The 56,155-nt window shown below is 56.5% G+C and carries 58 protein-coding genes and 1 pseudogene; 28 read left to right on the plus strand and 31 right to left on the minus strand.

Annotation, left to right across the window (positions count from 1 at the left end; genetic code table 11):
• Positions 1-638 precede the first annotated feature (638 nt).
• Complete coding sequence (locus IOB61_RS03435) at positions 639-1,517, minus strand: 3-hydroxybutyryl-CoA dehydrogenase (protein ID WP_290812200.1); 879 nt, start codon at positions 1,515-1,517, stop codon at positions 639-641.
• 216 nt (positions 1,518-1,733) lie between these two features.
• Here IOB61_RS03435 and IOB61_RS03440 point away from each other — a divergent pair, with 216 nt between their 5' ends.
• Positions 1,734-2,126 (plus strand): helix-turn-helix domain-containing protein, encoded by a 393-nt coding sequence (locus tag IOB61_RS03440; RefSeq protein WP_085341339.1) that lies wholly within the window; start codon positions 1,734-1,736, stop codon positions 2,124-2,126.
• A 14-nt stretch (positions 2,127-2,140) separates the two neighbouring features.
• On the opposite strand, the gene IOB61_RS03445 is transcribed toward IOB61_RS03440, so the two are convergent.
• The gene (locus tag IOB61_RS03445; protein ID WP_290812205.1) at positions 2,141-2,602 is read right to left on the minus strand and encodes a YHS domain-containing (seleno)protein; all 462 of its coding nucleotides are present in this window, start codon (positions 2,600-2,602) and stop codon (positions 2,141-2,143) included.
• 70 nt (positions 2,603-2,672) lie between these two features.
• A complete protein-coding gene (locus IOB61_RS03450) occupies positions 2,673-3,191 on the minus strand; it encodes a hypothetical protein (protein ID WP_290812208.1) in 519 nt (172 codons plus the stop codon).
• Between the two features lie 164 nt (positions 3,192-3,355).
• Between IOB61_RS03450 and IOB61_RS03455 the strand changes: the two genes are divergently transcribed.
• Complete coding sequence (locus IOB61_RS03455) at positions 3,356-3,751, plus strand: hypothetical protein (protein WP_290812211.1); 396 nt, start codon at positions 3,356-3,358, stop codon at positions 3,749-3,751.
• On the opposite strand, the gene IOB61_RS03460 is transcribed toward IOB61_RS03455, so the two are convergent.
• Entirely contained in the window at positions 3,748-4,110 is a 363-nt protein-coding gene (locus tag IOB61_RS03460) for a hypothetical protein (RefSeq protein ID WP_290812214.1), read from the minus strand. The two genes, IOB61_RS03455 and IOB61_RS03460, sit on opposite strands and share 4 nt — an antisense overlap.
• A gap of 75 nt (positions 4,111-4,185) precedes the next feature.
• Between IOB61_RS03460 and IOB61_RS03465 the strand changes: the two genes are divergently transcribed.
• The 4 genes from IOB61_RS03465 (at position 4,186) to IOB61_RS03480 (ending at position 6,124) form a co-directional block, all read left to right on the plus strand.
• Complete coding sequence (locus tag IOB61_RS03465) at positions 4,186-4,863, plus strand: GntR family transcriptional regulator (protein ID WP_290812217.1); 678 nt, start codon at positions 4,186-4,188, stop codon at positions 4,861-4,863.
• 12 nt (positions 4,864-4,875) lie between these two features.
• The gene (locus IOB61_RS03470; RefSeq protein ID WP_290812220.1) at positions 4,876-5,385 is read left to right on the plus strand and encodes a gamma carbonic anhydrase family protein; all 510 of its coding nucleotides are present in this window, start codon (positions 4,876-4,878) and stop codon (positions 5,383-5,385) included.
• A gap of 176 nt (positions 5,386-5,561) precedes the next feature.
• Complete coding sequence (locus IOB61_RS03475; protein ID WP_290812223.1) at positions 5,562-5,843, plus strand: type II toxin-antitoxin system ParD family antitoxin; 282 nt, start codon at positions 5,562-5,564, stop codon at positions 5,841-5,843.
• Positions 5,840-6,124 carry a type II toxin-antitoxin system RelE/ParE family toxin gene (locus tag IOB61_RS03480; RefSeq protein WP_290812226.1) on the plus strand — a complete coding sequence of 95 codons (285 nt, stop codon included), beginning with the start codon at positions 5,840-5,842 and terminating at the stop codon, positions 6,122-6,124. The genes IOB61_RS03475 and IOB61_RS03480 overlap by 4 nt, the downstream gene beginning before the upstream one ends.
• Positions 6,125-6,259: 135 nt before the next feature.
• Here IOB61_RS03480 and IOB61_RS03485 read toward each other — a convergent pair whose 3' ends face one another.
• Genes IOB61_RS03485 through IOB61_RS03495 form a run of 3 tightly spaced genes read right to left on the minus strand, consistent with a single transcriptional unit; the run spans position 6,260 to position 8,157 of the window.
• Positions 6,260-6,511 (minus strand): DUF2164 domain-containing protein, encoded by a 252-nt coding sequence (locus tag IOB61_RS03485; protein ID WP_290812229.1) that lies wholly within the window; start codon positions 6,509-6,511, stop codon positions 6,260-6,262.
• A 30-nt stretch (positions 6,512-6,541) separates the two neighbouring features.
• On the minus strand, positions 6,542-7,402 hold the full coding sequence (locus IOB61_RS03490; RefSeq protein WP_290812232.1) for a prephenate dehydratase: 861 nt from the start codon (positions 7,400-7,402) through the stop codon (positions 6,542-6,544).
• Positions 7,399-8,157 carry a 3-deoxy-manno-octulosonate cytidylyltransferase gene (locus IOB61_RS03495; RefSeq protein WP_290812235.1) on the minus strand — a complete coding sequence of 253 codons (759 nt, stop codon included), beginning with the start codon at positions 8,155-8,157 and terminating at the stop codon, positions 7,399-7,401. The genes IOB61_RS03490 and IOB61_RS03495 overlap by 4 nt, the downstream gene beginning before the upstream one ends.
• Positions 8,158-8,364: 207 nt before the next feature.
• On the opposite strand from IOB61_RS03495, the gene IOB61_RS03500 reads away from it, so the two are divergent.
• The 3 genes from IOB61_RS03500 to IOB61_RS03510 all read left to right on the plus strand — a co-directional run bounded on the left by IOB61_RS03500 (position 8,365) and on the right by IOB61_RS03510 (position 10,893).
• Entirely contained in the window at positions 8,365-9,081 is a 717-nt protein-coding gene (locus IOB61_RS03500) for a cytochrome c family protein (RefSeq protein WP_290812238.1), read from the plus strand.
• Positions 9,082-9,202: 121 nt separating this feature from the next.
• A complete protein-coding gene (locus IOB61_RS03505) occupies positions 9,203-9,949 on the plus strand; it encodes an electron transfer flavoprotein subunit beta/FixA family protein (RefSeq protein ID WP_290812241.1) in 747 nt (248 codons plus the stop codon).
• Positions 9,949-10,893, plus strand: a complete 945-nt coding sequence (locus IOB61_RS03510) for an electron transfer flavoprotein subunit alpha/FixB family protein (RefSeq protein ID WP_290812244.1) — start codon at positions 9,949-9,951, stop codon at positions 10,891-10,893. The genes IOB61_RS03505 and IOB61_RS03510 overlap by 1 nt, the downstream gene beginning before the upstream one ends.
• Positions 10,894-10,979: 86 nt before the next feature.
• Here the strand turns inward: IOB61_RS03510 and IOB61_RS03515 are convergent, their stop codons facing one another.
• Complete coding sequence (locus IOB61_RS03515; protein WP_290812247.1) at positions 10,980-11,921, minus strand: glycosyltransferase family 2 protein; 942 nt, start codon at positions 11,919-11,921, stop codon at positions 10,980-10,982.
• Positions 11,922-12,100: 179 nt separating this feature from the next.
• Here IOB61_RS03515 and IOB61_RS03520 point away from each other — a divergent pair, with 179 nt between their 5' ends.
• Positions 12,101-13,840 (plus strand): glycosyltransferase family 39 protein, encoded by a 1,740-nt coding sequence (locus tag IOB61_RS03520; RefSeq protein WP_290812250.1) that lies wholly within the window; start codon positions 12,101-12,103, stop codon positions 13,838-13,840.
• Here IOB61_RS03520 and IOB61_RS03525 read toward each other — a convergent pair.
• From IOB61_RS03525 to IOB61_RS03580, 12 genes and pseudogenes are all read right to left on the minus strand, one after another.
• Positions 13,800-14,636: a helix-turn-helix domain-containing protein gene (locus IOB61_RS03525; RefSeq protein ID WP_290812253.1), complete on the minus strand. Its 837-nt coding sequence runs from the start codon at positions 14,634-14,636 to the stop codon at positions 13,800-13,802. The two genes, IOB61_RS03520 and IOB61_RS03525, sit on opposite strands and share 41 nt — an antisense overlap.
• Positions 14,637-14,768: 132 nt before the next feature.
• Positions 14,769-15,632 carry a glycosyltransferase family 2 protein gene (locus tag IOB61_RS03530; protein ID WP_290812256.1) on the minus strand — a complete coding sequence of 288 codons (864 nt, stop codon included), beginning with the start codon at positions 15,630-15,632 and terminating at the stop codon, positions 14,769-14,771.
• On the minus strand, positions 15,622-16,899 hold the full coding sequence (locus IOB61_RS03535) for an O-antigen ligase (protein ID WP_290812259.1): 1,278 nt from the start codon (positions 16,897-16,899) through the stop codon (positions 15,622-15,624). The genes IOB61_RS03530 and IOB61_RS03535 overlap by 11 nt, the downstream gene beginning before the upstream one ends.
• Positions 16,896-18,872, minus strand: a complete 1,977-nt coding sequence (thrS, locus tag IOB61_RS03540; RefSeq protein WP_290812262.1) for a threonine--tRNA ligase — start codon at positions 18,870-18,872, stop codon at positions 16,896-16,898. Before thrS ends, IOB61_RS03535 begins: the two co-directional genes overlap by 4 nt.
• A 159-nt stretch (positions 18,873-19,031) precedes the next feature.
• A pseudogene (gene yidD / locus IOB61_RS03545) lies at positions 19,032-19,265 on the minus strand (membrane protein insertion efficiency factor YidD); the annotation flags it as partial.
• Between the two features lie 239 nt (positions 19,266-19,504).
• A complete protein-coding gene (locus tag IOB61_RS03550; RefSeq protein WP_290812265.1) occupies positions 19,505-19,954 on the minus strand; it encodes an iron-sulfur cluster assembly scaffold protein in 450 nt (149 codons plus the stop codon).
• Positions 19,955-20,172: 218 nt separating this feature from the next.
• A complete protein-coding gene (locus tag IOB61_RS03555) occupies positions 20,173-21,102 on the minus strand; it encodes a TraB/GumN family protein (RefSeq protein ID WP_290812268.1) in 930 nt (309 codons plus the stop codon).
• A 69-nt stretch (positions 21,103-21,171) separates the two neighbouring features.
• Positions 21,172-21,624 carry a hypothetical protein gene (locus IOB61_RS03560; protein WP_290812271.1) on the minus strand — a complete coding sequence of 151 codons (453 nt, stop codon included), beginning with the start codon at positions 21,622-21,624 and terminating at the stop codon, positions 21,172-21,174.
• Positions 21,621-21,815, minus strand: a complete 195-nt coding sequence (locus tag IOB61_RS03565; RefSeq protein ID WP_290812273.1) for a helix-turn-helix transcriptional regulator — start codon at positions 21,813-21,815, stop codon at positions 21,621-21,623. The genes IOB61_RS03560 and IOB61_RS03565 overlap by 4 nt, the downstream gene beginning before the upstream one ends.
• Entirely contained in the window at positions 21,812-22,531 is a 720-nt protein-coding gene (locus IOB61_RS03570) for a hypothetical protein (RefSeq protein WP_290812276.1), read from the minus strand. The genes IOB61_RS03565 and IOB61_RS03570 overlap by 4 nt, the downstream gene beginning before the upstream one ends.
• A 112-nt stretch (positions 22,532-22,643) precedes the next feature.
• Positions 22,644-24,110 (minus strand): glycerol kinase, encoded by a 1,467-nt coding sequence (locus IOB61_RS03575; RefSeq protein ID WP_290812279.1) that lies wholly within the window; start codon positions 24,108-24,110, stop codon positions 22,644-22,646.
• Positions 24,107-25,645 (minus strand): sodium/solute symporter, encoded by a 1,539-nt coding sequence (locus tag IOB61_RS03580; protein WP_290812282.1) that lies wholly within the window; start codon positions 25,643-25,645, stop codon positions 24,107-24,109. Before IOB61_RS03580 ends, IOB61_RS03575 begins: the two co-directional genes overlap by 4 nt.
• Before the next feature lie 136 nt (positions 25,646-25,781).
• On the opposite strand from IOB61_RS03580, the gene IOB61_RS03585 reads away from it, so the two are divergent.
• Positions 25,782-27,923, plus strand: a complete 2,142-nt coding sequence (locus IOB61_RS03585; protein ID WP_290812285.1) for an alpha-galactosidase — start codon at positions 25,782-25,784, stop codon at positions 27,921-27,923.
• A gap of 56 nt (positions 27,924-27,979) precedes the next feature.
• On the plus strand, positions 27,980-29,782 hold the full coding sequence (gene lepA / locus IOB61_RS03590; RefSeq protein WP_290812288.1) for a translation elongation factor 4: 1,803 nt from the start codon (positions 27,980-27,982) through the stop codon (positions 29,780-29,782).
• Here lepA and IOB61_RS03595 read toward each other — a convergent pair.
• On the minus strand, positions 29,779-30,213 hold the full coding sequence (locus IOB61_RS03595; RefSeq protein WP_290812291.1) for a hypothetical protein: 435 nt from the start codon (positions 30,211-30,213) through the stop codon (positions 29,779-29,781). The two genes, lepA and IOB61_RS03595, sit on opposite strands and share 4 nt — an antisense overlap.
• A gap of 202 nt (positions 30,214-30,415) precedes the next feature.
• Between IOB61_RS03595 and IOB61_RS03600 the strand changes: the two genes are divergently transcribed.
• Both IOB61_RS03600 and IOB61_RS03605 read left to right on the plus strand, forming a co-directional pair.
• The gene (locus IOB61_RS03600) at positions 30,416-31,438 is read left to right on the plus strand and encodes an NAD-dependent epimerase (protein WP_290812294.1); all 1,023 of its coding nucleotides are present in this window, start codon (positions 30,416-30,418) and stop codon (positions 31,436-31,438) included.
• A gap of 36 nt (positions 31,439-31,474) precedes the next feature.
• Positions 31,475-32,872, plus strand: a complete 1,398-nt coding sequence (locus IOB61_RS03605) for an FAD-binding oxidoreductase (protein WP_290812297.1) — start codon at positions 31,475-31,477, stop codon at positions 32,870-32,872.
• 22 nt (positions 32,873-32,894) lie between these two features.
• On the opposite strand, the gene IOB61_RS03610 is transcribed toward IOB61_RS03605, so the two are convergent.
• The 3 genes from IOB61_RS03610 to nth form a co-directional block, all read right to left on the minus strand.
• Positions 32,895-33,662, minus strand: coding sequence for a prolyl oligopeptidase family serine peptidase (locus tag IOB61_RS03610; protein ID WP_290812300.1), 768 nt, complete (start codon positions 33,660-33,662; stop codon positions 32,895-32,897).
• A gap of 14 nt (positions 33,663-33,676) precedes the next feature.
• Positions 33,677-35,263 carry a bifunctional phosphoribosylaminoimidazolecarboxamide formyltransferase/IMP cyclohydrolase gene (gene purH, locus IOB61_RS03615; RefSeq protein WP_290812303.1) on the minus strand — a complete coding sequence of 529 codons (1,587 nt, stop codon included), beginning with the start codon at positions 35,261-35,263 and terminating at the stop codon, positions 33,677-33,679.
• A gap of 83 nt (positions 35,264-35,346) precedes the next feature.
• Complete coding sequence (gene nth / locus IOB61_RS03620; RefSeq protein WP_290812306.1) at positions 35,347-36,096, minus strand: endonuclease III; 750 nt, start codon at positions 36,094-36,096, stop codon at positions 35,347-35,349.
• 108 nt (positions 36,097-36,204) lie between these two features.
• Here nth and IOB61_RS03625 point away from each other — a divergent pair, with 108 nt between their 5' ends.
• From IOB61_RS03625 to glmS, 4 genes are all read left to right on the plus strand, one after another.
• Positions 36,205-36,744, plus strand: coding sequence for a DUF2244 domain-containing protein (locus IOB61_RS03625; protein ID WP_290812309.1), 540 nt, complete (start codon positions 36,205-36,207; stop codon positions 36,742-36,744).
• An 11-nt stretch (positions 36,745-36,755) separates the two neighbouring features.
• The gene (locus tag IOB61_RS03630) at positions 36,756-37,226 is read left to right on the plus strand and encodes a VOC family protein (protein WP_290812312.1); all 471 of its coding nucleotides are present in this window, start codon (positions 36,756-36,758) and stop codon (positions 37,224-37,226) included.
• Between the two features lie 59 nt (positions 37,227-37,285).
• Positions 37,286-38,239 (plus strand): alpha/beta hydrolase, encoded by a 954-nt coding sequence (locus IOB61_RS03635; protein WP_290812315.1) that lies wholly within the window; start codon positions 37,286-37,288, stop codon positions 38,237-38,239.
• A 136-nt stretch (positions 38,240-38,375) separates the two neighbouring features.
• Positions 38,376-40,199 (plus strand): glutamine--fructose-6-phosphate transaminase (isomerizing), encoded by a 1,824-nt coding sequence (gene glmS / locus IOB61_RS03640; RefSeq protein ID WP_290812318.1) that lies wholly within the window; start codon positions 38,376-38,378, stop codon positions 40,197-40,199.
• Here the strand turns inward: glmS and IOB61_RS03645 are convergent.
• Complete coding sequence (locus tag IOB61_RS03645; RefSeq protein ID WP_290812321.1) at positions 40,186-41,181, minus strand: glycosyltransferase family 2 protein; 996 nt, start codon at positions 41,179-41,181, stop codon at positions 40,186-40,188. The genes glmS and IOB61_RS03645 overlap by 14 nt on opposite strands.
• A gap of 2 nt (positions 41,182-41,183) precedes the next feature.
• Positions 41,184-43,154, minus strand: coding sequence for a transketolase (tkt, locus tag IOB61_RS03650; protein ID WP_290812324.1), 1,971 nt, complete (start codon positions 43,152-43,154; stop codon positions 41,184-41,186).
• A 204-nt stretch (positions 43,155-43,358) separates the two neighbouring features.
• Between tkt and IOB61_RS03655 the strand changes: the two genes are divergently transcribed.
• From IOB61_RS03655 to IOB61_RS03665, 3 genes are all read left to right on the plus strand, one after another.
• Positions 43,359-43,763: a hypothetical protein gene (locus IOB61_RS03655; protein ID WP_290812327.1), complete on the plus strand. Its 405-nt coding sequence runs from the start codon at positions 43,359-43,361 to the stop codon at positions 43,761-43,763.
• Between the two features lie 102 nt (positions 43,764-43,865).
• Entirely contained in the window at positions 43,866-44,576 is a 711-nt protein-coding gene (locus IOB61_RS03660; RefSeq protein ID WP_290812330.1) for a response regulator transcription factor, read from the plus strand.
• Positions 44,527-46,164 (plus strand): stimulus-sensing domain-containing protein, encoded by a 1,638-nt coding sequence (locus IOB61_RS03665; protein WP_290812333.1) that lies wholly within the window; start codon positions 44,527-44,529, stop codon positions 46,162-46,164. Before IOB61_RS03660 ends, IOB61_RS03665 begins: the two co-directional genes overlap by 50 nt.
• Before the next feature lie 3 nt (positions 46,165-46,167).
• Here IOB61_RS03665 and IOB61_RS03670 read toward each other — a convergent pair whose 3' ends face one another.
• Entirely contained in the window at positions 46,168-46,800 is a 633-nt protein-coding gene (locus IOB61_RS03670; RefSeq protein ID WP_290812336.1) for a LysE family translocator, read from the minus strand.
• Positions 46,801-46,875: 75 nt separating this feature from the next.
• Here IOB61_RS03670 and IOB61_RS03675 point away from each other — a divergent pair, with 75 nt between their 5' ends.
• From IOB61_RS03675 to IOB61_RS03690, 4 genes are read left to right on the plus strand one after another with little or no spacing between them, the layout of a single operon-like run.
• On the plus strand, positions 46,876-47,328 hold the full coding sequence (locus tag IOB61_RS03675; protein WP_290812339.1) for an Lrp/AsnC family transcriptional regulator: 453 nt from the start codon (positions 46,876-46,878) through the stop codon (positions 47,326-47,328).
• A 59-nt stretch (positions 47,329-47,387) separates the two neighbouring features.
• Positions 47,388-48,065: a hypothetical protein gene (locus IOB61_RS03680; RefSeq protein ID WP_290812342.1), complete on the plus strand. Its 678-nt coding sequence runs from the start codon at positions 47,388-47,390 to the stop codon at positions 48,063-48,065.
• Positions 48,066-48,094: 29 nt separating this feature from the next.
• Positions 48,095-48,718: a DUF488 family protein gene (locus tag IOB61_RS03685; RefSeq protein ID WP_290812345.1), complete on the plus strand. Its 624-nt coding sequence runs from the start codon at positions 48,095-48,097 to the stop codon at positions 48,716-48,718.
• Between the two features lie 8 nt (positions 48,719-48,726).
• On the plus strand, positions 48,727-49,173 hold the full coding sequence (locus IOB61_RS03690) for a DUF488 family protein (protein WP_290812348.1): 447 nt from the start codon (positions 48,727-48,729) through the stop codon (positions 49,171-49,173).
• Between the two features lie 102 nt (positions 49,174-49,275).
• On the opposite strand, the gene sdhA is transcribed toward IOB61_RS03690, so the two are convergent.
• From sdhA to IOB61_RS03710, 4 genes are all read right to left on the minus strand, one after another.
• Entirely contained in the window at positions 49,276-51,069 is a 1,794-nt protein-coding gene (gene sdhA, locus IOB61_RS03695; protein ID WP_085341310.1) for a succinate dehydrogenase flavoprotein subunit, read from the minus strand.
• Between the two features lie 4 nt (positions 51,070-51,073).
• Positions 51,074-51,460: a succinate dehydrogenase, hydrophobic membrane anchor protein gene (gene sdhD / locus IOB61_RS03700; RefSeq protein WP_290812351.1), complete on the minus strand. Its 387-nt coding sequence runs from the start codon at positions 51,458-51,460 to the stop codon at positions 51,074-51,076.
• Positions 51,461-51,469: 9 nt separating this feature from the next.
• Positions 51,470-51,865 (minus strand): succinate dehydrogenase, cytochrome b556 subunit, encoded by a 396-nt coding sequence (gene sdhC, locus IOB61_RS03705; protein ID WP_290812354.1) that lies wholly within the window; start codon positions 51,863-51,865, stop codon positions 51,470-51,472.
• Between the two features lie 90 nt (positions 51,866-51,955).
• On the minus strand, positions 51,956-52,630 hold the full coding sequence (locus IOB61_RS03710; protein ID WP_290812357.1) for a hypothetical protein: 675 nt from the start codon (positions 52,628-52,630) through the stop codon (positions 51,956-51,958).
• Between the two features lie 209 nt (positions 52,631-52,839).
• Between IOB61_RS03710 and IOB61_RS03715 the strand changes: the two genes are divergently transcribed.
• From IOB61_RS03715 to rnpA, 3 genes are all read left to right on the plus strand, one after another.
• Entirely contained in the window at positions 52,840-55,470 is a 2,631-nt protein-coding gene (locus IOB61_RS03715) for a hypothetical protein (RefSeq protein WP_290812360.1), read from the plus strand.
• A gap of 117 nt (positions 55,471-55,587) precedes the next feature.
• Positions 55,588-55,722, plus strand: a complete 135-nt coding sequence (rpmH, locus tag IOB61_RS03720) for a 50S ribosomal protein L34 (protein ID WP_085341306.1) — start codon at positions 55,588-55,590, stop codon at positions 55,720-55,722.
• Between the two features lie 25 nt (positions 55,723-55,747).
• The gene (gene rnpA, locus IOB61_RS03725) at positions 55,748-56,152 is read left to right on the plus strand and encodes a ribonuclease P protein component (RefSeq protein ID WP_290812364.1); all 405 of its coding nucleotides are present in this window, start codon (positions 55,748-55,750) and stop codon (positions 56,150-56,152) included.
• Positions 56,153-56,155 lie beyond the last annotated feature (3 nt).

Here is a 56,155-nt window from a genome sequence, read left to right on the forward strand (position 1 = left end):
ACCAGGGGGGTAAATCCTGATGAAACACAAGGTCGCCACTTCAACCCTGCTTAGTCCCGCTTACCAATCCCCAATAGTCGGCTTAACCCGGACCGAAGCTCCTCCGCATTGGGAACGGGGAAAGGTTACATGAGGTTTGGGTGGTGGGGGATAAGTTTTTATTTGTCCCTGCAGAAACACCCCTTCACCGGCTTCGCCGGAGCTTCCCCGCGAGCGGGGAAGCGGCGTGCGGAAGCAGTGGGACATGCCGCTTCCCCATTCATGGGGAAGCTGTCCCGAAGGGACTGAAGGGGTCATTTTCATCTGGACCCATTTTGGTGGAAACCTTGTTTCACCAAAATGGATCATCAAGCATGGCCGCGACATCTGGGTCGTCAAGTGTCCGTTTTCTTCGAAAACGGATCGCGTCGCGACGCAGCGAAGCTGCGCACTTGACTACCCCGAGGTCGCAAGAACAATTTCGTTTGCGGTTTGGTGGGCCGGAAGGATCACCAAAGCGCGTCTAGACAAAAAGAAATCTAAAGCAATGTCATCCCCGCCGGAACGAAGTGGAGAGCGGGGACCTCAGGGGATTTTGCGGCACAAGGGCCCCGATCAGCTTATGCCGTCCGGGATGACATCGCTCACATTACAGCAAATCAGCGGGTTGGGACGGGGGTTTCGCCGCGATAATCATAGAAGCCGCGGTCGGTTTTGCGGCCGAGCCAACCAGCTTCGACATATTTCACCAGAAGCGGACATGGGCGATACTTTGTGTCGGCCAAGCCTTCATTCAGGATTTGCATGATCGACAAAATCGTATCGAGGCCGATAAAGTCGGCCAATTCCAATGGCCCCATCGGGTGGTTGGCACCCAGGCGCATCGCCTTATCAATGCCTTCCACCGTGCCGACACCCTCATACAAAGTATAGACGGCTTCATTGATCATCGGGATCAAGACGCGATTGACGATAAAGGCCGGGAAATCTTCGGCATTGGTGATGGTCTTGCCCATGGCCGTGACCACGGCGGTGGCGGCCTCATAGGTTTCTTCATTGGTGGCAAGACCACGAATGACTTCCACCAGCTTCATCATCGGCACCGGGTTCATAAAGTGCAGACCAATGAAACGCTCTGGCCGGTCGGTCGAGGAACCCAGCCGCGTGATGGACAGGGATGACGTGTTGGACGAGAGAATCGTATCGGGACGGACGATGGCACACAGCGACTTAAAGATCGCGCGCTTCACATCTTCCTTCTCGCTGGCCGCTTCAATCGCCAAATCGATCGAAGAAAGGTCTTCAATCGCCGTTGTGGTCACGATGCGGGCCAAAGCCGGGGCGATTTCGGCATCTTTAATCAGGCCACGGGCCGCCTGACGGGTCAAATTACGCTCAATCAGGGCGCGGCCTGCGTCCAACTTCTCTTGAGAGATGTCGTTCAGGAAGACATCATATCCTGCCAAAGCCGCAACATGGGCAATGCCATTCCCCATTTGACCCGCGCCAACAACGCCAATTGTTTTGATTTGTGCCATTTGATGGAAAGACCTGCCCTTTGATATCTAACTGCTTTCTTCGCAGTTGCAGCAAGCTAAGCGCGAGGCGCGATTACGGCAAGCACCTTGTGCTGCAAACGACGCACTTCAGCGGCATGGCCCTTGCAATCTACCCATCGTAACAGCGTTGGCCGTCCCGTTTCGGATCGTTCCGGTGGCACGACGCTTCTGAATTTTGACGACCAGGAGGACTAGATGGCCAATTCAATCGACCTACACGTGGGCCGCCGCTTGCGACGCCGCCGTCGTCTGATGGGCATGACCCAACAGCAATTGGCCGATAGCGTCGGTATTCGCTTCCAGCAGATCCAGAAGTATGAATGTGGTGCCAACCGCATCACCGCCAGCCGCTTGTTCGAACTGGCCGGTGCGCTTTCGATTGCCGTACAATATTTTTATGATGGTTTGTCGACCATGACGGCCGCCAATGAGCCGCCAGCCAATGATGATGAGATCGGACCCGAAGTTCTGCGTCAAAAAGAAACGCTGGAACTGATCCGCGCCTATTACCGTTTGGGCGAACGCCCACGCCGCCGCCTTCTGGACCTGGCTAAGGCCCTGAAGGACGACGCCACCGACGCAGCTTAATCGCTTAAGCGCTTTTATTTCTTCAAGACAGTCGGCCAGTTACGGTTGGCAGCAGCAATGTTGCCAGCCGTATTTTGTTGCCAGCGTGCCTGCACGTCTTTGTTATAATTCAGATAAAGCTTGCCGCCGACAATGGCCCACGCATTGGGGTCGATCCCTGCCGTATAGCCTTGGCTGACCGCCCAAGCGCAATAGCCGCCAAATTGTGGGGCATAACGGGCAGGATTTGCGGCAAAGGCGTCGCGATTGGCGGCACTTGCGAATTGAAACTCTGCGCCCTGATAATTGACTTTGTATTGCGAGGTGCCTTGGACGGGCTTGCCAGTGGTGAAATAGGCCACTGGGTCATAGCCCTTGATGGCGACATTAGAGCCAAAGCTGGTCCAAATCGGTGCTTTATCGGCCAAAGCCGGGCTAGAAATCGCCAAGGGGCTGAGGGCGAGGGCCAAAATCAAGGCGAGCTTAAGGGTTTTCATGGGGGTATCCTTTCCGTGAATAAGATGTTGGATGGGGTTATGGAGGGGGAAGGGTCGTGTCAGGCGGTGATTACATCGCCGGTTGGATGATTGGGCGTGGTTCAGAGGGCATCGGGGCATCGGCGACAAAAATCCGGCGCAAATCCCCCAAAAGACCCAAAATATCCGGCAAACGAATGCCAATCAGCACAACAGAACCAGCCAATAAGGTCGCAGCTGCGGCAAATAGACCGCCGCCATCATGGTTGGGGTCAATGCCCAAGGGCGTGAACAAATGGAAACTGACCGCGCCGGCCATCACCGCAAAGGCAATCAAGGCACCCAGCGCATTCAAACGCTGCAGGCGAGGCAACAAGCCCACGATCAATAGGGTTGAAGCCAAAAGCTCTGCCGAACCAATGACATACTGGCTGAAGAGACCGGTATGGGCAAACAGCCCCGGCAAACCCAAAGAGCCTGCCCACCCATCCAAAGCCCCGAAAATCACTTGGGTCTTGGGGTGGTCGGTAAACTTATAGCGCAAGCTATCGAGAAAAATGGCAGCGCCAAAAACCGAAATGGCCGTAGCCGCAATGTTCTTAAACTTCATGGCCGTGGCCTCCTTATCGTGTCTTGCGGGAGGATACGGGGGCAGATTGGGCCCGGTTACATTGGGGGCCTTTATTTTTAGCCCGATGCCAATTCGCTTTGAATCATGAGACAGGAGCCTCTAATCCAATCGTCGCGGCACAGCACAAGTTGGACTCCATCGCCATGACCATCACACCCCTTCATCTCCAACGCCTGATCGCCTTGCCTTATCTGATCCTGGGCGGGTGGTGTTTGTTGGCACCGCATATGGTGGAGGGGTTGATGATCAATCCGGCTTTTCAGCATTTAAGCCCGACGAGCGCGCTCTTGATTGGTTGTTTTGGCGCGCAGGCGGTTTTGGGTGGGCTGTTCATTTGGTTTAGCCGCTTTACGGCGCAAACCTTCCTTATCTATGCCTTTGCCCTGTTGCCGTTCTTTGTGTTCAATTATTGGTTTGTGTTTGAGATCCCAATCTTTAACCGCTGGATGGCGCTCGATCTCGGCTCCAATGCCCTTATGCTGGGCCTCACTGTTTGGGGTTGGCGATTGGCGCGCAAACACGAAGCTTTGGGCGGCTAGCCCAAGGGCTTAAAGGCCTGCCACGCGACAAAGGCCAGAAACGGCAGGCCGATAAGGTCAACCAGCGCGATGCTGCGCAGGCTGGGCGGAGAGCCTGCCGCCCAAAACAGCCCCAGAAATGAGAGCATGCTGAAGCCAACGGCGACCGTCGCCAGCTGCCGCACCTCGGGCCGAAGGGCAGCCCAGACACAGATCAGGCACACCACCAAAAACAGCGCGGCGCGATGCTGGAACAGCAAGAAGAGCGGTGAGGCCGCCTCTACCCGATAAAGCTTTGTGATCAAGGCAGGCCGGAATAGTGCCACGGCCGGGATGATATGCACGAGCAAAAGTGCTGCCCAACTCACCTGCGTCAACATCTTTGCCACTCCTTCATGACGGGGGCCAATAGATTATCCTGTTGTAACATGTCAATAACATGTTATAAAGAGTTTATGGATCAGACCCTAGCCCCACGCCAAAGCGATCAGGCCCTTGCCTGCCTGAAACGTGAGATCATCTCGTGCCGTTTGGCCCCGGGCGCTCACTTCTCGGAAATTGAATTGTCCAATCGCTATGGTTTGGCGCGTGCCGCAACGCGGGCGGCCCTTGCGCGGCTGGCTGAAATGGGTTTGGTCCAGCCGGTGCCCCGTCATGGCTTTGTGGTAACGCCCATCACTTTGGCTTCCCTCAAAGATGTGTTTGAATTGCGCTTGATGGTTGAGCCACAGGCCGCCGTTATGGCCGTTGGCAAGATTGATCCGGCCCGTTTGCGCGCCCTCAATGCCGCCCCACACCTGGCCAAGACGGCAAGCGACCAGCTGGCCTTTGTCGACAGCAATCGCGCCTTTCATGCCGAAATCGCCAAGGCGAGCGGCAATCGCAGGCTGGCCGCTTTGTTGGAAACCTTGGCCGATGAGATGCAGCGCTTGGTCCATCTTGGCCTGTTTGGCCGGCCCGGTAATGAGGCCAATCAGCGCGATGCCGATGCCCAGCATGAGGCCTTAATCCAAGCCTTTGAGGCGGGCGATGCCAAGGCCGCAGAGCTTGCGGCCCGCCATCATATCGAGCATTCGCGGGGCTTGGCGATGGATCAAATCATGAAGGGCTTTGCCCCACTCGAACTCGCATAGGGGAGGCAAAGGATGTTTTCACGCGGTCATGATGTGATTTTGGACGAGCCCGCCTTCATTCACCCCACGGCTCTGCTCTATGGCAAAGTGCGGATCGGCAAGGGTGCCTCCATTTTTCCTTATGTCGTGATGCGGTCTGAAATCCACGAAATCCGCATCGGCGCTCGCACCAATATTCAAGACTTCGTCATGCTACATGTTGGCCATTCAACGCCCACCGTGATTGGCGAGGATTGCTCTATCACCCATCATGTGACCTTGCATGGCTGCGAAATTGGCGACCGCTGTTTGATCGGCATTAATTCCACCATCATGGACGGGGCAAAAATTGGGGCTAACTCGATTGTTGCAGAGCATAGTCTGGTGCGGCAGGGGCAGGAATTTCCCGAAAACTCCATCATCGCCGGGGTCCCGGCACGCCTCATCAAAACCAGAGACTGCTCTGCGGCCAATCTGATGAACGCCCAAATCTACGAAACCATCGCGCGCGGCTATGCCGAGGGCCGAGACCGGATTGGGTGAGGGGTGAGTCAGGGGTGGGTTCCGGCCAAGGATTGCGGAGAGGTCAAGCGCAACATGAAGGTGTGCGGCTATTAAAGAGCTAATAGCTTGGAACGGCCTGAGGCCGCGCAACGCTCAAACTTGCAAAAAGTAGGAAACTTGCCTACCGTCACGCCATCACGAGGGAGTGTGCGGCCATGTCAAATGTTGAGAAAATCAGCGTTGCCCTAACGCCCGAAATGGCCGCGATGCTGAAAGAGGCTGTTCGTTCTGGTGCTTATGCCTCGTCGAGTGAAGTGATGCGCGAAGCATTGCGCGAATGGCGTGAGCGCAGAGACTATCGTGCCAAGGCAGGCGAACACTTGGGTCAGCTTTGGGACCTAGGTCTTAATAGCGGTGCGGCCGTCGATGGCCCGGATGCCATGGCCCAAATTCAAGCCAAATTAGCCAAAGCGACCGCTAGCCAGACCGCCGCGTGACCTATCGACTTCTGCCGCAAGCCATTAGGGATATCGAAGGCATCGTCCTGACAATCGCCGCTGATAATCCCATCGCGGCGCAGCATTGGTTTGATCGCCTTCAGAAAACGCTTTCGAGCCTAGGGGCCATGCCAGAAATGGGGGCGCCACGCTTTGATGTGCGACCTGACATGCGCCTGCTTCCGATGGGCCGTTATTTGATCCTGTATCGTGCAGCTGACGCCGTCGCAGAGATTGTGCGCGTTATCCATGGCGCGCGGGAGTGGGAAGATTTGGTTTAGCGATGGACCTCGCCTGACAGGGTGCATGCCATCGGAAGAATATGCCCAAGCCAAGGAAGACTCGAATATGTTAGGATCCTATGCCTCATGACCTAGAATGGCTTCAGGCCGCGATCTGCATCGGCCCCCGCCCCTTCACCGTTTGCGTCGCCAGTAGGTAAAGGGCTCTTGATAGATGTCTTGGTCTAAGTCGGTGAGGGTGCCTTGGATGTGGGCCTGGGCGTCTTTGACGCCTTGATTGTAGAAGAGCGGGCCGATTTCGGCGGCCATAAAGTCAAACAAGGCCTCAATCGCCAGATTGCCGACCGGCTCGTCAAAGTTTTCGGCGCAGTATTGTTCCAGCGAGGTGACGGCCTCTTTGCGTAGGGCGGGGGTCAAGGGCTTCATGGCAAAGGGGCCTTTCGAAACGGGGGGTGCTTAAGCGCCGGCCTCCAGCTTGCGGAATGGATGGGCCTTATAGACGCCCAGGATTTTCAGTTCGGCCGAGAAGAATTTCAATTCCTGAAGCGCCAATTGCACATTGCGCTCGCTCGGATGGCCTTCAATATCGGCATAAAACTGGGTGGCGTTAAAGCTGCCGCCGATCTGATAGCTTTCGAGCTTCGTCATGTTCACGCCATTGGTCGCAAACCCACCCATCGCTTTGTACAAAGCGGCAGGAATATTGCGCACCTGGAAGACAAAGCTGGTGATGCATTTGCCGTCTTCGAGGTCAGCATCCTCTGGCGTGGCCGAAAGGATGACAAAGCGGGTGGCATTGTGGGGTTCATCCTCCACATCTGCGCGCAGAATTGGCAGGTCATAAAAGGCCGCCGCCAAGGTAGAGCCAAGGGCTGCGACACTCTTGTCGCCCATTTCGCTGATCTCGCGTACAGCCCCGGCGGTGTCGGCGGTTTTAACCGCTTCTGCGCCCAGTTCGCGGATGATCTTGCGGCACTGGCCGAGCGCCATGGGGTGAGAGCGGATCTTTTTGATGTCGGCGAGGGTCGCACCTTTCACGCCCACCAATTGGTGGTGAATGGGGGCGAAATATTCCCCCACGATATAAAGGCCTGCCTCGGGCAGAAGGTGGTGCACATCGCCAACCCGACCGGCCAAGGTGTTTTCAATTGCAATCATGGCGCGCACCGCTTTGCCACTGGCAACAGCTGCAAACGCATCTTCAAAGGTTTGGCAGGGCAAAGGCTCTAAGGAAGGGCAAGCCGCTTTGGCCGCCGCGTGGGAATTGGCCCCCAACTCGCCCTGAAAGGCGATTTTACCTTCAACAAAGTCACTCACGATGCCTGCTCCTGGTACCACGCTCTGGCACCTTCTAAATGTTCGGGTGTGTCGACGCCCTTCGGAAATTCATCGACCGCGCGCGCCACAATCGTCATGCCCAATTCAAGGGCGCGCAATTGTTCCAGCTTCTCGCGCACTTCCAAAGGCGATGGCGGTGCAGCAACAAAACGCGCCAAGGCGCGCCGCCGCCAGACGTAAAGGCCCACATGGCGCTGGATCGGTCCTGGCCCCGTGGGCGCGTCTGCCCGGGTGAAGTAAAGGCAGCGACCCGTTGTCGCACCCCCCTCTGTCCCGTCTGGCCACGAAACTACGGCCTTCACAACATTGGGATCGGCCCGCTCTGCCGGATCGGTGCTGGGGGATACCAAGGTTGAGAGCGCCGCATCAGGCGCATCTTCAAGGGCCGCAAGGGCCTGTTGGATCAAGGCTGGGTTCAAGGTTGGCATATCGCCTTGCAGATTGATGATCGGGTCAAAATGACCATCCGGGTCTAATTCGGCCAAAGCGGCGTGAATTCGGTCCGATCCAGAGGGCAAATCTGGGTCTGTTAGCACCGCCATTGCGCCGGCTTCTTGGGCGGCGGCGACAATTTCAGCCTCACCAGCGGCAACAGCCACCGGGCCAAGCTTGGCCAGAAGCGCGCGCTCAATCACCCGTGCAATCATCGGCTTGCCCGCAATATCGGCCAAAGGCTTGCCGGGCAGCCTGGTTGCGGCCAAGCGTGCGGGGATGACGATAAGGGGTTGCGACATGGTGATGACCCTTTGCGAGCAGGCGTTCTTAATGCCCAAAGCCAGAGAATGCGAGCCTATGTCTGCGCGGTGCCACAGCACAAACTGTTGAAAGCCGCTGAGACGCATGCCATAGGACAGTCTAATACGCAAAGTCCGCCAAACACCCTTGAAAAGAGGGCGGGCGGTTCGAGACAAACACGCGACAACAGGGATATTAGCACCGTTATGAGCAGCAACAATCTGTGGTTCAACATGGTAGCTGGCGCCTTACTGGCGACCGGCTTGGGCATTATGGGCCTTCGTACTTTGGGTGATATGGTCTATGCCAATGATACAGCGGCCGTAGGCTTTCCAGTAGAAGTTGCGGAAGTTCCCGCAGGTGGTGCAGAGGCCGCAGCCGGTCCTGAGCTCATGCCAGACTGGGGCACGCTTTTGGCTGACCCCGCCAAAACCGCAGAATTGGTTGCTGAAGGCGACAAGCTGCACAAGGTTTGCTCGTCCTGCCACAATGTAGAACCCGGAAGCGCCAACAAGACTGGCCCAATGCTGTATGGCATTATGGGCCGGGTGGCTGGCACCCATGCAGGCTTTGCCTATTCGGATGCGATGAAAGCCTATGGCAAGCCCTGGGATTACGATGGCCTCTATAATTTCTTGAAGGCCCCGAAGAGCTATATCAAAGGCACCGCCATGGCCTATGCCGGCATGGGCAAGTCCTCAGACCGTGTTGCTTTGGTTGCGTATCTGCGTTCGCTATCGCCATCGCCAGCTGCCCTGCCTGCGCCAGACCCAACCCGTGATCCAGCACAAGCAGCTGCAGCCGCCGCTGCCGCCGCCCCAGCAGCTGCGCCTGCAGACGGTGCCGCCCCTGCGGCTGAAGGTGCTGCCCCTGCCGCTGCGCCAGAAGCCGCCGCACCAGCGACTGAAGCGGCACCAAAATAAATCTGGTCGGCTCTCGCAGCCGGTCCATATTGAGATCTGACTCAAACAAAAATTGGAAACTGGGGCAAGTTAGGCTAACTTGCCCCGTTAAAACCAAAAGCTCACTCAGTGGAGACGCCCCATGAAAGTCCTCGTACCCGTCAAACGGGTCATTGATTACAACGTGAAGGTCCGCGTGAAGCCCGATCAAACCGGGGTAGACTTGGCCAATGTCAAAATGTCCATGAACCCATTCTGCGAGATCGCCGTCGAAGAAGCGGTGCGTCTGAAGGAAAAAGGTGTTGCGACTGAGATTGTTGCAGTGTCGATCGGCCCTCAACAGGCTCAAGAAACCATCCGGACGGCTTTGGCCATGGGTGCGGATCGTGGCATTCTGATCCAAACCGATGACGATTTAGAGCCTTTGGCCGTTGCGAAATTGCTGAAAGCCGTTGTTGCTGAAGAAGCCCCGGAATTGGTTCTGATGGGCAAGCAGGCCATTGATGGCGACAATAACGCCACCGGCCAAATGATGGCTGCCCTCTTGGGCTGGCCACAAGCCACCTTCGCGTCGAAAGTTGAGATTGCCGATGGCAAAGCAACGGTCACCCGCGAAATCGACGGTGGTTTGCAGACTTTGGAAGTCGCTTTGCCAGCCATCGTGACCGCAGACCTGCGCTTGAACGAACCGCGCTATGCCTCTTTGCCAAACATTATGAAGGCAAAGAAGAAGCCAATCGACGTCAAATCGACCGGTGATTATGGCGTCGATGTTGCGCCACGTCTGAAGGTTTTGAAAGTGACTGAGCCACCCAAGCGCGCTGGCGGCATCAAAGTTGAAAGCGCCGAGCAATTGGTTGGCAAACTCAAAGAAGCAGGGGTCCTCTAATGGCTGTTCTCGTTGTTGCTGAGCACGATAATGCGTCTGTGAAGGACGCAACCAACAAGACCATCACCGCCGCTTTGGCTTTGTCGTCTGATGTCGACGTCTTGGTCGCAGGCCTTGGTGCCGGGGCTGCCGCTGCGGCTGCTGCGGGTATCGCAGGCGTCCGCAAAGTCCTCCACGCCGAAGGTGCTGCCTTTGAGCAAGGTGTGGCAGAAGCGGTTGAAGGCCTCGTTGTGCCTTTGATGGCCTCTTATGACGCGGTTTTGTTTGCCGCCACCGCAACCGGCAAGAATGCGGCCCCCCGCATCGCTGCAGCTTTGGACGTATCGCCCATCTCGGAAATCCAAGAAGTGGTGAATGCTACGACTTTTGTCCGTCCAATCTATGCTGGCAATGCGCTGGAAACGATTGAAACCTCCGACGCCAAGAAGGTCATCACCGTCCGCACCACCGCTTTTGCGGCTGCAGGGGCAGGTGGGTCGGCTGCAGTGGAAGCTGTCACGGCTGGCGCGCCTTCGGCTGCTGTCACCTTTAAGGGTGCTGAGATCGTCAAGTCCGACCGCCCCGAATTGGCAGGCGCTAAGCGTGTTGTGTCGGGTGGTCGCGCCATGGGTTCGGCGGATGAGTTCCACAATGTGATCGAGCCTTTGGCCGACAAATTGGGTGCCGCTGTGGGTGCCTCGCGCGCTGCAGTAGATGCAGGCTATGCACCAAACGACTATCAAGTCGGCCAAACCGGCAAGGTTGTCGCGCCAGAGCTTTATGTGGCTGTCGGCATTTCCGGTGCCATCCAGCATTTGGCCGGCATGAAGGATTCCAAAGTCATCGTCGCCATCAATAAAGATGCCGACGCACCAATCTTTGCGATTGCAGACTATGGCTTGGTTGCTGACTATAAGTCAGCTGTGCCAGAACTGATGGGTGAATTGGCCAAAGCTGGCCTCTAAGCCTCACATCAGCCTTCGGGCAGAAACCCAAAACCAAACGCTTCCTGGCCCTGCCGGGAAGCGTTTTTGTTTAGCACAGGGTGAGCTTAAAAGCGCTTGTCTTGGGCGGCGAGATAGGCAAAGCGCTTCACCTCGCGGCGGCCGCGCGTCACCGTATCAAGGACGAAGCCTGAGAATACCGAAATGACCGCGGTAATCATCAAAGCGCTTGCCAAAATCGCGGTGGGGAAGCGCGACACAAGGCCTGTCTCCCAGAATTCGAGCACGACTGGGATGCCCAAGAATAAGGCGGTTAGCGCCAATAGGACGCCCAAGATACTAAAGACCGCCAATGGCCGTTCTTCGCGAACAAACAAGCCGATGATGGAGATGATACGAATGCCATCGCGGATGGTATTGAGCTTGGATATCGAGCCCTCTGGCCGCTCGGCATAGGGGGTGGGCTGTTCCTTGATCGTCATGCGCAATTCCAGAGCGTGGACCATCAGCTCGGTCTCAATCTCAAATCCGCGCGAATGGGCGGGAAAGGATTTCACAAACCGGCGGGAAAAAATCTTATAGCCCGACAGCATGTCGGTGGTCATTTGGCCAAAAACGGCGCTGACCAAGCCGGTCAAAAGGCGGTTGCCAAAGCGATGACCGGGGCGATAGGCCTTCACCGCCGTATCCACGCGGGCCCCATTCACAAGGTCTGCATGGGTTGAGACCATGAGATCAATCAATTGCGGGGCGGATGGGGCGTGATAGGTCGCATCGCCATCAATCATCACATAGATATCGGCCTCAATATCGGCAAACATGCGGCGGACAACTTCACCCTTGCCGGGCCGATCTTCCCGCCGCACAATCGCGCCAGCCTCGACCGCGCGCGCAAACGTGTCGTCGGTTGAGCGATTGTCATAGACATAGATTTTTGCGCTCGGCAGCGCGGCGGCAAAGTCTTTCACGACGGTCGCCACCGTAGCGCCCTCATTATAACAGGGAACCAGCACGGCAATCGATAGATCGTGTTTATGTAACTCGGACATCAGAACCTCAACGCCTTTTGGCCATAGGGTGGGTCGTCGGATTTACGAAGCGGGATTCGCACCCATCGCCAAAAGATCGAATGATTTGGCATCAATTGCCACAGCCAGAAGGAGTAGCTAGAGGGGGATGATAAGCATTGCGATGGTTACCACGCTGTCGCGCAATCAAGGAAGCAGGCGTGTCCGAACAAGTCCAAGACGTCCCAGCCCATCAGAAGCATAAGCACGGCTTAGACCTCCTCGACTTTTTTTGCCAAGGCTGGCGGCCCCATGCCCTGATCTTCTTTGTTCTGCTGCTCTGCGCCCTGCCGGGCTTTGTGGCCTTGCAACCGCTCGATCGTGACGAAAGTCGCTTTGTGCAAGCCACGACTCAAATGTTTGAAACGGGTGACTTTATCCGCATCAGCTTTCAGGATGAGCCGCGCAATAAAAAGCCGATTGGCATCCATTGGCTCCAAGCAGCAACGGCAGGGCCTTTAGATGGCGCAAACACCAGGACCATCCAAACTTTCCGCATTCCCTCGCTTTTGGGTGCCGGTCTTGCCGCTTTCTGTGTCTTTCAGATCGGAGCTTTGCTTTATAGCCGACGCATCGGCCTGATCGCGGGGATCGCGATTGCCTGTGGGCTTTTGCTGTCAACCGAAGCCGGAATTGCCAAGACGGATGCGGCCCTCGCAGGCTTTACCGCCTTGGCCTATTTGGGTTTGGCCAAATTGCGGCAGGGGCCAGAGGCAAAGACAAGTTGGGCACCTTGGGCGCTTTGGGTCGGGCTTGGTATGGCGGCCCTGATCAAGGGGCCGATTGGCCCGCTTTTGGTTATCCTATCGGGTTTGATGCTCATCTTGTGGGAGCGCGACTTGGGTTGGGTCAGGCGTGCCCTGCATTGGCCCTCAATGCTGTTGGCGGCGGCCATTGTTTTGCCGTGGTATATCGCGATCTGGCAGGCAACCAATGGCCAATTCTTCTTTGACGCTGTTGGCCAAGACCTGGCCCCCAAGCTTTCGGGGCAATCTGAGAACAAAAGTGTGCCGCCCGGTGCCCATCTTTTGTTATCGCCCATCATCTTTTGGCCGGGCAGTATTTTGATCCCGCTCGCGCTTTGGACGGCGTGGCGCGACCGAAAAGACGGCCGCGTGCGCTATTTATTGGCTTGGCTGGTGCCGGGTTGGCTGATGTTTGAGGCAGCCCCCGCCAAGCTCGCGCACTATACCCTGCCCGTACATGGCGCCGTCTTGTTGTTGGGTGCGGTCGGGCTTTTAAATGGTGGCTGGCAAAAGGCTTGGCTGCGGTGGAGCAGCATCGTGATTTTGGCCTTTGGCACGCTGATTATGGCTGCTTTGCCGCCGGTTTTGGCCGCAGATGTCGCAGAGGGCACGCAGACAATTGCCCTGCAGGCCAGTATCGCTATTGGCGTGGCTGGACTTGCCGCTTTGGGCCTGGTCATCGCCCGGTCCCGCTTTGCGGCGGCAGGATTGATCGGTGCGGCCATGATCGCCAGCCTTGCAATCAAGGGCGTCTTTGTGCCGTCCATTCCACAACTGGATTTAAGCCAAAAAGTGTCTTCCGCCCTTGTGAAGGAAGGCTTGCATCCACGTCTTTCGCCGGGACAACCCGGCCCGCTGATTGGCGCAGGCTATCAGGAACCCAGCCTGATCTTCTTGACCCGTAGCGATTCTGCTTTGTCGAGCGTGGCGGCAGCTGCTGCCGCAGCCAAGCCGGGGGTGGGGATTGTGGTCAATGCGGACCTACAGTTTGAGGCACCGCTGATCGCCGCGCTCGAAGAAAAGGGCTATCGCGTTGAATGGCGCGGGAGCCCAATCGCCGGCCTCAATTACTCAAAGGGCGATGAGGTGACGCTTAAAATCGGGAAAGTGATCCCTAAGCCTGTTGATATTCAGGCGAACGGCCCCCAGCGCTAATTCTGGACGCTTGCGACGCAGGTGGCGCAAATTCGAGATAGGCCTGACGAATATCGGTGGCCAAGTGCAGCAGTTTGGGCAAAAGCTCACCAATCGCGCGCTCATCGCTCAAGGCAGAGCGGATGAAGCGCACGGTAACGGCCGCCAAAACTTCGGGGCCTTCGCCGGAAGTTGGCCGCAGAACCGGCACCGCCAGATTAATCTCCCCGCCAACGGCCTTCGTATCAAACGCATAGCCGCGGGTGCGAATGGTCTCCAACTGGGCCTTAAGCGACGTATGGCCTTGGCGATGCAAACCGATCTCTTCCAAAAGATTCCGCTTGTGCGAGGTCTCAAACGCCTGCATGACTTGCCCGGCACCGGATTCAAACAGATCGGCGTGCGCCCCACTGGTCAAACGATTGAGCGCAAGCGGGCTGGTTCGGTCGGTCGCGGCGCGCAAAGTCAAATCAGAGCCGGTTAAGGTCCAAATGCCGATTGGCCATAAGATTTGCTTGCCGAGCTTGGCAATCAGCGGCCAAGCGCCTTCGCGGATCCAAGCTTCGTTCTGGGCACCTTCGGCGAGATTGGTCACGGCAAGGGTAGGCCGATAACGGTCATCCATTTCATCGCGGATGACAAATCCCCCCTGACAGAGGGTTTCCAAAATTCGGTAGGCCGTCGTTCTAGGGACTCGCGCGCGCTCTGCTACTTCGGTGACGGTCATGCCGTCTTGCCCATTAAGTGCTCGCAGTGCTTCTAGCCCCCGCAATAAGGCGCGAATTGGGCGCACTGGTTCTGAGTGGTCATCTAGCATCAGGTAATCCCTATCTCCGTGTGCGCACTCGATCCCCCACAGAAAAGAATGTGACTATTTTTATGGACACAATCATGCGTCCAAATTTATGGAAGATCAAGCCACTATCGGGTAGGAGGCTGCGTTAAGCGCCTATTTAGACGCGAGTATTCGCCCTAGAATCGCCAGTGTGAGCAAAGGGGCCATCAATAAAACAGCTAAACGTCCGAGAGGTGGACGCGAAAATTTCCAAAAATAATACAGAAAGCTACGTAATTTCGCGATTTCGACCCGCCAAGCGGCAGTTTGGCTGGTTCCGCCGATATGAGTCGCACGCGCCAAAGGGTCAAAAATGACCTTAAAGCCCGCAAGTCCATAGCGATGGCAGAGGTCAATATCCTCCACATGGAGGAAATAGGCCTCGTCAAATCCACCGATTTGCCAAAAGATATCTCGGCGCGTCACCATCAAAGCCCCTGAAACAACAGGGGTTTCTATGGGCTCATCGGGTAGGACTTCGCGGTTTCGATTGAAGTCGCGCCAGATGCCAGCCTGTTCGCCAGGGCGACCGAGGCCAGAAAAGCTGACGCAGGCCGACCAGAGTGACAATGTGCCGCGGCGCCCACCGCGCTGTTCGACGCCATTTTCATCGCGAATATGGCCACCAACGAGGACAGGGACAGGTGAGTCGGCAAGGTCTGCCAAGCGCGCCAAACTTTCACGATCAAGCACACAATCAGGATTTACAAACGCCAGAATGGGCGAGCTTGCCTGTTTCGCGCCCAGATTACAGCCGCGACCAAAGCCAATATTGCCGTGCCCCGTAACCAATTTCAGGCGGGGTTCCGCCGTCTGCCAAGCCAATAAGTCCCGCACAACATCATCGCGATTGCCATTGTCGACCAGAATGACTTCGTCACAACGCGGGCATTCCAACAATCGGGTCAGACACGCGTTCAAGATATCGCCCGTGTGAAACGAGACGACGACGGCGCTGATCGCCGTCTCAGTCGACACGGCGGGCTCGCAAAGTTGAGGCCCAACGGCGCGAATTGCGCAGCATGAAGGAGAAGGCGATCAAAGCAGCAAAGCTGGTCCAAACCCACTCGCGCCAAGCCGAATGGCTAAAGCCCCAATTGAGGGCAAGGAACGTTAACCCGCCGACGAGGGCAGATGCGGCGATCCGATGTCGGCCAAAGACCCGGATCGCGACACCCCCTGCCAAAACAATCGTCACCGAGGCGAGCAAAGCCCCAATCCCGCCGGTCTCCAGCCAGATATGCATGGGCGCTGCATGGGGGTGGAGCTGGATAATGGGCCATTCAAACCCGCCATACATGATCGGCGTATCAAACGTGCTGCCAGCCCCCAACCCCCAACCTGTCAGGGGCTTCTGCGCAATATAGCCAGATGCGGTCTCCCACATTTGCGCCCGTCGCCCATAGGATAAGGGCATTTTGTCCCCGGGCAGCAGCTTGAAGGCGAGATTGGCCAGGGTGGGGTAAATCAAGGGCGCTGCCGCAATCAACGTGGCCGCACCACCGCTAACCAGCGCTAAAGCGGTACGGGGAAAGCTCAATGCAAACACGGCCGCGATGGTGCCCAGAACCATGCCGACCGCATTGATGTCGGTGCCAAATTGTAAGGATACAAAGATCGCGAGCCCAACTAAGGCAAAGCGGATGCGCGCATCCGACATTTGTTGATAGAGGCACGCATAGGCAACCCAAAACAGGGTCAGGGTTGCTGAAGCTGCGCGCCCCATATCGCCCGCAATCTCCAAAGGCTCTTTTTCGGGCGAGGCAAACCGGTTCATCGCATAGTGGCTAATCGCTTCACTGGCTTGGATACCAAGCGATAGAAAGACCCCGGCAATGATTGCACGCTGGGCCAATAGCCGGTCCTCCCCTCGACAGGCACAGACCGCCCAAATACCAATGGGTGCCAAGACACAAACCGCAGCCAGCCTGCGAACTGTCTCTTCCGCCAAAGCCGGGGCCGGCGACCAAAGCGAGGTCGACAATACCCAAAGGGCAAACAAGAATAAGCACAACCAGGTCTCGCCGTGCTTTTTAAGGGCCTTAACAAAGGCCTGATCTAAAGGCTTTCCTTGCGCCGACAGGCCGTAAATCAAGCCCCATAGGCCCGCAATCCCTAAGCTCATCGCCAGACCCGAAACACCGGTACCGGCAAAAAAGCCAAAGGCAATGCCAAAGGCCCCCGCGATTTTTGCGCGAGGGTCCATCCGGCGAACAGAATTGTGGCCTAGGGGGGCAGCACTCAAGCAAGAGTCTCTTTCAGGTCCGGGGGTAAACACTCTGCCGTCAAGATCGCAATTGCTTCATCCAGCGTCATGATCTCTTGGGCTTGGCTGCCAAAGCGACGCAAAGCAACTTTGCCCTCTTCGGCTTCACGACGGCCCACAACGGCCATAACAGGCACTTTGGCGAGGGAATGTTCGCGCACTTTGTAATTGATCTTTTCGTTGCGTAGGTCGGTTTCCACGCGAATACCTGCCTGCTTAAAGCGGGCAGCCACTTCCTGCCCATAAGCATCGGCTTCTGAGGTAATGGTCGCAACCACCGCTTGGACCGGAGCCAGCCAGGTTGGCAGAGCACCGGAATAGTTTTCGATCATAATCCCGATAAAGCGCTCAAACGTGCCGAATACCGCCCGGTGCAACATCACCGGACGATGCTTCTGGCCATCTTCACCAGTGTAAACCGCATCCAGACGTTCAGGCAGCACATAGTCCAATTGGAACGTACCGCACTGCCAGGTCCGGCCGATGGCGTCGGTCAGATGGAACTCGAGCTTCGGCCCATAAAAGGCCCCATCGCCTTCGGCGATGACGAAATCGACACCAACACTGGTCAAGGCATCGGCCAAGGCCTTTTCGGCCTTATCCCACGTCTCGTCACTGCCCGCCCGCTTTTCAGGGCGCGTCGCCAAGCGGTAATGGATATTGGTCAGCCCACAAGCGGTATAAGCGCGATTGAACAAGTTCAAAAAGCGCTTGGTCTCGTCGCCAATCTGATCTTCGCGACAGAAAATGTGCGCATCATCTTGCGTCATCTGGCGAACCCGCATCAGGCCATGCAAAGCGCCATTGGCCTCATTGCGGTGGCAACAGCCAAACTCTGCCATGCGGATCGGCAGGTCGCGATAGCTGCGCTGGTCGGACTTGAAAATCTGGATATGGGCCGGGCAATTCATCGGCTTTAGGGCCAAGAGATCGGCTTCACCAGAGAAAATGGGGGCACCTTCTTCGACAGAAGGGGCTTCATCGGGCACCACGAACATATTCTCGCGGAACTTCTCCCAATGGCCCGATTGCTCCCAGAATTTAGAGGCCAGAAGCTGAGGCGTCTTCACTTCCACATAGCCATCGGCATCGAGTTGGCGGCGGATAAAGGCCTCTAGCGTGCGCCAAATCATATAGCCTTTGGGGTGCCAGAAGACCGAACCTTGCGCCTCTTCTTGGAAATGGAACAGATCAAGCGCCTTGCCGATCTTGCGGTGGTCGCGCTTTTCGGCCTCTTCCAAGCGCATCAAATGATCCGCCAATTGCTTATCGTCGGCCCAAGCCGTGCCATAAATGCGTTGTAGCTGTGGGTTCTTGGGGTCGCCACGCCAATAGGCACCGGCAAGCTTCATCAGCTTAAAGGCTTTGCCCAAGCGGCCGGTAGACGGCAAATGCGGGCCGCGGCATAAATCCTTCCAGCTATCGCCTTGGCGATAGACGGTGATGACCTCCCCCGGGGGGATGATGTCGTCGATGATATTGGCCTTGAAGGTCTCGCCAATCTCATTGAAATGCGCGATGGCCGCATCGCGGTCCATTTCCTCGCGCACGATAGGAAGATCGGCATCGACAATCTCGCGCATGCGCTTTTCAATGGCTTCAAAATCGTCGGTGGAAAATTTTTCTTCGCGGTAGAAGTCGTAATAGAAGCCATCTTCCACCGTGGGCCCGATCGTGACTTGCGTACCGGGGAATAGCTCTTGCACCGCTTGGGCCAGCACATGGGCGGTGTCATGGCGCAGAACTTCCAAGCCATCGGCGCTGTCTCGCGTCACCAGCTCGAACTTGCCGCCATGGTCAAGCGGGCGGCTTAAATCCCACCATTGACCATCGATTTTGGCGGCCACGACTTTCTTGGCAAGCGATTTGGAAATGCCTTCAGCGATGGCCAAAGGCGTAATCTTTGGCTCATAGGGGCGAACGGCACCGTCGGGAAATTCTAAGTGGATCATCGGAGTTACTGCCAGAGTGGTATTTCAAAGAGAAGCTTGATGCGGGGTAGCTTGACTGTTGGGAGGTGCCCCTGTCGCGTCAGGATCGGCCGGGCGGGCGCCCAATTTCCAATCCCCATAACGCCACGGCGTGAAGGCTGAGACCGCCTCACAGGTTATAGGCGCTGGATCATAGCCAGAGCCCCCACCAGGTCGACATCGACAAAGTCGCGCCAGCCCCATCCAAGACCCACGCCAGGCCCCAAATTGACGGACACAATCGGCGGCATAGTCAGAGCATGTCGGCAGATACCGACACTGCTGACCAATCAGCGGCGACAAGGTGACCTTGTAAACGCGCTGCGCGGCCAAAAGCACCCGTGCCGGTACAGAGAGGGTCGTTGGTCTTGCCATGATCATTGCCAGCGGCGTCGGGTGTCTGTGAAAAAGCCAGACGCGCTCTATCCAGTGCCTAATCTCAGGGGGAGGGAGAGAAGTCTTTGTCGAACAGTCAGGCAGGGAGAAAACTTGCCGCAGCGAAGCGCCCTGCCGCGCTTCGCCGGCTTTAGTCAGTAGTCAAATGGGCAACCTGAAGTGCAAACATCATAGGTCTCTTTACCCTGACATGGGGGGCCTTGTCACCACCCCTTGCGTCAGATTTCCCCGGCGGCAGTTTGATGGGCAAGGGCACGATCGACAGCTTCAACCGCGGCGTCAAATGCCAACAGGGCTGAGGTGTGGCGCGGCGCATAATCGCGCACCGCCTCGAGGTAACGTAACTCCCAGAAACGTCCGGTAGGTGCTGGTCCATGCTCTTTCAGCATGGCCTTGAACGCATCGCGTGCGGCCCGGATCTCCTGCGGGCTTGCCCCAACAATGTGACGCATCAAAATGCTGGCACTGGCTTGCCCCAGAGCACAGGCTTTTGGCTCAATCCCTGCTGCCGAGACCTGACCATCCTGCAGACACACATCCACCTCAATCTCTGACCCGCATAAGCGCGAGACGCGATGAGATCGCCCATCGGGGCTTGCTAGCAGTCCGACAAGGGGAATATCGGCCGCAAGCTCTAACACGCGCGCAGAATAAAGATCTTGGCTCATCGTGCTAACATAGGGATTTGTTGAAGGGTTAAAAGGCCGTCCGTGTGTGGGATGTGCGGCAGGCAGAGCCTGCGCCTCTGCCTTCTAGATAGAAAAGCCTTGAACGATGGTATCCCGGACGGCGCAGCCGATCCGGGATACCCTTACGCAAAGTCCCCCAAGGTCCCCGCCCGCAGCTCACGCTTCGGCGGGGATGACGGGGGGAGATGTTGACGGCCTTACTTCGTTTCAATCCGGCTCGAGGAGATGCCCTTTTGCTTCAAGAAGGCCTGTACGCTGTCAGGGCCGCTTAAATGGCCGGCACCCACGGCGACAAAGACGGTACCGGGCTTAGCCATCCGGGCGGCGATCCAATCGGCCCAACGCTGGTTGCGATCGGCCAAGATGAGTTTGGCAAGTTCAGGCTGGGTACGCAGGCTTGTATTCATCAGATCGCCCAGCTTGTCCGCATTACCGGTCTTCCAAGCGTCGACCATGTCGGTCAGCATGGTTGTGGCTTGGTCCCAGTCTTCAATGGTTGAGACCAGCATCGCCTTTTGTTGGGCATCGGTCAGATTGGCGAAGAAGCCAACTTGTTCGGCACCGGTTTCAAAGCCTTCCACGGGCTTGTTTGCTGCACGGGCCAAGCTATCCAGCGTCTTGTCCACCCCCTGGTTGGGGTCCAGGCCAAGCTTTTGATAGAGGCTGAGTGACAGAATAAGGCTGGCCATCCAAGGCCGCATTTGTTGGATCGCTTGGGGAGGGAAGCCACTTTGGGCGATAATGGAGCTGAGCCCTGTCTTCTGGGCTTCGGTCAAGCCATCAAAAAGCGTCTTTCCGGCTGGCAATTGGCCCTTTGTGGCCATCAGATTGGCGATGACGGGGCCTTCGGCTTCCAGATTTGCGATCTCTAAGCGCAAGGTGTCGGAACTTTCAAAGGCGGCTTTTACCTTGCCATGGTTCCAGTCCACGTCAGGGGCCATCAGATGGAAGGTTCCGAACAGATAGATGGTGGTATCGCTGTCCTTCACCACCCACAGGGCTGGGGTAGCTTTTTGGCTGGCAGGTGCCGCCGCAGGTGCTTTGGCCGGTTGGGCCATCGCCATCGGGGCTTGAAACAGAGCAATGCCCAAAGCCGACGCGGCGACCAGGAGAGTCTTCTTTATCATCATATTCCTCATGTAGGTTAAAGTGAGAGGGGAGGTGAAACAGGGTTTGGTGCGGGCTGGCTTCAGGCACTATTTGCGCTTCAGCCACATCTGGGCCCAAATTGCGAAATAGCTCGCAAGAAGGATCACCATGGCCACGCCCATGCCCGCAGCAAAGGCGTGTGTTTTGGTGCCCAGCAGGTTTTCTAAGCTGGGGAGTTGAAAGTCCGGAAAGCCGACGAGAGCGGTAACCGGGACAAAGCAGATCGAAATGGTGATGACAGAGCCCCAATAATAAGCGACTTCATGGGTGTGGCGGGCCAGCTCATCGAGAAGATTGGTATAGTGGATGGTCGCTGCCACACCTACGATCACGGCGAGACATAAAAGCCCGACAAAAAGGGCTGTCGGTCCGTTTCCAGCGCTGAATGGGATGAAGAAACCAACCACCGCGCCAACAAGCAGGGAACCGCCGATGTAGAAATTGAGCTTGGTCTGCCGCGACCATTTTGTCTTATGAGGGGAAGGAGATTGTTCGTTCATGGATTGTCCTCGAAGATCGCTTCGATCGGCAGGCCAAACAGGCGCGCAATTTTGAAGGCTAGGGGCAAAGAGGGGTCGTATTTCCCGGTCTCCAAGGCATTGATCGTCTGGCGGGAAACGTCGAGTGCGTCGGCGAGATCAGATTGCGACCAATCCCGCTCCGCACGGAGGACTTTGAGACGGTTTTTCATGCGTCTTCTGGTTCCTCCATGGTGAGCATGTTGGGGTCGCGGATTCCCGAGACAATGCCGTACACGACAAGATAGACCGACTGATAGATGACAAGCCAATCAAAGCCCGAAATGCCTTCGATAAGCCCAAGCTTTGCTGCGCCCATTTCGACACAAACGCCCAGGAGAACAACAAAGGCGGATAAAGCACTGGCTTCTACCCAAATCGCACGGAAGAATTCGTCAAAGCTGATCCATACGCGATAGGCACACCATCCCATCAAACAGACCCCAATAACGATCAGGCTCTGGAACATGATGGGTTGGCTGAGCCCCACTTTGGGAAAGGCGTCGAGGAACACAAGGACCCCAAATGCCAGACTATAGCCCACATAAAAGAGGGCGAGTGAGGAGAAGGCCCGGCGTGAGCTTGGGTTATCGCCCAAGCCTCCCGTTAAAATCCGATTGCGCGCAATCTTCTTATTCACGGTCGCCAAGCCAAATAGGCCCGCACTGATCAGATAGATGATCAAAAGGAGCACACCGATGAAGCTACTGAGTGAGGGGGCAAACCCAATTTCTGCCAAGAAGAAGCCGACCCGGCCTTCTTCAAACTCACGGACCCAGCCACCCACAAAATAGCCGAAAATGCCGCCAGCAAATGCAATTCCCATTACGCTAAGAAGGAATTTCCCTAAGCTTTTGGTACGAGATTTTTGAGGTACGACATCTGTCATGTCAGGTTTCCTTGCTATTATGACAAGGACACTTGTCACACATTGGCAAAGTTTTGTCAAGCACCCTTGTCAAAAAGACAGGAGTGCTTGTCAGTGCGTTGAATCTAGAGGCTTATGCGAGCACGCGCTTCAGCGCATCAGCCCAGCCGCTGAGGCGGGTTTGGCGGATGTTTGCAGCCATGGCGGGGTTAAAGCGCTCAACTTGGCCGCGCATGATGGCTGCTTCTTCGAGCGAGCCATAAAGCCCACAGCCGACGCCTGCGAGCATGGCGGCACCCAAGGCCGTTGTCTCGATAAAGTGGGGGCGCTCCACATCAATGGCGAGGATATCGGCCAGATCTTGTGCCATCCAATCGTTAGCAACCATGCCGCCATCAATGCGCACTTCGGCCCAATCGGCCCCATCGGCGGCAAAGGCGGTCTTCAGGTCATAGGTCTGATGGGCCATGGCTTCGAGGGCTGCGCGAACGACATGGGCCTTCTTGGCCGAGAAGCTGAGGCCATGGATCGCGCCGCGCGCATGGGGTTGCCAATGGGGGGCGCCAAGGCCCGAGAGGGCAGGGACGAGATAGACCCCGCCATTGTCTGTTACGCTGCGGGCAAGGCCTTCGGAGTCTGAAGCCCGTTCGAGTAGGCCCAAATCATCGCGCAGCCATTGCATCAGGCTTCCGGCAACAAAGACGGAGCCTTCCAAGGCATAATGGCGCACACCGTCTAATTGCCATGCGATGGTGGCCAGCAAGCGGTTCTTGGATTGGGGCAGGGTTCGCCCGGTCTGGGTCAGTACAAAGGCCCCCGTGCCAAAAGTTGCCTTGGTCTGGCCGGGTTGCAGGCAAGCTTGGCCGATGGTGGCGGCTTGTTGGTCGCCGGCCATGCCCGAAATGGCAATCGCGCCGCCGAACAGCTCTGGCAAAGTCTGGCCTAAGGGTCCGGCGCAATCGACAATCTGGGGCAGAATGGCGCGCGGCACCCCGAACAGGTCACACAAGCCATCATCCCAGCCCGCACTGCCAATCGCCATCAGCGCGGTGCGCGAGGCATTGGTGGCATCAGAAATATGGGCCCCACCTGTCAAGCGATAGACGAGATAGCTTTCAATCGTGCCAACTGCCAGCTTGTCACCCGCCGCCTTGAGCTGCGGCCAATGGCTCAAAGCCCAGCCGATCTTGGAGCCAGAGAAATAGGGGTCGAGCAAGAGGCCTGTCTTTGCCTGCACAATCGCCTCTTGGCCTTGGTCCTTCAGGGCCTGACACATGTCGGCGGTACGTCGGTCTTGCCACACAATGGCGGGGGCCAAAGGCTTGCCCGTTGTCTTGTCCCAAAACACGATGGTCTCGCGCTGATTGGTGATGCCAATGCCCGCAATCGCCGAAGCCCCACCGGCCTTGGTCACCATTTCTTGGGCGCAGGCGAGTGTTAGGGTCCAAATCTCTTCCGCATCATGCTCGACCAGACCGGGGGCAGGATAATGCTGGGTCAAGGGCCTTTGTGCGCTGCCAAGACAGGTGCCATCGGCTGCAAACAGCATCACGCGGGTTGAGGTGGTGCCTTCATCAATAACAAGGATCTTGCCGCTCATGGTTCTTGTGCCTTCATCGCGCGTCCCTTGGCGCTAAAGATAAACACGGCCTTATTGCCAAACACAAAGCGATTGACGCTCAAGGCGGTGATGACGGAGGTGATCAGCACGATCAACATCACGTCGATATAGTGCAGCCAGTAAAGGCCAATGTGCTGATAAAAGGTCTCGCCGGGGAATAGGGTATCGGGCTTGTAAAGCACGAAATTATGGAAGCCATAGAGCAAGAAGCCAAAGATCAGGCCTGCTATTGCGGCCCGTGCATCGACATTGCGGAACAAGAGCCCTGCGATAAAGGCCGACAGGATCGGCATAGAGAAGAGGCCGTTCAGCTCTTGCAACAGATTGATGATGCTCTTGGCATTTTGGAAGACAGGTACAAGCGCAATGGAGGTAACGGTCAGCACAGCCGACGCCATGGCGGCCAAGCGCCAATGGTTCTTCACCGCACCAATGAACTTCTCATGGAAGTCGATGGAATAAAGCGCCACACTGGAATTGAGGATCGCACTGGTATGCGCGATCACGGCCGCGGCCATCATGGCGGCAAACGCACCCGACATCCACGACGGCAAGACATGGGCAACCAGCTTGCCATAAGCCGCATCCCCCACACTGCCAAACAGCTTATAAGCAACCACGCCGGGGATCACCACAATGGCGGGGATAATCAGGATTCGCACCGCAGCGGCCGCCAAAACCCCCTTCTGCGCCTCTTGGACGGTCGGGGCCGTCATCGCCTTTTGCGTGATATTCTGATTGGTCGACCAATAGAAGATTTGGATGAACAACATGCCGGTAAACAACGTATGGAACGGGATGGGCGATGTGAAAGAGCCGATCATCGAGATACGCTCCTCAGGCACACCTGAAACAATGTCAAAATTCACGGCTGCAAGCGCCAAGATCACAACCAAGAAGGCAATCGCCAGAACGCCAATGCCGGAATAGGTGTCCATCACCGCCACAGCCCGAAGGCCGCCTGTGATCGTATAAATGGCAGCAATAATGGCCATGGGTGCGGCAAACCACAAAAGCGACCAGTCCACCCCGAACATGGATTGCAGGAATAAACTGCCGCTATAGAGCGCCGCGGGCAGATAGATTAGCACATTGCCGATCAGGAATAGCGCCGAAATGACGGTGCGAATGCTGCCGCCCTTATAACGCTTCTCCAACAGCTCGGTCACCGTGGTGCAATTGTTTCGATAGTAGATGGGCACAAAGACGAAGGCCAAAATCAAGAGGCCAAAGAAGCCGCAAATCTCCCACCAAGCCAGCAACAACATCTGGTTGCCATTCATGCCCACCAATTGTTCGGTCGAAAGATTGGTTAAAGTAATGGCCCCAGCCACGAACAACCAAGAAAGACCACCGCCTGCCAGAAAGACTTCTCGCGTTGTCCCGCCATCCTTCTGCCGGTCCTTGTGACCTGCACCGGCACCATGCACTTTCCAATAGGTCAGGAGGGCGATTAGGGCGGTTAGCCCGAAGAAAATGCCGATTTGTAACGCCGACGCGCTGTCTTGAAACATGGCATTTCCCCCTTGCCTTTTCTTTAGGCGCAGACACTAGTAAGCCCTTGGGCCTGAGGCAAGCTTCGGAAATGGAAAATAAAAGCGGGCTTTCTCAGCGCAACAGAATAGACCTAGAATTGGGAACGACATCATTATGGAAAATCTGATCCTGCATGGCGGTGGGGCAAGTCTGGTTGTGGCGGTAAAGCCCTTATCTCCTCCCGCAATTTTGCATTGGGGAACAGGCTTGCCGGATGATGTGGACCCGAAGGTCCTCAAGGCACTCGCCAGCCATCAGGGCGGACCCGGCAGTTCTGATGTGTTTGTCGATGCGTCGCTGGCGATGGAGGCGGGCCTCGGCCTGCTTGGCCCATCCGGCATTGTCGTGCACCGCGCGGGAAAAGATTGGGGTAGCCGGTTTGTCGTGACAGAGGCCACACAAGCGGGCGACACGATCCATATTGCGTGCCGTGACGACCACACGCAGGTCGGTTTGACCTATGACCTGCGGCTCGACGCCGTCACGGGCGTTTTGACCATCCAGTCTGCCCTCACAAATCTGGGCGAGGGGCCATTAGAGGTCAGTGAATGTGCCACAGCGGTGCTGCCCATCGCCAATCACATGACCGATCTGATCGGCTTTACTGGTCGCTGGGCTTTGGAGTTTCAGCGCGAACGGGTGAAGCGCTTTGCGGGTACTTATCTACGCGAAAGCCGTCGGGGTCGCACCTCGCACGATGGCCTGCCCGCTCTCATTTTGTGCGGCGACACCACAGATGAAGTGCAAGGGGAGGCCTATGGCCTGCATCTGGGCTGGAGTGGCAATCATCGCATGCGGGTGGATAGTCTGCATGACGGGCGGGTCTTTGCGGGGCTTGGCGCGCTGTTAGGCCCCGGTGAAATCCGGCTGAAGCAGGGCGAAACCTTCCACGCGCCCACCATCCACGCCGCCTATAGCCGCGAAGGTCTCTCCGACCTCAGCCAGCGCTTCCACGCCCATGTCCGCAGTCAAATCTTGCGGGCCGAGACGCGCGCCAAAGTCCGCCCGGTCCATTATAATACGTGGGAAGCCGTCTTTTTTGACCATGACCTTGATCGCCTCAAAGCCATTGCCGACCGCGCCGCGGCGGTGGGGGTAGAGCGTTTTGTGCTGGATGATGGGTGGTTTGGCTCCCGCCGCGATGACACCTCCGGGCTTGGCGATTGGTATGTTTCAGCCGACGTCTATCCGGAAGGCTTAAAGCCCCTGATTGATTATGTGACGGGCCTCGGCATGGAGATGGGGATTTGGTTTGAGCCTGAGATGGTCAATCCTGATTCAGACCTGTATCGCGCCCATCCCGATTGGGTGTTGGGCCTTTCCCATGTGGAGCAAGTGCCGTTTCGCAACCAAGTGGTATTGGATATTTCCCGGCCCGAAGTCTCCGACTATTTGTTTGAGCGCATCGACGCGATTTTGCGCGACCATGCCATTGGCTATGTCAAATGGGATATGAACCGGGACATCAGCCATCCTGGCGACCATCAGGGCTATCAACGCTCGCATGCCCAAGTCCAAGCGCTTTATGCCTTGCTCGAACGGTTACGGATGGCCCATCCGCAGGTGGAGTTTGAATCCTGTGCCTCAGGCGGCGCGCGGGCTGATTACGGCGTGCTCAGCTATACCGACCGGATTTGGACATCCGATAGCAATGACGCCTTGGACCGCCAAGATATCCAGCGCGGGGCAAGCTTTTTCTTCCCGTTGGAAGTGTTGGGTGCCCATGTTGGCCCCCGCCGCTGTCACATTACGGGCCGCACCTTGTCCATGGCGATGCGGGCAGGGACCGCCATGATTGGCCATATGGGTCTTGAGCTCAATTTGTTGGAAGAATCCGACACGGAACTTGCGATCCTGAAAGAGGCCATTGCGTGCCATAAGGCCCATCGAGAGCTGCTGCATACTGGCAATCTGGTGCGCCTGAAGACCTCTGACGAGTTGTTGGGCATGGGCGTCATCGCGCAAGATCAAACCGAAGCGCTTTATTCCATCGCGATTATGCGCAGCCAAGTTCAACGCCTTTTGCCGCGCGTTCTATTCCATGGCCTTGACCCGGACATGAGCTATCTCGTGAAACTTGTCTGGCCGACAAAATTCCGTTCGTGGTCGGCGGGCTCCTCCGTGGAGGCATTGGATCTTACGGGGGCAGGTCACGTGATGACTGGGCGGCTGTTGCAAGAGGTTGGCATGGGCCTGCCTCTGACCGCGCCAGAGCAAGTCTTGATGTTCCATCTGCGCGCGCACACGCCAGATTGATCGCTTAACGGTATCTGGCCCTTTCCCCTTAGGGCCTGTCAGGCTATGTCGACCCCATGACTCCCCGTGAAAACATCCGCAATTTCTCCATCGTTGCCCATATCGACCATGGCAAGTCCACCTTGTCTGACCGCCTGATCCAATTGACGGGCGGCCTCACCCAGCGTGAGATGAAGGAACAAGTGCTCGACAGCATGGATATTGAGCGCGAGCGCGGCATCACGATCAAGGCGCAAACCGTGCGGCTTGAGTTCCGGCGTGAGGGTCAAGACTATATTCTGAACCTGATCGACACCCCGGGCCATGTAGACTTTGCCTATGAGGTCTCGCGCTCTTTGGCCGCCTGCGAGGGCGCTTTGTTGGTCGTCGATGCCAGCCAAGGTGTGGAGGCGCAGACCCTAGCCAATGTCTATCAGGCGATTGATGCCGATCTGGAGATCGTGCCAGTCCTCAACAAAATCGACCTTCCCGCCGCAGAGCCTGATCGGGTGAAAGCCCAGATCGAAGAAGTGATCGGCATTGATGCATCAGAATCTGTAATGATCTCGGCTAAAACCGGTCTTGGCATTGAGGATGTGTTGGAAGCCATCATCACCCGCTTGCCACCGCCTAAGACGGGCGACCGCGATGCGCCGCTAAAAGCGCTTCTGATGGACGCCTATTACGACCAATATTTGGGCGTGGTGGTTTTGGTTCGCATCATTGATGGCGTGATGAAAAAGGGCATGAAGGTCCGCATGATGGCGACCGGGGCGAATTATAGCCTCGACCGTGTCGGCGTATTTAAGCCCAAGATCACCGAGGTGGATGAGTTGGGGCCAGGTGAAATCGGCTTCTTGACCGCCTCGATCAAGGAAGTGGCCGATGCCGCGGTGGGCGACACCATCACCGAAGAACGTCGCCAAACCACCAGCATGCTGCCGGGCTTTAAGCCAGCCCAGCCAGTGGTGTTCTGCGGCCTTTTCCCCGTCGATGCCGCTGACTTTGAAGATTTGCGCGCCGCGATGGGAAGGCTTCGTTTGAATGACGCCAGCTTCTCGTTTGAAATGGAAACCAGCGCCGCGCTTGGCTTTGGCTTCCGCTGTGGCTTCTTGGGCCTCTTGCATTTGGAGATCATTCAAGAGCGTTTGAGCCGCGAATTTAATCTTGATCTGATCGCAACGGCCCCCTCGGTGGTTTATGAAATCAAGATGAAGAATGGCGAGACGTTGCATCTGCACAATCCCGCCGACATGCCCGATGTGATGGCGATTGAGGCGATTGAAGAGCCTTGGATCAAGGCCACGATCCTGACCCCAGACGAATATCTGGGTGGCATTATGAAGCTGTGCCAAGACCGCCGCGGCAATCAGCGTGAGCTGACCTATGTCGGCACGCGTGCCATGCTGGTCTATGAGTTGCCGCTAAACGAAGTGGTGTTTGACTTCTATGATCGCCTAAAGAGTATCTCGAAGGGCTATGCGTCCTTCGACTATACGATTGAAGGCTATAAGGCTGGCAATCTGGTCAAAATGTCGATCCTGGTGAATGAAGAGCCAGTTGATGCGCTTTCCATGCTGGTCCATGCAGGGCGCGCCGAAATGCGCGGTCGGTCTATGTGCGAAAAGCTGAAGGATTTGATCCCGCAGCATCTGTTCAAAATCCCCATTCAAGCCGCCATTGGTGGCCGCGTGATTGCGCGGGAAACCATCTCGGCCATGCGCAAGGATGTGACGGCGAAATGCTATGGCGGCGACGCCAGTCGCAAACGCAAACTGCTCGACAAGCAGAAGGCTGGTAAGAAGCGCATGCGCCAATTCGGCAGCGTCGATATCCCGCAAGAAGCCTTCATCGCCGCCTTGAAAATGGACGCCGACTAAGCTTGGTTTGGCTTCTTCAAGACGCCGCTCGCCAATACTGGGATCAGATAAAGCAGCAAAAAGCCAGTATTGGACAGCGCATTGCCCGGCGTGTTCAGCGCAACTGAAATGCTGCTATCGACCACCCACCAAACCAGAATGGCCCCGGTCATCGGTCGCCACAGCGAGAGCTGAGGGTGCTTCAAAGCTGTTTGCACCAAAGTGAGCAGGGTCAGCGCCCAACCCATCATCACCGCGCCCAGAATGGCTGCCGTCAGGCGCAGGCTTTCATGCCAGCCACTTTGCCCGTCTAAGGGCCAATAGATCACATCATAAAACAGGCGGACCGCCGCGTCGGTTTGCGGCCATGCACTGCCCGTAAAGACAAGGCCCAATGCCAGAACCAGATAGCACCAGCCGATCACCCATCGCCGCCAGAGACTTGCCATCATCTATCCTCCCTCTCCAAGTCTGAGGCAGACTAAAGGAAACGCGGCTTCAGCTTCAATTACGCGCGACGTTATCTTGTCTGCGCGAGACGGTGGCATTCGCAAACCAATCCAGCAATGATGCACATCTGGGTAACAGGGTTTGGCTGCGGCTTTTTTGCGATGAGGCGCGCCCCCTTTGGGCCCATTTATGAGGGACGGAAACATGCGCGTGCTGGTCACAGGAGCCGCCGGCTTTATTGGGTTTCATACTGCCGTTGCCCTGTTGCGGCGTGGCGATGATGTCGTCGGCTTTGATGTGGTCAATGATTATTATGATCCTGCGCTTAAAGAAGCCCGCTTGGCGCTGTTAGAACAAGTGGCGGCCCAGGCAGCAGGTAGCTTCAGCTTCATCCGCGCAGACCTTGCCGATGCCGCAGCCGTTGACGCCTGTTTTGCAGACCATGCTTTTGACCGGGTCATCCATTTGGCTGCACAAGCTGGTGTGCGCTATTCGCTTGATAATCCGCGCGCCTATGTGGCTTCCAACATCGTCGGCTTTACCCACATCCTCGAGGCCTGCCGGGCCCACAAAATCGCACATTTGACCTATGCCAGCACATCTAGTGTCTATGGTGGCAATACACATATGCCCTTTGTTGAGACCAATGGTGCCGACCATCCGCTACAATTTTATGCGGCAACCAAGCGCGCAAACGAGCTTATGGCCCATTCCTATAGCCACTTATTCGGATTGCCGACCACGGGTCTGCGCTTCTTTACCGTTTATGGCCCTTGGGGCCGGCCGGATATGTCGCCTTATCTATTCACCAAGGCGATTTTTGCCGGAGAACCTATTCAAGTCTTCAATTACGGCCATCACAGTCGCGACTTCACCTATGTGGACGATATTGTTGAAGGCGTGGTCCGTACCAGCGATCTGATCGCCACACCCAACCCAAACTGGAACAGCGACGCCCCAGACCCATCGTCCTCGTCAGCCCCGTTTCGCATTTATAACATCGGGAATAATAATCCGGTTGTTTTGGCCGACTATATCGCCGCCATCGAACAGGCCGTGGGCAAGAAGGCCATCTTGCAAATGTTACCGCTGCAACCCGGCGATGTACCCGATACTTCCGCAGATGTTACTGCACTTGTTGCCGCAATCGGTTATAAGCCCTCCACACCCATCCAAGTCGGCGTGAAGGCCTTTGTGGATTGGTACCGAGACTATCACGGGCTTTAGGCCCAATCTTTTTCAGCATGAACCTATAGGCCGCAGATGGACGCGCAATTTTCGACCTTGACCCGCATTAAAGACTTCATCGGGCCGCAAGGCTGGACGGAAGATCCTGACCTGATCGCCCCTCATTTGATTGAATGGCGCGACCGCTGGAGTGGTTCTGCGCCGATCCTGCTAATGCCAGCCTCCACCGCAGAGGCGCAAATGATCTTAAGCCAATGCCATGAAACGGGGTTGGCAGTGACGACCCAAGGCGGCAATACGGGCCTGGTTGGTGCGCAAATTCCGCGCGGCGAAGTCCTGATTTCAACCAAGCGCCTGAATGCCATTCGTTCGATCGATCCGGTCGATGATGCTTTGGTCGCAGAGGCGGGCGTTATTTTGACGCAAGTTCAAGACGCCGCACGGCAAATCGGCAAACGCTTTCCCTTAAGTCTGGCGTCAGAAGGTTCTGCCACCATCGGCGGTCTGATCTCGACCAATGCGGGCGGGGTTCATGTGCGCCGCCACGGCATGATGCGCGCCCAAATCTTGGGGTTAGAGGCGGTGCTGCCCAATGGGTCGCTGTATGAAGGCCTATCGGCCCTGCGCAAAGACAATACGGGCTATGACCTCAAGCAATTGTTCATTGGGGCTGAGGGAACCTTGGGTCTTGTCACGGCTGCAACCCTGAAATTGGTTTCCCAACCGCGCTACACGACGGTCGCATTACTCGCTTTGGAAACGCCTGAGCAGGCGGTTGAATTGCTGCACCGGCTCGAGGCAGAAACCGCCGCTGTCGCAGCTTTTGAAGTGATGAATCACTTGGGCGTCTCGCTGGCGCTCAAAAACATTCCCAATGTGCGGGTGCCCTTTAGCGCACCTTCACCATGGCTGGCCTTGGTTGAGTTTGAAGGTCCCAGTGCGGACCTTGTTGAAAAAGTGGAAGAGGCTTTGACCTCCGCGCTGGAAGCGGGCCTCGCCTCGGATGTCGTCGTCGCGCAAAATGAGGCGCAATCAAAATCCTTCTGGTATTTGCGCGAAGAGATGAGCGCGTGTCAAAAGCCAGAAGGTGTGGCGGCCAAGCATGACGTTTCGGTTCCCGTCTCCAAGATTCCCGCTTTCTTGAGATTGGCCGACGCCGCCGCAGAAAAAGTGGCACCGGGCGCGCGCGTGGTCGCCTTTGGCCACTGTAGCGATGGCAATATCCATTATGATGTGATCCAACCCAGTTCGATGTCGGCAGAGGCCTATAAGGCGCTGGTGCCCCAAATGAATGAGGCGATCCATGATGTTGCTATGTCCTTCAATGGCTCAATCTCGGCGGAACATGGCATTGGCATCAGCCGACGCGATGAATTTCTGCGGCGGGAGCCTGACGCCCATCTGACCCTGATGCGCGCCATCAAACAAAGCTTTGATCCCAAAAACATCATGAACCCGCGCGTGCTGCTCTAGTCTTGGCGGACTAAGCTGGGCGCTAAAGAAGGTGGCGCGCCATCCAATCGGCGAAACGCGCTTGCGCATCGGCGGTTTGCTCAGGATTGAAACGGAACGTGGGATTGACGGAGGTTTCTTCGTCAAAGGAATGGGTGGCACCGGGATAGATGAAAGTCTCAACTGTCGCGCCTGAGTGGCGGACTTTATCGGCAGCTTTGAGGGGCAGGTGCGTGCCAGACAGCGTGTCGTTTTCGCCCAGCATCAGATAGGCTGGAATAGGCTTTCGCCATCCCTTGCGCAGGGTTTGGGCACCGAGGCCGCACCAAGGATAGACGAGAAAAGCCGTTGAAAGCCCGGCAAGTGGATCGGCGGGGACGCCTTCTAAATCCGCAAATTCTGCCACTTCCGGGCCAAGGGCTAGTGCATCCATCACGGTCCAGCCGCCATGGCTCCAACCCGCTGCGGCCAGACGTTCGGCTTGCACCCAGTCTTGCCCCCGCGCCCAGTGCATCAGCGCAATCAAATCGCCAGCCCGCTCCCGACCCCAAAGCCGCAGGCCCGTACACACCAAAATCCGCGCTTCGGTAAGGCTGATGTCGCGCGGACGGAAGGAATCCACCACGACGCTGGCGATCCCCTTTGCCGCTGCTGCCTTCGCATAGCCCGGTTGCGGGCCATCATTATCGCCGCATCCATGAAACAGAAAAGCTGTTGGGAATGGGCCTTTGCCCTCTGGTTTGAAAATCTGACAATGGACAAGCAGGCGCCCAGCACGGGCGTCTAATGTCTCGCGGGGGAATTTCTTCATCCGCCCAAGTCCTTCTAGTGCCGGAAATGGCGCATGCCCGTAAACACCATGGTGATGCCCGCTTCATCGGCAGCAGCAATCACTTCATCATCGCGGATCGAGCCACCGGGCTGAATGACGGCCGTGGCACCTGCCTCCACCGCTTGCAACAGACCGTCGGCGAAGGGGAAGAAGGCGTCAGAGGCACAGGCCGAGCCGATGGTGGCTGCTTGGCTCCATCCGGCCGTCTCCGCTGCTTCTACCGCACGAACCGCAGCAATACGGGCCGAATCGCGGCGGTTCATTTGGCCTGCGCCAATACCTGCGGTGACACCGTCCTTCGCATAGACAATCGCATTAGACTTCACATGCTTGGCGACCCGGAAGGCAAACAGCATGTCCGTCAATTCTTGCGGGGTCGGGGCCCGTTTGGTCACGACTTTTAAGTCTGGGGCCATAATCCGTCCGGTATCGCGGTTTTGCACCAAGAAGCCGCCGGCCAAGGTGCGGAAGGTCAGGCCTGGCTGTGTGGGGTCTGGTAGGCCACCAGCCAATAAGAGGCGCAAATTCTTCTTCTTGGCAAAGATGGCTTGGGCATCTTCATCCGCATCAGGCGCAATCACCACTTCGGTAAAGATTTTGACGATCTCTTCAGCCGCAGCCCCATCCAATTTGCGGTTACATGCGACAATGCCACCAAAGGCCGAAACTGGGTCGCAAGCCAAGGCGCGCATATAGGCGTCGGTCAAAGAAGCGCCGATCGCCACACCGCACGGATTGGCGTGCTTGATAATGGCAACAGCGGCTGCTTCACTCGCATCAAACTCCCCGACCAATTCATAAGCGGCATCGGTGTCGTTGAGATTATTGTAGGACAATTCCTTGCCCTGCAGCTGACGGGCGGTGGAGACACCGGGGCGCTTTTCAGTGGTGGCGTAAAAGGCTGCAACTTGGTGGGGATTTTCGCCATAGCGCAGGCTTTGTACCTTGGGCCCGCCAAAAGCCCGCCAATCTGGGGAGGCTTCGCCCACTTGTTCCCCATACCAGCCTGAAATGGCAGCATCATAGGCCGCGGTACGGGCATAGGCCTTGGCGGCCAATTGCTTGCGGGTGAGTTCTTGTGTGCCGCCATGGGCCGACATATCGGCCAAGACCTTCTGCACATCACCAAGGTCGGTTGCCACCGCACACCAGTCGAAATTCTTTGCCCCGGCGCGGATCATAGCAGGCCCACCAATATCGATATTCTCAACGCATGTTTCAAAGTCTGCGCCAGAAGCTAGGGTCGCCTCAAAGGGGTATAGATTGACCCACAACAGATCGATGCCCTCAATGCCATGTTGGGTCATCGCCGCCTCATGCTCGGCCACATGGCGCAGGGCGAGCAAGCCGCCATGCACGGCCGGGTGCAAGGTCTTGACCCGGCCATCCATCATTTCAGGAAAACCGGTCACATCGGCAACATCGATGACGGCCAAACCTGCCGCCGCCAAAGCTTTACTGGTGCCACCGGTTGAAACCAGAACGACCCCTTGGTCGGCCAATTGCTGTGCTGTCTCAATCAGCCCCGTTTTATCGGAAACCGAGATAAGGGCTCGGCGGACGGGACGGATCGTGGACATGGCAAAGGCTCCGGCGGAGGGTGATCACAAAAGGGGTGCGCCCGCTTATAGGCTGCGAATCGGCCCGTGGCGACAGGCTGGACTCAGCCCTTGGCAAGGGTGGGTTTGGCTGTCTTTTTGACAGGCTTTTTTGTTGTAGGCTTGGCCTTCTTGGGCGCATCTGCGGGGTTTGGAGTCTTCGTCTTGAACTTGCAAATCTCAGCAATGCCACAGCGCCAGCAGGCAGGCTTGCGCGCGTCACAAACATAGCGACCATGGAGGATCAGCCAATGGTGCGCGCCCTTCTTATACGCATCAGGCGTCACACGTTCCAGCACCGCTTCGACTTGATCAGGGTTCTTCCCCGGGGCGAGACCCGTCCGGTTTGAGACGCGGAAAATATGGGTGTCCACCGCAATCGTCGGCTCGCCAAAGGCTTCGTTGAGAACGACATTAGCCGTTTTGCGGCCAACGCCGGGCAATTCGGTCAAGGCATCCCGGTTCCGGGGCACGTCGCCGCCATATTTTTCAATCAGCAACTCCGACAAGGCGATGACATTCTTCGCTTTATTGCGCCACAGGCCAATGGTTTTGATATAATTGGCGACACCTTCTTCACCCAAGGCGACCATCTTCTCCGGCGTGTCGGCGACGGCAAATAGCCGTTTGGTGGCTTTATTGACGCCGACATCGGTTGCCTGAGCAGACAGTGCGACGGCGACCACCAACGTATAGGGATTGGTATAGTCCAGCTCTGTCTTGGGATCAGGACGCTCTGCCGCCAATTGCGCATAGAGGGCGGCAATCTCGGCAGCTTTTAGTTTGGATTTTGCGACTTTTGCTTTTGTGGCCATGGCCCCGGCATAGCTAATTGCGGCAAGCCCCGCTAGCCCCTCAAAAAAACTGTCGCCTTCTACATTCTGCAACTGTGCTTTCGCAGACTTTGCGCTAGCTTAGGGGGCATGAGTACGTCGATCACCGCCCTTCCAAATGCCCCTGAATTTGATCAGCGCGACGCCATTTATATGGACGCGGTATTGCGCCCAAACCGTTCTCTATCCCACCAAGGCTTCAAGATCGTTATGCTATCGCTTGCGGCCATGAGCTTCTTTGCCGGTTTGGCCTTTCTCTCGATTGGTGCGTGGCCGGTGATTGGGTTTTTCGGTTTGGATGTCATTTTGGTCTATCTGGCGTTTAAGGTGAATTTCAAAGCAGGCGCACGCGAATGCGAAACTGTGAAGGTGAGTGCGGCGCAAGTTGCGATCTCAAAGACGTGCCATCGCGGCAAAGTCGGATGGTGGCGCGTCAGCCCCAGCTTCGCCCGCGTGATTGTTGACGAGATCAATGAATATGAGACCCAAGTGACCTTATCTGCCGGAGGGGCCAGCTTGCCCTTAGCGACCTGTCTGTCGCCGCACGAGCGCGTGGCATTTGCCGCCGCCCTGAAAGCCGCGCTAGAACAAGCACGCGGCGAACGCTACCCAACAGAAGTGACTGTTTGAAAGGTCTCAAAATGGAATATCTGCACACCATGATCCGCGTCGGCAATCTGGACGCCGCCTTGGATTTCTTTTGTGGTGGTTTAGGGCTGGTAGAGCTTCGCCGGACTGAGAATGAGAAGGGCCGCTTCACCTTGGTGTTTTTAGCCGCCCCAGTGGATGCCGAGCGCTTTAAGGCGCAAGGCGAAGCGCCACAAAGCGGCCTACCCGGTGGCCTGCCCATGGTAGAACTGACCTATAATTGGGACGAGCACGCCTATGATGGCGGGCGTAATTTTGGTCATTTGGCGTATCGCGTCGATGACATCTATGCCTTGTGCGCGCACTTGGCCGCCCGTGGTGTCACCATCAACCGCCCACCGCGCGACGGATATATGGCGTTCGTGCGGTCACCCGACGGGATTTCGGTTGAGCTTCTGCAGCGCGGTGCGGCTCTAGCCCCGCAAGAGCCTTGGGCAAGCGCGCCCAACATTGGGACGTGGTAATCTGGTTGAGCAGGCGTGCGCAACCAACAAGGATAAACAGATAGAGGGAGGCCGGCACGATGCAAAAACGACTTTTAGCTTTGATTTGGGTAGCACTTGCTGGCTTTGCGACAGTCGGCTGTAGCCCAGATTTGCCACGCGCGGTTGCCGAAGCCCGCTACACATCCCCTGCATCGCAATTCATCTCAATTAGCGATGGTGTCCGCCTGCATGTGCGTGATGAGGGCAAGCGCGATGCGCCCGTCTTGATTCTTGCCCATGGTTCCAATGCGTCTCTCCACACGTGGGAGCCTTGGGTGGCTGAGCTCAAAGATGATTGGCGGGTGATTAGTTTCGATTTTCCCGCCCATGGCCTAACCGGCCCCTCAAAGAGTGGCGTCTATTCAAGCACCGCCTATGTGCAAGTTGTGGATGACCTGGCCCGGCATTTCAAAGTGGATCGCTTTGTTTTGGGTGGCAATTCTATGGGTGGTGGCGTGGCATGGCGCTATGCGTTGGCCCATCCTGAGAAAGTCGCAGGCCTTATTTTGGTTGATGCGGCTGGCTATCCGCGCGAAACAGGCAAGCCACCTTTAGTATTCCGTCTGGCCCGCACGCCGGTGATTGGCGAGATTTTTTCGCGCGCAACCACCAAGGGCATGATTGAATCCAATCTGAAACAAGTCATTGTGGATGATGCTTTGGTGACGCCAGAAATGGTCAAGCGGTACCATGATCTCTTGATGCGCGAAGGCAATCGGCAAGCCACTCTGGCTCGCATGCGGGCAGGCCCCGACGACCCAAATGCGTATCAGAAAATCCCAACCATCACCGCACCAACACTCGTGATTTGGGGGGAAGCCGATCCTTGGATTCCGTTCGCCGACGCCAAGCGTTTTGCCCAAGAAATTAAGGGTGCAAAGCTTGTCTCTTACCCCAATATTGGTCATTTGCCGCAAGAAGAGGTCGCGCTTGCGACAGCGAAGGAAGTCGATACTTTCTTGCAACAAGTCTATCTTAAGCCTGCCCCCTAATTTGGGTAGCTCTGATCGGGTGATGCAACGCGCTGTCACCAAGAGTGACAGTATTAGGGGTGGCGCCTCTGGCGGAAGCTTTCTATCAACACGGCACATGTACTAAGTCTCGCAAGACTTGAAAGGCGCTTTTTAAATGTGCGGCATTATTGGAATCTTGGGCAAAGAGGCGGTGACTTCGCGTCTCATTGAATCGCTAAAGCGGCTGGAATATCGCGGTTATGATTCCGCGGGCATCGCTACCTTGGTAGATGGCAAGATTGAGCGCCGTCGCGCGCAAGGCAAGATCAAGAATTTGGAAGACGTCTTGGTTGCCGCGCCTTTACCTGGCCTCATCGGCATTGGTCACACCCGCTGGGCAACCCATGGTGCGCCGTCTGAGCGTAACGCCCACCCCCATGCAACCAACCGCGTCGCGGTGGTGCATAATGGCATTATCGAAAACTTCCGAACCCTGCGGGCAGAACTTGAAGCTGAAGGCCGCACGTTTGATTCTGAAACCGATACCGAAGTCATCACCCAATTGGTCTCGCGCGCCTTGGATCTGGGGGCCAGCCCAAAGGATGCCGTGATTGAGGCCTTAAAGCGGGTCCGCGGTGCTTTTGCGATTGCCTGCCTATTCACCGGTGAAGAGGATTTATTGGTTGGTGCGCGCCAAGGCAGCCCCTTGGTCGTGGGTGTTGGTGAGGGCGAGATGTATTTGGGCTCAGACGGTATTGCCGTCGCCCCCTTCACCAATCGCGTGATCTATCTGGAAGAGGGCGATCTGGTGGTACTAAGCCGGACCAGCCATGCGGTTTATGACGTGGCGCGCAATCCGGTTGAGCGTCCGATCAAGTCGGTCGCCGCCAGTGCGGCAGCGGTCGAAAAAGGCAATTATCGCCACTATATGCAAAAGGAAATCCACGAAGAGCCTGATGCTGCTGCTCGCACCATCGGCCATTATGTGGACCCGCTAGAAGAGCGCGTAACCCTGCCCGACTTTGGCGTTGATTTCGCCCAGATCGACCAATTATGGATCATTGGCTGTGGGACGGCCTATTTAGCTGGCCGCGTCGGGGAATATTGGTTTGAGCAAGTGGCTGGTCTTTCGTGCGAGACCGATATTGCCTCTGAATTCCGCTATCGCGAGCCTGTCGCGGCAGGCCGCGCGGCCGCTGTGTTCATTTCTCAATCTGGTGAAACTGCCGATACGCTTGAGGCCCTGCGCCTGTGCAAACGCAAGGGCTGGAAGACAATTGCTGTCGTCAATGTTCCGGAAAGCTCTATCGCGCGCGAGGCTGATGCAGTGCTACCAACCTTGGCAGGCCCTGAAATCGGCGTGGCATCCACCAAAGCCTTCGTCGCCCAATTGTCAGCGCTCGCGGCAATCTCGGTCGCTGCTGCCTTGGCACGCAAGACGATTGATCGCGATGAGGAACGCCGACTGGCGCATCTTTTGATGGAAACCCCGCGCTTGATCCGCGAAGCCCTGAAGGTTGAGGCCACGATTGCAGCGGCGGCAGAAGAAGCCAGCCACGCCCGCTCCATCCTCTATATTGGCCGTGGCATGGCTTATCCGATTGCTTTGGAAGCAGCGCTGAAGCTCAAGGAAATTAGCTATATCCATGCCGAAGGCTATGCCTCTGGTGAGTTGAAGCATGGGCCTATCGCCTTGATCGATGAAGTCACGCCTGTATTTGCCATCGCTCCGCATGACCATTTGTTTGAGAAGACGATCTCCAACGTTCAGGAAATTGCCGCGCGCAAAGGCCGGGTGACTTTGTTCTCAGACGCCTTGGGGATTGAGGAATCTGGTGATGTCGCGCGTCATACGATTGAAGCGCCAAAGGCCGATCCCTTTGTTGCCCCGATTGTCTATTCACCCTTGATCCACTTATTGGCCTATCATGTGGCGGTGGCCAAAGGCACCGATGTGGACCAGCCGCGTAACCTTGCAAAATCGGTTACGGTCGAGTGATCTGACGCAACACAATCGCGCGCTTCAACAGGCTTAAGGGCGACCAAGCAAATTGGCGGATAAGACCCGATAAGCTGACCGTGCGTTTGGCTTGTATAGCGCCTCGGGCTTGCCACGCTTGGCCCCAGCCCTTCAGACCATCGCCAAGCCCGCGACCATAGGCAGGGCCTGCCCCGCGCCAAGCGGTATGGGCCCAGAGCAGAAGCGTCGCTGCAAGATGCGGCGGCAGCAACAGCCAGAATAGCGCGCCTGGCATATTTCGGATGAAGGTCCAAAGCCGGTTGCGCGTGCCGTGATAGACCGCAAAATCCGATAGTCGCCCGCTGGAGGCCGAGCCCATATGCCGGACTTGTGCGTCGGCGAGTTGTACGACTTCCCCGCCTGCCAAGCGATGGCGAAATCCAAGGTCGACATCTTCGCAATAGCAGAAATAGCTCTCTTCATAGCCGCCCAAGAGGGCAAACACATCTGCCCGCCACATAGAAGCAGCGGCACAGGGGCTGAAAGCCTGCCCGTCTGCCAGATCACTGGGCCAGGGCTTGCGATAGCCGCCCCGAAAGGGAATGCCAAAGGCATGATAAACATCGCCGGCACCATCGAGCTGGCTCGGGTCCTCGTCCAAAATTTGGGTAGAGCCAAAGGCCGTCACGTCTGGATAGCGTTTGGTTGCCGCCATCAGCGCTTCCAGCCAATCGGGTTCTGGGAATGCATCTGGATTGAGGCAGATGATCCACTGTCCTTTGGCAAGCTTTGACGCTTGATTATTTGCCGCGGCAAAGCCGGTGTTGATGGGATTGGCGACAAAGTGCGTTGCCCGCGCTTGGGTTGCCGCGTCCGGCTCTGATCCCTCGGGCGAGGCATTATCGATCAGGATTGTCTCAAAATCGCGAAAGGTTTGTGCATCGAGACAGTCAAACAGGCGCGGTAAATGAGCCCGGCTCTTATAGGCAACAATCAGGATCGAGACACTTGGCCCGGTCAAGTTCAGCCAAGTGCCTCAATGGCTGCACACACAGCTTCGCTGGTAATGCCAAAATGGGCATAAAGCGCCTGATAGGGGCCGGATGCGCCAAAGCCCTTCATGCCAATGAAGGTACCTGTCGGGCCAATCCAACGATCCCAGCCGAAGCGGACAGCTGCTTCAATGGCAATTTTGGGCAAATCGCCGCCTAAGACTTCGTGTTGATAAGCATCGGTTTGAGCCTCAAACAGTTCAAGGCAAGGGGCAGAGACGACCCGGACGCCAATACCGGCTTCGGCCAATTGGGCTTGGGCCTTCATGGCAATTTCAACTTCAGAACCCGTTGCAATCAAGACGGCTTTCTCAGGCAGGACAGACGGCGACAAGACATAGGCACCTTGGGCGCAACGGTTTGTTGGCGAACCGTCCTTGCGCTGGAAGGCGAGCTTTTGACGGGTCAAGGACAGGACCGATTGAGTTTTGGGCGCAAGCAGCGCCAGCTCCCAACACTCGGCGACTTCAACTGGGTCACAGGGGCGGAAAACATGTACGTTCGGGATTGCGCGCAGCGATGCCAAAGTCTCGACTGGTTGGTGGGTTGGGCCATCTTCACCCAGACCAATACTGTCATGCGTGAGAACATGGATCGCGCGGACCTCCATCAACGCACCGAGGCGAAGGGCAGGGCGCAGATAATCGGCAAATACCAAGAAGGTGCCCGAATAAGGCACGACGCCGCCATGCAAGGCCATACCGTTCATAGCTGCGGCCATGCCATGCTCGCGAACACCGTAATGCACGTAGCGTTCCTGATAGGCATTAGCCCCAAAGCCCTTCATGCCCGCCACTTTGGTGTTTACCGAACCCGTCAAGTCAGCAGAGCCGCCCATCAGCAGATCAAAGGCCGGAACCAAAACTTCCAAGGCCGCCCCAGAGCTTTCCCGGGTTGCGAGAGACGGGGCTTTCTCTGCCATGCTGGCGCAATGTGCTTCGATCAGGGCACGCAATTTAGGCGCATCGATCTTGGAGTCTAAAAGGTCTTTGATCGCGCCATGATCGGCCCGCTTTGCCATCCGCGCTTGCCAATCGGCATGGGCCTTCGCCCCGCGGCTACCGGCAGCGCGCCATGCAGCAACAATCTCCTCTGGCACCACGAAGGGCGCATGAGGCCAGTTGAGAGCTGCACGCGTGGCTTCAATTTCGGCAGCGCCCAAGGGCGAGCCATGGGTCTTGGCAGTCCCTGCCAAGTTGGGAGAGCCGAAGCCGATTTGGGTGCGGCAGGCGATCAGAACCGGCCGGTCGGAATTGAGGGCAGCAGTCATAGCTGCTTCCAGTGCGACGGGATCATGACCATCTACCCGGCTTGTTTGCCAACCAGCAGCCTCAAATCGCTGAAGTTGGTCGCCAGTTTCGGCTACGGATAAAGCCCCATCGATCGAGATCTCATTATCGTCCCACAGAACAATGAGGCGATTGAGGCGCAGATGGCCAGCTAAGGAAATTGCCTCATGGCTGATGCCTTCCATCAAGTCGCCGTCTGAAGCGATAACCCAAGTGCGGTGGTCGCAGACATCAGCACCCAAAGTCGCCCGCAAATGGGCTTCGGCCATCGCCATGCCGACGGCGGTGGAAATGCCTTGGCCTAAGGGGCCTGTGGTGGTCTCTACACCGGGCACATGGCCATATTCTGGGTGACCAGCGGTCAAAGCGCCAATCTGGCGAAAGCGCTTCAACTGATCCATCGTCATGGCTTCATAGCCTGTCAGATGGAGCAGCGAGTAAATCAGCATCGAACCATGGCCAGCCGACAAGACGAAGCGGTCGCGATCTTGCCAATCAGGGGCTTTGGCGTCGAATTTCAGAAACTTGGTGAACAGAATTGTCGCGACATCTGCCATGCCCATCGGCATGCCGGGGTGCCCTGAGTTGGCTGCCTGAACGGCGTCCATCGACAAGAAGCGAATGGCATTTGCAAGGTCTGCATGGCTGGTCATGGGCAGTGAAACTTTCGTCGGCTGAATGACGGACCGCATATAGGACTCGGGCGGCGCTAACAATGGTAAACGGCACCTGAGTCAGCCTCTACATCACCGGCTTGATCGATGGACTCATTGCAGACTCATTGTGGTCAAAATCTACGCCCGGTTTTGTCGTAAGAGGGGTGCATAACCAACTCACACACAGAGTGAGGCCCGAAAATGACTATCCTTCCTTACCCCAAATCCCGTCGCCGCCCAGCTAAGCAAAAGACAGCACCTGTCGCTGTTGCGGTTGCCCCACCCTCTGGCGCGCTGCTCAATGCCATTTTGTCCTACGCCGATATTTCCGAGGATATTGGTGGTGGGCTAACCTTGTTGCGGGTCAGTGCTAAGCGCATGGATGATGCGGTCATTACACAAAGCCTGGGGCGCGAGGCCGCGCGCTTGGCCGATGTCTCCATCCTGTGGAATGATGATGAAAGTGAGATTCATGCCGTTCTAGATGCCGCCATTCCAAGTGGCGTTGAAGATTTCTGGGCAGAGCCTCAGTTTGAATTGACCGATCTGGCCATGGCTTATCTGGATGAGATGTTGGAGACAGAAGAGCGTGCCAAGGCGGGTTAGCCTGTTTTTTGCGCAGCTTAGCGTCTCATAAACACTTTATTCGCCATAATCTTGCCTTGTGAGGGGTAACATGCGGCCACAAACCGCCTTATAAGTAGGCCTATGACGACAATAGCTCTGGTCGATGACGACGAAAACATCCGCGCTTCCCTGGAAATCCTATTCCAGAGCGAAGGTTATGACGTGCGCACGTATCCCGATGGGGCTACGGCTTTACCTGCCTTGATCTCGGACCCGCCAGACATTGCGATCTTGGATATCAAAATGCCGCGTATGGACGGGGTGGAATTATTGCGTCGCGTGCGGGAAAGCTCGGATGTGCCCGTGATTTTCCTGACCTCGAAGGATGATGAAATTGATGAGGTCATTGGCTTTTCTGTGGGGGCAGATGATTTCATTCGGAAGCCATTTTCCACCCGGCTTTTGTCGGAGCGTGTGAAAGCGGTTCTACGTCGCTCGCGTCCGATTGATGCGGTTGATGAGGAAGCATCCCCAGCAGATGGCGACAAGAAAGTTGTTACACGTGGCTCTCTCACCATGGATCCAAATCGCCATGCTTCTTATTGGAAGGGTAAGCCCGTCCGCCTGACGGTGACCGAATTCCTCTTGCTGCAAGCGCTTGCCCAACGTCCAGGCTTTGTCAAAAGCCGGGATCAATTGATGGACGCGGCCTATGATGACAGCGTTTATGTCGATGACCGTACCATTGACAGCCACGTAAAGCGTGTGCGCAAGAAATTCCGTGAAGTTGATGGCGAGTTTGATGCCATCGAGACGCTTTATGGGGTCGGCTATCGCTACAAAGAATCCTAAAAAGAAGCCTATTGAACCCTTTGGCAAAACCCGAAGGCAGCGCCGCCGTGGCGGCATTGCGGGCATTATTTTTATCGCAAACTTCGCCGGCATCGTCATTCTGGTGCTGGGCTCGCTCCTGTTTAACGAGTTACGATCCGGCCTTACCAAGGCGCGTATGGATGCGCTGCGGGCGCAAGGTTCAACGATTGCGAGCGTTCTGGCAGAGGCCGCTATTCCTGCAGACGCCGTCCCGGTTTTGGATGAAGGCCGCGCCCGCGCTATTTTGAGGCGCCTCTCGCGAGAGCCGGGGGCTCGTCTGCGTCTGTTTAGCCGTGATCTGCGTCCCATCGCCGATAGCACCATCTTGGACGACATCGTCAATGTACGCGAATTGCCGCCGCTAGGGCCTGCGGCCCCCGACATTGGCGAGGCGGCAGGCAAGGCCGTCTCCAACGTTCGGGTCTTCATTCAAGGGGCGAGCGACGACCCGAAGAAAGCCTTGATCCGGGAGGTCTCTACCGCGCTGCAAGGCAATGTCGTTCAGAGTGAGCGCTTTGATGAAGAGGGTCGGCGCGTGGTGTCTGTCACGGTGCCCATTCAACGTATTCGCGCCGTCGTCGGGGTTCTGACGCTGGAAAGCGGCGATGTGAGCGAGATTGTGGAGGCAGAGCGGCGGGCGCTTTACCCCTTTATCTTTTCAGCCATTTTGGTGACCGCGATTTCGGCCAGTATGTTGGCGTGGTCGATCGCCGTGCCGTTGCGGCGCTTAGCCGCGGCTGCGGATAATGTGCGAAGGGGGCGTGCGCAGGCCTTGGATGCAGATGCCCTGCGAAGACGCCCGGATGAAATTGGCGATTTGGCCGACGCCTTGGCTGCCATGACCGCGACCTTGCAAGACCGCATTGACGCGAACGAAAGCTTTGCGGCCGACGTCGCCCACGAGATCAAAAATCCCTTGGCTGCGATCCGAAATGCGGCTGAACTCCTGCCGCGAGCCACCACACCAGATAGCAAAGCGAAGCTTGAATCCATCATTCTCAATGATGCACGCCGGGTAGACCGTTTGGTCACCGATATCGCCAACGCCTCGCGCTTGGATGCCGAACTTGCCCGCGCTAGCCAGCAAAAGTTCTCCATGGCTGAAATGATGGATGATTTGTCGCGTGCCTATGGCTCGATTGGCCACTCCCGTGAAGTCGAAATTGTCGTCCGCTATCCCGATGAAACAGACCGCTTGATCGTGAGTGGGCGAGAGGAAGCGATCTCGCGCATCCTCACCAATCTATTGGACAATGCGCTGTCCTTCTCGCCCACCGACGGCAAAGTCAGCTTGGTCGGTGCGCGGGATGATAAGACCATCCGGATTGTGGTCGAGGATGAAGGCCCAGGTATTCCAGAAGAATCTCTGCAAAGCATCTTCAACCGCTTCTACACCCACCGTCCGACCAGTGCGGGTGAGGAGGGCCAAGCCGCTTTTGGTAAGCATTCAGGCCTTGGCCTCGCCATCGCGCGCCAAATTGCCGAAAGCCATGGCGGGGCGATTTGGGCGGAAAATCGCGATGACCGCAGTGGTGCGCGCTTTATTCTGGAGCTGCCAGCTGCTTAGGTCTTAAGGCGTCGCAAGGGCTGGATGAGACAAGAGATCATGGGTCACAACCGGATAGAGTGAAGCGATAAGGGTTAGGGCTGCAATGATGTTGAAAGTCCGCAGCTTTACCGGATCTTGTAGGAATTGCCGCATCTGCACGCCCAAGAAGGCCCATAGGCCAACCGTCGGCAAGTTAATCACACCAAACACGACTGCCACAATGACGAGACCCAGCATTGGGTGGTCGGCGGGCACATAGGCTGTCACCGACATCAGCGCCATCGTCCAGGCTTTGGGATTGACCCATTGGAAGAGGCAGGCCTGTAAGAAGCTAAAGGGCTTAGCCGTCGAATTAGCGCTGGATTCTGGGGCTGAGGCGGTCGCGATTTTCCAGGCCAGATAGACCAGATAGACCACCGAGCCCACCTTTAGGACCGTGTAGGCGATCGGAAAGCGCACAAAGATTTGCGCCAAACCTAGCCCGACCAAGATTGTCATCACCACAAAGCCAATCGAAACACCCAGCATATGGGGCAGGGTGCGGGCAAAGCCGAAATTGATACCCGACGCCATCAGCATCAGATTGTTCGGCCCCGGCGTAATCGAAGAGACGAGGGCAAAGCCACATAGGCCGAGGAAGAGTTCTTGGGTCATCATGACGCAATATTATACGATCCTTGCTTGTATGTTCTTGCAATTTCAGCGGCTACAGATAGAGATGCGCATGTTATGATGAATTTAGATGATATCGACCGAAGAATATTGCATATCCTGTCTCGGGACGGTCGCATCAGCAATGTCGATCTTGCAGGCAAGGTGGGCCTATCGCCCTCTGCCTGTCTCAGACGTGTCCAAGAGCTAGAGAGGCGAGATGTCATTCAAGGCTATCGCGCGCAACTCAATGCCGCCGCCCTTGGGATTGGTTTTTTGGCTTATGTGACGGTGGGTCTGTCCCGCCATACCAAGCAAGAACAGGCTGATTTTGAAGCGGCAATCAAACGCGCGCATCAGGTACGCGAATGCCACAACATAACCGGCACCGTGGAATATCTATTGCGGGTCGAGACGACCGATCTACCAGCCTATAAGCATTTCCACACCGAAGTCCTCGGCGCCCTGCCCCAAGTCGCCACCATCACCAGCTACATCGTGATGGGCTCACCCAAGGATGAGCGGGGGTAAAAACAATCTTGAATTAAAAGACTGCTCTGCCTATCTTGAGATAATGGGGAGAGACCGTCATGCAAATTTTGATAACTGACATTACAGATATGGCTGATGGCATGTATTGCGTTGCTGGCTGGAATGAAGCTGAAGGCCGCATGATCCGGCCATTGCCGCAGGGCCGCCATTGGCATGCAGAGCTTTTAGAGAAGCATCGCATCGCGGTTGGTTCGCGCATCGAGGTAATTCCGACTGGCAGACACCATAATGGCGATTATCCCCATACCACGGAGGATTTGGACGTGGTGACAGGAAGCATTCAGTTAGTTGATGAGGTTCCCACTTCACAGATTATCGAGATCGTTCCGGCTGCGGCTATGAACCTTACGCAAGCGTTTGAGGGACACCTGAGACTAGAGAACCCGTTTCGGGGCATTTCTCAAAAGCTTTGGGTCCCAGTTGGCAGTAGATGTCGTTCGCTAGTTTCGATTAATCGTCCTTTTGGTTCAATTGAAATCCTTGTAAACAAGTTTGGAACGCTTCGAGCAAAAATCGAAAGTAACGAGGGTGACTTCAATCGCGTCGAGGTCACGGTTTCCTGTTCATTGTTGAAACATGCATATCGAAAGGGCGGGGTCGCTCACGCGATGTCGAAGTTACCTGCTGCAGACAATTGGCATTTACGGCTGGGCCTTGCCAGAGAATTTGAGAAAACCCCAGGCGAATGCGCCCTTATGCTAAATGGTGTACTGTGATATTTGTTCAGTTTGGAGGATTCAGGCGCTTGATTTTCTCGATTGGTCATTCAACCCAACCTTATGCTGCGTTTCGCGACTTGATTGTCCAACATGGCGTGACGGCTATTGCAGATGTTCGATCCGTTCCCTTTTCGCGGCATACTCCGCAGTTCAATCAATCGCCGTTAAAGGCGCAATTGAATTCCGATGGCATCGCTTATGTTTATTTGGGTGATGTCCTTGGCGGTCGGCCAAATGACCAAAACCTCACAACTGATGGCGTGGCGGATTATGCCAAAATGGCCAATAGTCCCAGTTTTGAAAAGGGTCTGGACCGTGTCGTAATTGGGTCGAGTAATTATACCATTGCTCTCATGTGTTCTGAGCGTGATCCAATCGACTGCCATCGTTGTCTGCTTGTGGGGCGAGCGCTTCATGTCAGAGGCTTGAGTGTTTTCCACATCCTCAGTAACGGCGATGCGCAGTCACAAGTTGAGATCGAAGGCAAATTGATCCGGTTGGCCCGGCAAAACCCAGCTCAGTCGGACTTCTTTGCGAGTGATCAAGACTTACTCAATCGGGCGTATGAATTGCATGCACGCAGGGTGGCCTTTAGTGAACCCCGGGAAAGTCAAGCACGAGCCGGTGAGCGTCTATCAATGGAAAGATAGGTCTCTCGATGTCTGAAATTATATTGAATACAATAGGTTTTACCCAAACGAGTGCCGAGTCGTTCTTCAAGCGACTTGCTACTGCCGAAGTTAGAACGGTCATCGACGTGCGTTTGAATAATACGTCTCAGCTTGCTGGGTTTGCAAAAGCTAAGGACCTTGCTTTTTTCCTTAAGCGTATCGGCGATATCGGTTATTCTCATCAGCCGCTGCTGGCACCAACCCAGTCAATTCTGGACGCTTTCAAAAAGAACAAGGGTGACTGGTTTGTCTATGAGCGGCAATTCATGAACCTAATGGCTGAGCGGAAGATTGAGCATAAAATCGCGCCGGAAACGCTTCGTTCCAGCTGCCTACTATGCTCAGAAGCCAAGCCTCATCATTGTCACCGACGATTGGTGGCTGAGTATCTAAACGGCAAATGGGGAAGTAGCCTACGCATACGCCACTTATGACGGGCCGCCTACCACCAGCATCCGGTTCGCTGTTTCGCCGTCAGATAAGCAACGATTTGCTTCAATCGGCCTCGTCTTCAGGAACCCGAAATTTAGGGTCCCTCAATAAACCCGCAGCTTCGGTGGAATCGTTGCGACGTCGTTGCTCATGGTATTCATATGCACAGGGCGATAGTCGATTTTGACCGAGCCTGTTGCTTCATCATACCAGGTCAGCGTGTGCTTCATCCAATTGACGTCGTCACGATCGGCATAGTCCTCGCGCGCATGGGCCCCGCGGCTTTCGGTCCGATTGGCGGCACCATACATGGTCACCATGGCTTGGCTCAACAAATTGTCGAATTCCATGGCTTCAGCAAGGTCAGAGTTCCAGATCATAGAGCGGTCGGTGATGGCAATGTCGGGTGCGCCAGAGAACACCTTGTCCATCTCCTTGCAGCCTTCGTCCAAGGTTTGGCCTTCGCGATAAACGGCGCAATGGTTCTGCATCACCTTTTGCATTTGCAGGCGCAATGCGGCAGTGGGCGTGCCGCCCTTGGCTTGGCGGAAGCGATCAAGACGCGCCAAATGGCTGTCAGTCATGGCATTGGTGATTTCAGGCTGACGGGCCCCAGATTGGACCGTCTCGCCACAACGCAGGCCAACAGCACGGCCAAACACCACCAAGTCGATCAAGGAGTTAGAGCCCAAACGGTTTGCCCCATGTACGGACACACAGGCTGCTTCGCCGACGGCCATAAGGCCCGGCACAACTTGGTCTGGATCGCCACCGACTTTGGTCAGCACTTCGCCATGATAATTGGTCGGGATGCCGCCCATATTATAATGCACGGTTGGCAGAACCGGGATCGGCTCCTTCGTGACGTCTACACCGGCAAAGACCTTGGCACTTTCGGAGATGCCGGGCAGGCGCTGGGCCAGAATGGCTGGGTCCAAATGGTCAAGATGCAGGTGAATGTGATCCTTGCCGGGGCCAACGCCACGACCTTCGCGGATTTCCATCGTCATCGCGCGCGAAACCATGTCTCGCGGAGCCAGGTCCTTCACGGTCGGGGCATAGCGCTCCATAAAGCGCTCACCTTCCGAATTGGTCAGATAGCCGCCTTCGCCGCGTGCCCCTTCGGTAATCAGACAGCCTGCGCCATAAATGCCAGTTGGGTGGAATTGAACAAACTCCATATCCTGTAAGGGCAGACCCGCCCGAAGTACCATCGCATTGCCGTCACCGGTGCAGGTGTGGGCGCTGGTGCAGCTGAAATAGGCCCGGCCATAGCCGCCCGTGGCCAGAACGGTGCGCTGCGCGCGGAAGCGGTGCAGCTTGCCGGTCGCCAATTCCCATGCCGTAACACCAATACAAGCGCCGGTTTCATCCATGATCAGATCAAGGGCGAAATACTCAATGAAGAACTCGACATCATATTTGAGTGAGTTGCCATAAAGCGTGTGCAAGATGGCGTGGCCCGTACGGTCCGCCGCCGCACAGGTGCGTTGGACGGGCGCTTCCCCATAATTGCGGGTCATGCCACCAAAGGCACGCTGATAGATTTTGCCATCTTCCGTGCGCGAGAAGGGCACACCCCAATGCTCGAGCTCATAAACCGCTGCAGGAGCATTGCGCGTTAGATACTCAATTGAATCCTGGTCGCCCAGCCAATCCGACCCTTTTACGGTGTCAAACATGTGCCAGCGCCAGTCATCTTCGCCCATATTGCCAAGAGCTGCCGAGATACCACCTTGCGCCGCAACTGTGTGTGAGCGAGTTGGGAAGACCTTCGAGATACAGGCGGTTTTCAGGCCAGCTTGAGCAGCACCCAATGCGGCGCGCAAACCAGAACCACCCGCACCTACAACAACTACATCGAAAGTATGGTCATTCCACTGATAGTCGGCCGTCATGGGCTTAAGCTCCAACGAATACTTTGGCGACCGAAAGGATCGCGATAACAGCTAAGATAGCGGGGATGGCCGTGTTGGCGAGCAAAGATACAGTGCGGGCAACAGCGCCCGTGATATAATCTTCGATCACAACTTGCATGCCAAGACGCATATGGAACAGTCCGGTCAGGACGAGGAGAGCCGTCCCGGCAGCGTTCAATGGGTGCTTCATCCAGCCCACCACACTGTCATAACTGCCATCGGTGCCCAAAAGCACTGACAAGGCGAACCAAGGCAGCAGGACGGCCAAGAAAATCGCGGTTGCGCGCTGCTGGATAAAATGGCCGACGCCATGCTTGGCTGATCCAAGACCACGAGCGCGCGATAGCGGCGTGCGTAAAGAGTGGTTCATCGTCTCCCCCTAAGCCAAAAATGCAAGCGCAAAAACCAAAACAGCCCCGATTGCGCCAGCAATGATGGTAGCCCATCCGGTCGCGGTTGAGACTTTGGGGTCAAACCCTTTACCGGCGTCCCAAGCGAGGTGACGTATGCCGTTAGCCAAGTGATAGCAGGCGGCGGCTGTAATCCCGAACAGGATCAACAAACATAGCGGGTTCATCAAAAACGACATGAAGTCTGTGTAGGCCGCTGGGCCACTTGCTAGGGCCACAACCCAAGCTGTCAGGACCATAGCGCCCAGATAGAGGGCGACTCCAGATGCCCGGTGGAAAATCGATGTCGCCATCGTCACGTGCCAACGCCAGACTTGCAGGTGTGGCGACAATGGCCGCTTATCGTGTGCTTGTGGACCTGCCATGCTCATCCCCAGAAAATGTCTTTGTGACATGGAAGAGAGCGACCGCTTCGTCAACGTTTCTCGTCAGGAGAAGTGGAAAAACAGCTTCATTTAGCTGGCTTTAGCTGCATGATTTAAAACAAGTTGGCTTAAGGTGGCGATCTCTGCGCTTTGGGCGGGGAGGACCAAGCTTGCTTCCCCCTGTTCGGCCAGCCAAGCCTCCACCCAGCTCTGCCAAGCTTCATGAAAGCCAATCAAGGCCGTCATGCCGGTTTGTCGCCTGACCCGCGCCCATTCGGTCCCGTCAATCCAAGCCAAATTTCGGGCCGACCAATCTCGGCTACTCAACTCATGCAGACTTTTGAGGTGAGCGGCCATGTCATCTACATGCAGATAGACGATCAGCGGGTTGACCTTGGACAAGGCGGTCAAGCGTGTGGACGCGAGCTGCTGAATATGTGTGTCGGGCAGGCCGGCGGCAAAGGCGGGTAGTAAGGTGTTTTGGATCAGGGTTGCATCCAACAGCATGATAGAGCGATTGACGATGCATTGTGCAGCCAGGCGCGCCCAAGGTTCAAGCCCATAGGCTTTGGGGTCTGGTTCGCGGCCTGACACTCGATCCACCTGTTCGGTACGGATTGGATGATCCGGGTCAAATTCGAGATAGGCGCGCGCTTCCTTTCCTTTAGCTTCAAGATCTTGCGCCACGCGCATGGCCAAGCTGGTTTTCCCAGCGCCGATGGGGCCCTCGATCAATAGAATATGTCGGTTGACTCTGCCCATCATCTTTCAGCTTCAGATTGCAGTCCTATATGGAGACCTAGTAAGGGCTGCACTTTTGGTGATTTGGCCCCAAAAAGGGCGCTATGTCAGCTATAACAACTTTGTCATCATCTTATGCGACGGAATAAACGTATAGGCACGTTCAACGCGTTAAGCAAAAATCCAACTGGCTGGCCTTGGGCCGTCCAATAAGAAGTATAGGTCTCCCCCCGATGTCCATTCGATTGGCACTCTTAAGCAGCGCGGCTGCGCTTTTGCCTTTGGCATTAGCGACGCCATCCTTGGCCCAGGTCGCGACGGTTCAGCCTGCAAATGCAACCGCGGTGCCCGTTACCTCCCAGCCGGTGGATCAGCCGGTGACCGAGGATGAGCAACCGGTTGAAGAAATCGTCGTGCGGGCCCAGCGCGGCCCAAACTCAGTCCCCGGCGATGCGGTGCCAGAAACGACCTTGGACCCGGTTGAGATCACCGCCCTTGGCGCATCAAACATTGCTGAAGTGTTGGCGGCTTTGGGTCCGCGTGCCGGTTCCGGACGCGGACGCGGCAGTGGCCCGCCCGTTATTCTGTTGAATGGTCGCCGGATCGGTAGTTTTCGCGATGTCCAAGGCCTTGCCTCAGAAGCCATCTTGCGGGTGGAGATTTTCCCGGAAGCTACGGCCCTGCAATATGGCTATTCGGCCGATCAGCGGGTTATCAACTTCATTCTGAAAGATAATTTTCGTGCGATCACCACAGAGCTCACCGCCGGCACCGCTGCTGAGGGAGAGCAGTCGCGCGGTGAAGTTGAGCTGGGCCTTTTGAGCATCGGGGCTAAAGGCCGTCTGTCAATCAATAGCGAAGTGTCCAGCCAGAACAGCGTCACGGAGGCCGATCGTGGTGTCCGTCGTGCTGCATCGCCGACGAGCACCGCTTTCCGGACTTTATTGCCCGAAACAAACGCAGCCGAGCTGGGGATCAGCTATAATCGTAATTTTGGCAAATCGATGGGGGCGACGTTTGACCTCCGTTTCGATTCCAATGAAAGCCAAAGTCTGCTGGGTCTGGCGGTAAGCCCAACAGGGCTGCCCGTTGCCAATGCATTCATTCAGCGCAATTCGCAGATTGACACGTCGCGCGCTGCCGTGACCGTCAATGGCACAACAGATGGCTGGCAATGGACAGCTACAGGTTCTGCCGATCAAACCAAGTCGGACACGAGAACCGTCTCGCCTTTGGCCGCCGCGCAAACAGCCAATTCCACCGCGACCGTCTATGAGGTCATTTACAACACCACTGGCCCAATGATTGATGTGCCTGCGGGCCCAATCCGTGGGTCGTTCCGTATTGGCTATCAAGATCGCCAGCTCGAGTCAGAATCGGTGCGTAATGGCCTAACCACCTTCACCAATCTCAGCCGCGGTGATGTTACCGGGCGCGGCAATCTCTCGATTCCGATCACCAGCCGTCGCTCTGGCTTCGGCGAGAGTTTTGGTGATCTGAGCCTGAGTGTGAATGGCTTTTATACCGATTTATCTGATTTTGGCGGATTGCAAGGCGGTGGGCTGGGCGTGAATTGGTCCCCCCTCAGCAATGTCCGCCTCTCTGTTGCCTATGATGCTTCAGAAGCTGCACCCAGCATCCAGCAATTGGGTAATCCTGTTTTGGTGACGCCGGGTTCTGCCGTCTTTGACTTCCAAAGTGGGCAGACGGTGCTGGTCAACCGCACCAGTGGCGGAAATTCGGCCCTGAAAGCCGAAAGCCGAGCCGATACCACCTTCAGCGTCAATTATTCGCCCGCCAAGTTTGAAGGCCTCGATCTGACGCTGAGCTATGCCGTAAATACGAGCGAAGACACGATCGCTTCCTTCCCTTTGCTGACCCCGGCGCTTGAGGCAGCCTATCCAAGGCGATTTGAGCGCAATAGTGCGGGCGTTCTAACTGGAATTGACCAGCGGCCGATCAATTACGACTCTGCCGACAGCACGATTTTGCGCTATGGATTCTCCTTCTCCAAAGGTTTTGGTCCCCAGATTGGGCGTGGCGCAGGTGGTCCCCCGATCGGTTTTGGCGGTGGGCAACGGCCCCCCGCACCCGCAAGTTCGACAACAACTGGCCAAGCAGGTGCCGCCGGCACTCGGCCAAATCGGCCGCAATCTGGCGACGGGCAAGCGCCTGCCGCAGCCCCTGGTCAACCCAATCAACAAACAGGTCAGCGCCCCGCTTCTGCGCCATCGTCAACACCGGCTGCGGGTGGCCCCGGGGGCTTTGGTGGTTTCGGTGGTGGACGCGGCGGTCCCCCGCCGGGTGTCTTCTTCGGCGGTTTTGGCGGTGGCGGCTTTGGCGGCGGTCCGGGTGGCGGACCAGGTGGTCAAGCAGGCCGCTGGAGCATCTCCATCTTCCATTCCATCAAGTTGGAAGACTCCATCGTTTTGGCCCCCAATCTGCCCAAGCTTGATCTGCTTGACGGGGCGGCCGTCGACGATGGCGGTGGGGCGCGCCGTCATACGGTCGAATTCAATGGGGGATGGTCCTATATGGGGATCGGCTTCCGAGCCTTTGGCGAATGGCGCGGTGAGAGCAAAATCATCGCAAGCGCAAGTGGCGTCCCAGGTGCCACCGACCTCTATTTCGACGATCAGCTCACCTTCAATCTGCGCGGCTTCTTGAATTTTGAAGCGCGGCCGCAATGGGTCAAAAAGGCACCTTTCTTGAAGGGGTCACGCCTCATTCTCCGGGTCGATAATCTGACTGACTCTGCCCAGATTGTCCGCGACTCTGCCGGCAATACACCTGAGGCCTACCAAAAGGCCTTGCTGACCCCGCGTGGCCGTTCTGTGGAGCTGAGTTTCAGAAAGCAGTTCTAGGTCGCCAAACCCAGTCTCTGCCTGCGCGCAGAGATTGACTCTTAGCCAAGCGCTCTGTAACAGCGCGCGTTCAAATTTCTTCTCGATCAAGGCGGTTGTCCGCCAGGAGTAACTGTCGTGAAACGCACGTTTCAACCATCTAACCTCGTCCGCGCTCGTCGCCATGGTTTCCGCGCCCGTATGGCCACCAAAGGCGGCCGTCTGGTTTTGGCCCGTCGTCGCGCCAAAGGCCGTAAGCGTCTGAGCGCTTAAGGGTTCCGGCGGCCTGGGCAGTCTCATGTCCGATAGTCCGCCTGCCATTATTGATCGGCTGACCATTCGTCGTCAGTTTTTGCATGTCGCTCAGGGTCGTAAGGCCGCTGGGCGATTTGTGTTATTGCAGGTCCGTCAGACTTCCGATGCAGCCGCCCAATCCAAAGGCCTCATCCGTTATGGTCTGACGGCTTCAAAGAAAGTCGGCAATGCGGTCAGCCGCAATCGGGCCCGCCGCCGTCTGCGCGCAGCGATGTTACAGCTATTGCCTCTTCATGGTCGCCCTGGTTTTGACTATGTAGCAGTCGCGCGTACTGCAACTGTGACAGTGGAATGGCCCGCCTTGCTTGACGACTTGACCACCCTGTTCTTAAGGCTGTCCGCAAAGTCTGCCTCTCCGCCTGTTACACCCGCCACAGCCACATCTTAGAAG

Origin of the sequence: Aquidulcibacter sp., from assembly GCF_020253525.1 — a bacterium.
In the GTDB taxonomy this organism is placed as follows: domain Bacteria; phylum Pseudomonadota; class Alphaproteobacteria; order Caulobacterales; family Aquidulcibacteraceae; genus Aquidulcibacter.

Coding starts and splice junctions, on each gene's coding strand:
- IOB61_RS03585 (WP_290812285.1), top strand. CDS start 25,782: ATGGAAAATCTGATCCTGCATGGCGGTGGGGCAAGTCTGGTTGTGGCG.
- IOB61_RS03485 (WP_290812229.1), bottom strand. CDS start 6,511: ATGAAGCCCTTGACCCCCGCCCTACGCAAAGAGGCCGTCACCTCGCTG.
- glmS (WP_290812318.1), top strand. CDS start 38,376: ATGTGCGGCATTATTGGAATCTTGGGCAAAGAGGCGGTGACTTCGCGT.
- IOB61_RS03470 (WP_290812220.1), top strand. CDS start 4,876: ATGTTTTCACGCGGTCATGATGTGATTTTGGACGAGCCCGCCTTCATT.
- nth (WP_290812306.1), bottom strand. CDS start 36,096: ATGGCCACAAAAGCAAAAGTCGCAAAATCCAAACTAAAAGCTGCCGAG.
- IOB61_RS03600 (WP_290812294.1), top strand. CDS start 30,416: ATGCGCGTGCTGGTCACAGGAGCCGCCGGCTTTATTGGGTTTCATACT.
- IOB61_RS03690 (WP_290812348.1), top strand. CDS start 48,727: ATGTCTGAAATTATATTGAATACAATAGGTTTTACCCAAACGAGTGCC.
- IOB61_RS03595 (WP_290812291.1), bottom strand. CDS start 30,213: ATGATGGCAAGTCTCTGGCGGCGATGGGTGATCGGCTGGTGCTATCTG.
- IOB61_RS03435 (WP_290812200.1), bottom strand. CDS start 1,517: ATGGCACAAATCAAAACAATTGGCGTTGTTGGCGCGGGTCAAATGGGG.
- IOB61_RS03445 (WP_290812205.1), bottom strand. CDS start 2,602: ATGAAAACCCTTAAGCTCGCCTTGATTTTGGCCCTCGCCCTCAGCCCC.
- IOB61_RS03505 (WP_290812241.1), top strand. CDS start 9,203: ATGAAAGTCCTCGTACCCGTCAAACGGGTCATTGATTACAACGTGAAG.
- tkt (WP_290812324.1), bottom strand. CDS start 43,154: ATGACCAGCCATGCAGACCTTGCAAATGCCATTCGCTTCTTGTCGATG.
- IOB61_RS03660 (WP_290812330.1), top strand. CDS start 43,866: ATGACGACAATAGCTCTGGTCGATGACGACGAAAACATCCGCGCTTCC.
- IOB61_RS03450 (WP_290812208.1), bottom strand. CDS start 3,191: ATGAAGTTTAAGAACATTGCGGCTACGGCCATTTCGGTTTTTGGCGCT.
- IOB61_RS03455 (WP_290812211.1), top strand. CDS start 3,356: ATGACCATCACACCCCTTCATCTCCAACGCCTGATCGCCTTGCCTTAT.
- IOB61_RS03610 (WP_290812300.1), bottom strand. CDS start 33,662: ATGAAGAAATTCCCCCGCGAGACATTAGACGCCCGTGCTGGGCGCCTG.
- sdhC (WP_290812354.1), bottom strand. CDS start 51,865: ATGGCAGGTCCACAAGCACACGATAAGCGGCCATTGTCGCCACACCTG.
- IOB61_RS03655 (WP_290812327.1), top strand. CDS start 43,359: ATGACTATCCTTCCTTACCCCAAATCCCGTCGCCGCCCAGCTAAGCAA.
- thrS (WP_290812262.1), bottom strand. CDS start 18,872: ATGATCCACTTAGAATTTCCCGACGGTGCCGTTCGCCCCTATGAGCCA.
- IOB61_RS03515 (WP_290812247.1), bottom strand. CDS start 11,921: ATGTCCGAGTTACATAAACACGATCTATCGATTGCCGTGCTGGTTCCC.
- IOB61_RS03625 (WP_290812309.1), top strand. CDS start 36,205: ATGAGTACGTCGATCACCGCCCTTCCAAATGCCCCTGAATTTGATCAG.
- IOB61_RS03510 (WP_290812244.1), top strand. CDS start 9,949: ATGGCTGTTCTCGTTGTTGCTGAGCACGATAATGCGTCTGTGAAGGAC.
- IOB61_RS03680 (WP_290812342.1), top strand. CDS start 47,388: ATGCAAATTTTGATAACTGACATTACAGATATGGCTGATGGCATGTAT.
- IOB61_RS03525 (WP_290812253.1), bottom strand. CDS start 14,636: ATGCTAGATGACCACTCAGAACCAGTGCGCCCAATTCGCGCCTTATTG.
- IOB61_RS03500 (WP_290812238.1), top strand. CDS start 8,365: ATGAGCAGCAACAATCTGTGGTTCAACATGGTAGCTGGCGCCTTACTG.
- IOB61_RS03675 (WP_290812339.1), top strand. CDS start 46,876: ATGATGAATTTAGATGATATCGACCGAAGAATATTGCATATCCTGTCT.
- IOB61_RS03460 (WP_290812214.1), bottom strand. CDS start 4,110: ATGTTGACGCAGGTGAGTTGGGCAGCACTTTTGCTCGTGCATATCATC.
- IOB61_RS03440 (WP_085341339.1), top strand. CDS start 1,734: ATGGCCAATTCAATCGACCTACACGTGGGCCGCCGCTTGCGACGCCGC.
- IOB61_RS03495 (WP_290812235.1), bottom strand. CDS start 8,157: ATGTCGCAACCCCTTATCGTCATCCCCGCACGCTTGGCCGCAACCAGG.
- IOB61_RS03635 (WP_290812315.1), top strand. CDS start 37,286: ATGCAAAAACGACTTTTAGCTTTGATTTGGGTAGCACTTGCTGGCTTT.
- IOB61_RS03560 (WP_290812271.1), bottom strand. CDS start 21,624: ATGAACGAACAATCTCCTTCCCCTCATAAGACAAAATGGTCGCGGCAG.
- IOB61_RS03715 (WP_290812360.1), top strand. CDS start 52,840: ATGTCCATTCGATTGGCACTCTTAAGCAGCGCGGCTGCGCTTTTGCCT.
- sdhD (WP_290812351.1), bottom strand. CDS start 51,460: ATGAACCACTCTTTACGCACGCCGCTATCGCGCGCTCGTGGTCTTGGA.
- IOB61_RS03630 (WP_290812312.1), top strand. CDS start 36,756: ATGGAATATCTGCACACCATGATCCGCGTCGGCAATCTGGACGCCGCC.
- IOB61_RS03475 (WP_290812223.1), top strand. CDS start 5,562: ATGTCAAATGTTGAGAAAATCAGCGTTGCCCTAACGCCCGAAATGGCC.
- IOB61_RS03710 (WP_290812357.1), bottom strand. CDS start 52,630: ATGATGGGCAGAGTCAACCGACATATTCTATTGATCGAGGGCCCCATC.
- IOB61_RS03465 (WP_290812217.1), top strand. CDS start 4,186: ATGGATCAGACCCTAGCCCCACGCCAAAGCGATCAGGCCCTTGCCTGC.
- IOB61_RS03570 (WP_290812276.1), bottom strand. CDS start 22,531: ATGACAGATGTCGTACCTCAAAAATCTCGTACCAAAAGCTTAGGGAAA.
- IOB61_RS03605 (WP_290812297.1), top strand. CDS start 31,475: ATGGACGCGCAATTTTCGACCTTGACCCGCATTAAAGACTTCATCGGG.
- IOB61_RS03580 (WP_290812282.1), bottom strand. CDS start 25,645: ATGTTTCAAGACAGCGCGTCGGCGTTACAAATCGGCATTTTCTTCGGG.
- IOB61_RS03665 (WP_290812333.1), top strand. CDS start 44,527: ATGCCATCGAGACGCTTTATGGGGTCGGCTATCGCTACAAAGAATCCT.
- IOB61_RS03555 (WP_290812268.1), bottom strand. CDS start 21,102: ATGATAAAGAAGACTCTCCTGGTCGCCGCGTCGGCTTTGGGCATTGCT.
- IOB61_RS03575 (WP_290812279.1), bottom strand. CDS start 24,110: ATGAGCGGCAAGATCCTTGTTATTGATGAAGGCACCACCTCAACCCGC.
- lepA (WP_290812288.1), top strand. CDS start 27,980: ATGACTCCCCGTGAAAACATCCGCAATTTCTCCATCGTTGCCCATATC.
- rnpA (WP_290812364.1), top strand. CDS start 55,748: ATGTCCGATAGTCCGCCTGCCATTATTGATCGGCTGACCATTCGTCGT.
- sdhA (WP_085341310.1), bottom strand. CDS start 51,069: ATGACGGCCGACTATCAGTGGAATGACCATACTTTCGATGTAGTTGTT.
- IOB61_RS03565 (WP_290812273.1), bottom strand. CDS start 21,815: ATGAAAAACCGTCTCAAAGTCCTCCGTGCGGAGCGGGATTGGTCGCAA.
- IOB61_RS03550 (WP_290812265.1), bottom strand. CDS start 19,954: ATGAGCCAAGATCTTTATTCTGCGCGCGTGTTAGAGCTTGCGGCCGAT.
- purH (WP_290812303.1), bottom strand. CDS start 35,263: ATGTCCACGATCCGTCCCGTCCGCCGAGCCCTTATCTCGGTTTCCGAT.
- IOB61_RS03670 (WP_290812336.1), bottom strand. CDS start 46,800: ATGACCCAAGAACTCTTCCTCGGCCTATGTGGCTTTGCCCTCGTCTCT.